At 70.8% G+C, this 55,542-nt stretch carries 51 protein-coding genes, 1 tRNA gene and 1 pseudogene (2 of these 53 only partly in view); 28 read left to right on the top strand and 25 right to left on the bottom strand.

The annotated features are described in order from the left end of the window. The 6 genes from ruvB to ACX9TP_RS32770 form a co-directional block, all read left to right on the top strand. Nucleotides 1-156: the 3' end of a Holliday junction branch migration DNA helicase RuvB gene (ruvB, locus tag ACX9TP_RS32795; RefSeq protein ID WP_482974579.1), read on the top strand. The gene continues 876 nt to the left of window position 1, outside the view; only the last 156 of its 1,032 coding nucleotides appear in the window; its start codon lies beyond the left edge, outside the window; it ends in the stop codon at nt 154-156. 18 nt (nt 157-174) lie between these two features. Further along, entirely contained in the window at nt 175-1,650 is a 1,476-nt protein-coding gene (locus tag ACX9TP_RS32790; protein WP_482974578.1) for a hypothetical protein, read from the top strand. 471 nt (nt 1,651-2,121) lie between these two features. Next, nucleotides 2,122-3,066: a UDP-3-O-acyl-N-acetylglucosamine deacetylase gene (gene lpxC / locus ACX9TP_RS32785; protein WP_482974577.1), complete on the top strand. Its 945-nt coding sequence runs from the start codon at nt 2,122-2,124 to the stop codon at nt 3,064-3,066. A gap of 47 nt (nt 3,067-3,113) precedes the next feature. Beyond that, nucleotides 3,114-4,211: a thioredoxin domain-containing protein gene (locus ACX9TP_RS32780; RefSeq protein ID WP_482974576.1), complete on the top strand. Its 1,098-nt coding sequence runs from the start codon at nt 3,114-3,116 to the stop codon at nt 4,209-4,211. A gap of 29 nt (nt 4,212-4,240) precedes the next feature. Continuing rightward, the gene (locus tag ACX9TP_RS32775; protein WP_482974575.1) at nt 4,241-5,476 is read left to right on the top strand and encodes a DUF4388 domain-containing protein; all 1,236 of its coding nucleotides are present in this window, start codon (nt 4,241-4,243) and stop codon (nt 5,474-5,476) included. 56 nt (nt 5,477-5,532) lie between these two features. Then, nucleotides 5,533-6,171, top strand: a complete 639-nt coding sequence (locus ACX9TP_RS32770; RefSeq protein ID WP_482974574.1) for a hypothetical protein — start codon at nt 5,533-5,535, stop codon at nt 6,169-6,171. A gap of 168 nt (nt 6,172-6,339) precedes the next feature. Here the strand turns inward: ACX9TP_RS32770 and ACX9TP_RS32765 are convergent, their stop codons facing one another. Further along, nucleotides 6,340-7,953, bottom strand: a complete 1,614-nt coding sequence (locus ACX9TP_RS32765) for a leucyl aminopeptidase (protein WP_482974573.1) — start codon at nt 7,951-7,953, stop codon at nt 6,340-6,342. Between the two features lie 134 nt (nt 7,954-8,087). Here ACX9TP_RS32765 and ACX9TP_RS32760 point away from each other — a divergent pair, with 134 nt between their 5' ends. The 3 genes from ACX9TP_RS32760 to ACX9TP_RS32750 all read left to right on the top strand — a co-directional run bounded on the left by ACX9TP_RS32760 (nt 8,088) and on the right by ACX9TP_RS32750 (nt 10,374). Further along, the gene (locus tag ACX9TP_RS32760; protein ID WP_482974572.1) at nt 8,088-8,981 is read left to right on the top strand and encodes a hypothetical protein; all 894 of its coding nucleotides are present in this window, start codon (nt 8,088-8,090) and stop codon (nt 8,979-8,981) included. 125 nt (nt 8,982-9,106) lie between these two features. Further along, nucleotides 9,107-9,889, top strand: coding sequence for a sulfite exporter TauE/SafE family protein (locus ACX9TP_RS32755; protein ID WP_482974571.1), 783 nt, complete (start codon nt 9,107-9,109; stop codon nt 9,887-9,889). Beyond that, nucleotides 9,886-10,374, top strand: a complete 489-nt coding sequence (locus ACX9TP_RS32750) for a hypothetical protein (protein WP_482974570.1) — start codon at nt 9,886-9,888, stop codon at nt 10,372-10,374. Before ACX9TP_RS32755 ends, ACX9TP_RS32750 begins: the two co-directional genes overlap by 4 nt. 54 nt (nt 10,375-10,428) lie before the next feature. On the opposite strand, the gene ACX9TP_RS32745 is transcribed toward ACX9TP_RS32750, so the two are convergent. The 3 genes from ACX9TP_RS32745 to fabF form a co-directional block, all read right to left on the bottom strand. After that, nucleotides 10,429-11,301: a tetratricopeptide repeat protein gene (locus ACX9TP_RS32745; protein ID WP_482974569.1), complete on the bottom strand. Its 873-nt coding sequence runs from the start codon at nt 11,299-11,301 to the stop codon at nt 10,429-10,431. Between the two features lie 7 nt (nt 11,302-11,308). Beyond that, entirely contained in the window at nt 11,309-12,979 is a 1,671-nt protein-coding gene (locus ACX9TP_RS32740; RefSeq protein WP_482974568.1) for a helix-turn-helix domain-containing protein, read from the bottom strand. Nucleotides 12,980-13,321: 342 nt separating this feature from the next. Continuing rightward, a complete protein-coding gene (gene fabF, locus ACX9TP_RS32735; RefSeq protein WP_482974567.1) occupies nt 13,322-14,566 on the bottom strand; it encodes a beta-ketoacyl-ACP synthase II in 1,245 nt (414 codons plus the stop codon). A 191-nt stretch (nt 14,567-14,757) separates the two neighbouring features. Here fabF and ACX9TP_RS32730 point away from each other — a divergent pair, with 191 nt between their 5' ends. Together ACX9TP_RS32730 and ACX9TP_RS32725 are read left to right on the top strand one after the other, a co-directional pair. Further along, complete coding sequence (locus ACX9TP_RS32730; protein WP_482974566.1) at nt 14,758-15,273, top strand: PaaI family thioesterase; 516 nt, start codon at nt 14,758-14,760, stop codon at nt 15,271-15,273. Nucleotides 15,274-15,285: 12 nt separating this feature from the next. Then, nucleotides 15,286-15,900 (top strand): TetR/AcrR family transcriptional regulator, encoded by a 615-nt coding sequence (locus ACX9TP_RS32725; protein WP_482974565.1) that lies wholly within the window; start codon nt 15,286-15,288, stop codon nt 15,898-15,900. Nucleotides 15,901-15,914: 14 nt separating this feature from the next. Here the strand turns inward: ACX9TP_RS32725 and ACX9TP_RS32720 are convergent, their stop codons facing one another. Then, nucleotides 15,915-16,244 (bottom strand): hypothetical protein, encoded by a 330-nt coding sequence (locus ACX9TP_RS32720; protein ID WP_482974564.1) that lies wholly within the window; start codon nt 16,242-16,244, stop codon nt 15,915-15,917. Between the two features lie 134 nt (nt 16,245-16,378). On the opposite strand from ACX9TP_RS32720, the gene ACX9TP_RS32715 reads away from it, so the two are divergent. The 5 genes from ACX9TP_RS32715 to ACX9TP_RS32695 all read left to right on the top strand — a co-directional run bounded on the left by ACX9TP_RS32715 (nt 16,379) and on the right by ACX9TP_RS32695 (nt 20,558). Further along, nucleotides 16,379-17,845 (top strand): M61 metallopeptidase family protein, encoded by a 1,467-nt coding sequence (locus ACX9TP_RS32715; RefSeq protein ID WP_482974563.1) that lies wholly within the window; start codon nt 16,379-16,381, stop codon nt 17,843-17,845. Between the two features lie 93 nt (nt 17,846-17,938). Beyond that, a complete protein-coding gene (locus ACX9TP_RS32710; protein WP_482974562.1) occupies nt 17,939-18,562 on the top strand; it encodes a YceI family protein in 624 nt (207 codons plus the stop codon). A gap of 43 nt (nt 18,563-18,605) precedes the next feature. Further along, entirely contained in the window at nt 18,606-18,875 is a 270-nt protein-coding gene (locus tag ACX9TP_RS32705) for a hypothetical protein (RefSeq protein WP_482974561.1), read from the top strand. Between the two features lie 58 nt (nt 18,876-18,933). Further along, on the top strand, nt 18,934-19,830 hold the full coding sequence (gene bufB / locus ACX9TP_RS32700; protein ID WP_482974560.1) for an MNIO family bufferin maturase: 897 nt from the start codon (nt 18,934-18,936) through the stop codon (nt 19,828-19,830). After that, nucleotides 19,827-20,558, top strand: a complete 732-nt coding sequence (locus tag ACX9TP_RS32695; protein ID WP_482974559.1) for an HvfC/BufC N-terminal domain-containing protein — start codon at nt 19,827-19,829, stop codon at nt 20,556-20,558. Before bufB ends, ACX9TP_RS32695 begins: the two co-directional genes overlap by 4 nt. Nucleotides 20,559-20,582: 24 nt before the next feature. Here the strand turns inward: ACX9TP_RS32695 and ACX9TP_RS32690 are convergent, their stop codons facing one another. The 5 genes from ACX9TP_RS32690 to ACX9TP_RS32670 are packed head-to-tail and all read right to left on the bottom strand — an operon-like array spanning nt 20,583 to nt 27,502. Next, nucleotides 20,583-23,369 carry a PKD domain-containing protein gene (locus ACX9TP_RS32690; protein WP_482974558.1) on the bottom strand — a complete coding sequence of 929 codons (2,787 nt, stop codon included), beginning with the start codon at nt 23,367-23,369 and terminating at the stop codon, nt 20,583-20,585. A gap of 3 nt (nt 23,370-23,372) precedes the next feature. Further along, nucleotides 23,373-24,461, bottom strand: a complete 1,089-nt coding sequence (locus ACX9TP_RS32685) for a carboxypeptidase-like regulatory domain-containing protein (RefSeq protein WP_482974557.1) — start codon at nt 24,459-24,461, stop codon at nt 23,373-23,375. Beyond that, complete coding sequence (locus ACX9TP_RS32680) at nt 24,461-26,101, bottom strand: caspase family protein (RefSeq protein ID WP_482982258.1); 1,641 nt, start codon at nt 26,099-26,101, stop codon at nt 24,461-24,463. Before ACX9TP_RS32680 ends, ACX9TP_RS32685 begins: the two co-directional genes overlap by 1 nt. A 9-nt stretch (nt 26,102-26,110) precedes the next feature. Beyond that, nucleotides 26,111-26,920 (bottom strand): hypothetical protein, encoded by an 810-nt coding sequence (locus ACX9TP_RS32675; protein ID WP_482974556.1) that lies wholly within the window; start codon nt 26,918-26,920, stop codon nt 26,111-26,113. A 6-nt stretch (nt 26,921-26,926) separates the two neighbouring features. After that, nucleotides 26,927-27,502 (bottom strand): RNA polymerase sigma factor, encoded by a 576-nt coding sequence (locus tag ACX9TP_RS32670; protein ID WP_482974555.1) that lies wholly within the window; start codon nt 27,500-27,502, stop codon nt 26,927-26,929. 165 nt (nt 27,503-27,667) lie between these two features. Between ACX9TP_RS32670 and serC the strand changes: the two genes are divergently transcribed. The 3 genes from serC (at nt 27,668) to ACX9TP_RS32655 (ending at nt 29,779) form a co-directional block, all read left to right on the top strand. Beyond that, the gene (serC, locus tag ACX9TP_RS32665) at nt 27,668-28,759 is read left to right on the top strand and encodes a 3-phosphoserine/phosphohydroxythreonine transaminase (protein WP_482974554.1); all 1,092 of its coding nucleotides are present in this window, start codon (nt 27,668-27,670) and stop codon (nt 28,757-28,759) included. A gap of 39 nt (nt 28,760-28,798) precedes the next feature. Continuing rightward, the gene (locus tag ACX9TP_RS32660) at nt 28,799-29,356 is read left to right on the top strand and encodes a chalcone isomerase family protein (protein WP_482974553.1); all 558 of its coding nucleotides are present in this window, start codon (nt 28,799-28,801) and stop codon (nt 29,354-29,356) included. A gap of 174 nt (nt 29,357-29,530) precedes the next feature. Further along, the gene (locus tag ACX9TP_RS32655) at nt 29,531-29,779 is read left to right on the top strand and encodes a GlsB/YeaQ/YmgE family stress response membrane protein (RefSeq protein WP_482974552.1); all 249 of its coding nucleotides are present in this window, start codon (nt 29,531-29,533) and stop codon (nt 29,777-29,779) included. Nucleotides 29,780-29,791: 12 nt separating this feature from the next. Here ACX9TP_RS32655 and ACX9TP_RS32650 read toward each other — a convergent pair whose 3' ends face one another. Continuing rightward, the gene (locus tag ACX9TP_RS32650; RefSeq protein ID WP_482974551.1) at nt 29,792-30,832 is read right to left on the bottom strand and encodes a PA0069 family radical SAM protein; all 1,041 of its coding nucleotides are present in this window, start codon (nt 30,830-30,832) and stop codon (nt 29,792-29,794) included. A 233-nt stretch (nt 30,833-31,065) separates the two neighbouring features. On the opposite strand from ACX9TP_RS32650, the gene ACX9TP_RS32645 reads away from it, so the two are divergent. Both ACX9TP_RS32645 and ACX9TP_RS32640 read left to right on the top strand, forming a co-directional pair. Continuing rightward, nucleotides 31,066-31,365: a hypothetical protein gene (locus ACX9TP_RS32645; RefSeq protein ID WP_482974550.1), complete on the top strand. Its 300-nt coding sequence runs from the start codon at nt 31,066-31,068 to the stop codon at nt 31,363-31,365. 6 nt (nt 31,366-31,371) lie between these two features. Beyond that, the gene (locus ACX9TP_RS32640) at nt 31,372-32,247 is read left to right on the top strand and encodes a hypothetical protein (RefSeq protein WP_482974549.1); all 876 of its coding nucleotides are present in this window, start codon (nt 31,372-31,374) and stop codon (nt 32,245-32,247) included. Here the strand turns inward: ACX9TP_RS32640 and ACX9TP_RS32635 are convergent. Next, nucleotides 32,235-32,786: a hypothetical protein gene (locus ACX9TP_RS32635; RefSeq protein ID WP_482974548.1), complete on the bottom strand. Its 552-nt coding sequence runs from the start codon at nt 32,784-32,786 to the stop codon at nt 32,235-32,237. The genes ACX9TP_RS32640 and ACX9TP_RS32635 overlap by 13 nt on opposite strands. Before the next feature lie 252 nt (nt 32,787-33,038). Next, nucleotides 33,039-33,725 carry an SDR family oxidoreductase gene (locus ACX9TP_RS32630; protein ID WP_482974547.1) on the bottom strand — a complete coding sequence of 229 codons (687 nt, stop codon included), beginning with the start codon at nt 33,723-33,725 and terminating at the stop codon, nt 33,039-33,041. A gap of 275 nt (nt 33,726-34,000) precedes the next feature. Here ACX9TP_RS32630 and ACX9TP_RS32625 point away from each other — a divergent pair, with 275 nt between their 5' ends. Both ACX9TP_RS32625 and ACX9TP_RS32620 read left to right on the top strand, forming a co-directional pair. After that, entirely contained in the window at nt 34,001-35,380 is a 1,380-nt protein-coding gene (locus tag ACX9TP_RS32625) for a serine/threonine-protein kinase (protein ID WP_482982257.1), read from the top strand. 340 nt (nt 35,381-35,720) lie between these two features. Continuing rightward, nucleotides 35,721-36,155 carry a YciI family protein gene (locus ACX9TP_RS32620; RefSeq protein WP_482982256.1) on the top strand — a complete coding sequence of 145 codons (435 nt, stop codon included), beginning with the start codon at nt 35,721-35,723 and terminating at the stop codon, nt 36,153-36,155. Nucleotides 36,156-36,308: 153 nt separating this feature from the next. Here ACX9TP_RS32620 and ACX9TP_RS32615 read toward each other — a convergent pair whose 3' ends face one another. The 6 genes and pseudogenes from ACX9TP_RS32615 to ACX9TP_RS32590 form a co-directional block, all read right to left on the bottom strand. Continuing rightward, on the bottom strand, nt 36,309-36,980 hold the full coding sequence (locus tag ACX9TP_RS32615) for a hypothetical protein (protein ID WP_482974546.1): 672 nt from the start codon (nt 36,978-36,980) through the stop codon (nt 36,309-36,311). Between the two features lie 76 nt (nt 36,981-37,056). Continuing rightward, nucleotides 37,057-38,181 (bottom strand): alpha/beta hydrolase, encoded by a 1,125-nt coding sequence (locus tag ACX9TP_RS32610; protein ID WP_482974545.1) that lies wholly within the window; start codon nt 38,179-38,181, stop codon nt 37,057-37,059. A gap of 798 nt (nt 38,182-38,979) precedes the next feature. Continuing rightward, nucleotides 38,980-39,063 (bottom strand): annotated as a pseudogene (locus ACX9TP_RS32605) (30S ribosomal protein S4); the annotation flags it as partial. A gap of 7 nt (nt 39,064-39,070) precedes the next feature. Further along, nucleotides 39,071-40,570, bottom strand: a complete 1,500-nt coding sequence (locus tag ACX9TP_RS32600) for an HTTM domain-containing protein (RefSeq protein ID WP_482974544.1) — start codon at nt 40,568-40,570, stop codon at nt 39,071-39,073. A 153-nt stretch (nt 40,571-40,723) separates the two neighbouring features. Further along, nucleotides 40,724-40,796 (bottom strand) — tRNA-Gly (locus tag ACX9TP_RS32595). A gap of 59 nt (nt 40,797-40,855) precedes the next feature. Beyond that, on the bottom strand, nt 40,856-42,853 hold the full coding sequence (locus ACX9TP_RS32590) for an ABC transporter substrate-binding protein (protein ID WP_482974543.1): 1,998 nt from the start codon (nt 42,851-42,853) through the stop codon (nt 40,856-40,858). 129 nt (nt 42,854-42,982) lie between these two features. On the opposite strand from ACX9TP_RS32590, the gene ACX9TP_RS32585 reads away from it, so the two are divergent. Beyond that, nucleotides 42,983-43,822, top strand: a complete 840-nt coding sequence (locus tag ACX9TP_RS32585) for an NADase-type glycan-binding domain-containing protein (protein WP_482974542.1) — start codon at nt 42,983-42,985, stop codon at nt 43,820-43,822. Between the two features lie 55 nt (nt 43,823-43,877). Here ACX9TP_RS32585 and ACX9TP_RS32580 read toward each other — a convergent pair whose 3' ends face one another. The 4 genes from ACX9TP_RS32580 to prfA all read right to left on the bottom strand — a co-directional run bounded on the left by ACX9TP_RS32580 (nt 43,878) and on the right by prfA (nt 47,670). Further along, complete coding sequence (locus tag ACX9TP_RS32580; RefSeq protein WP_267861136.1) at nt 43,878-44,267, bottom strand: zf-TFIIB domain-containing protein; 390 nt, start codon at nt 44,265-44,267, stop codon at nt 43,878-43,880. Nucleotides 44,268-44,408: 141 nt separating this feature from the next. Continuing rightward, nucleotides 44,409-45,680, bottom strand: coding sequence for a UDP-N-acetylglucosamine 1-carboxyvinyltransferase (gene murA, locus ACX9TP_RS32575; RefSeq protein WP_482974541.1), 1,272 nt, complete (start codon nt 45,678-45,680; stop codon nt 44,409-44,411). Between the two features lie 14 nt (nt 45,681-45,694). After that, on the bottom strand, nt 45,695-46,576 hold the full coding sequence (gene prmC, locus ACX9TP_RS32570) for a peptide chain release factor N(5)-glutamine methyltransferase (RefSeq protein ID WP_482974540.1): 882 nt from the start codon (nt 46,574-46,576) through the stop codon (nt 45,695-45,697). After that, a complete protein-coding gene (prfA, locus tag ACX9TP_RS32565; protein ID WP_482974539.1) occupies nt 46,573-47,670 on the bottom strand; it encodes a peptide chain release factor 1 in 1,098 nt (365 codons plus the stop codon). The genes prmC and prfA overlap by 4 nt, the downstream gene beginning before the upstream one ends. Before the next feature lie 156 nt (nt 47,671-47,826). On the opposite strand from prfA, the gene ACX9TP_RS32560 reads away from it, so the two are divergent. Continuing rightward, nucleotides 47,827-47,949 (top strand): hypothetical protein, encoded by a 123-nt coding sequence (locus ACX9TP_RS32560; RefSeq protein ID WP_013941470.1) that lies wholly within the window; start codon nt 47,827-47,829, stop codon nt 47,947-47,949. An 8-nt stretch (nt 47,950-47,957) separates the two neighbouring features. Here ACX9TP_RS32560 and ACX9TP_RS32555 read toward each other — a convergent pair whose 3' ends face one another. After that, a complete protein-coding gene (locus ACX9TP_RS32555) occupies nt 47,958-49,187 on the bottom strand; it encodes a CapA family protein (RefSeq protein WP_482974538.1) in 1,230 nt (409 codons plus the stop codon). Nucleotides 49,188-49,249: 62 nt separating this feature from the next. Here ACX9TP_RS32555 and ACX9TP_RS32550 point away from each other — a divergent pair, with 62 nt between their 5' ends. Further along, nucleotides 49,250-50,065: a tetratricopeptide repeat protein gene (locus ACX9TP_RS32550; protein ID WP_163998505.1), complete on the top strand. Its 816-nt coding sequence runs from the start codon at nt 49,250-49,252 to the stop codon at nt 50,063-50,065. A 9-nt stretch (nt 50,066-50,074) separates the two neighbouring features. Next, complete coding sequence (locus tag ACX9TP_RS32545) at nt 50,075-51,493, top strand: hemolysin family protein (protein WP_482974537.1); 1,419 nt, start codon at nt 50,075-50,077, stop codon at nt 51,491-51,493. 28 nt (nt 51,494-51,521) lie between these two features. Here ACX9TP_RS32545 and ACX9TP_RS32540 read toward each other — a convergent pair whose 3' ends face one another. Next, nucleotides 51,522-52,274 (bottom strand): TapB family protein, encoded by a 753-nt coding sequence (locus tag ACX9TP_RS32540; protein ID WP_482974536.1) that lies wholly within the window; start codon nt 52,272-52,274, stop codon nt 51,522-51,524. A gap of 284 nt (nt 52,275-52,558) precedes the next feature. Between ACX9TP_RS32540 and smc the strand changes: the two genes are divergently transcribed. After that, nucleotides 52,559-55,542, top strand: the 5' portion of a protein-coding gene (gene smc, locus ACX9TP_RS32535) for a chromosome segregation protein SMC (RefSeq protein ID WP_482974535.1). It continues 619 nt past the right edge of the window; the window shows 2,984 of its 3,603 coding nt (coding positions 1-2,984); it begins with the start codon at nt 52,559-52,561; its stop codon lies beyond the right edge, outside the window.

The raw sequence follows: 55,542 nt of genomic DNA, 5'->3' as shown, positions 1-55,542 counted from the left end.
GGCGAGCAGCGGGACACGATTGAGGACGTGTACGAGCCCTTCCTCATGCAGGAGGGCTTCCTCCAGCGCACCCCCCGGGGGCGCATGGCCACGCACCGGACCTACCAGTACTTCAAGAAGCAGCCACCCGCGACGCCCCAGGGCACCCTGTTCTGAGACTAAGCTCCCCGCGCCATGAGCCAGGACAGGCCTCCCGCCTCACCCGCCACCGGACGTGACTTCTACGCGGACCTGATGCGCGCCTCCCAGACGTCGCGCGCCGGGTTCCTCGCCGAGCGCGAGCGCTGGCTGCGCGGCGTGCCCGTGGAGGGCCGCGAGGAGCTGCTCTTCGAGTTCGAGATGCTCCTGCGCGCGGTGGAGCGCTACCTCAACCTCAACACCGTGGTGGACGCGCGCGACAGGCCGCTCGTCACGCGCGACTTCCACGAGGAGCTGGCGGACGTGCGCGACGCCATGGACCGCGCCATCCGCGTCGCGCGCCACCTGCAGGACCCGGACAGCGACCAGAAGATGGTCTTCCGCAAGTACGTGGAGACGCAGCTCGCGGACGACCGCGTCCGGCGCGCCCTCATCGAGGAGCAGCTGGACCAGGAGACGCCCCCGGAGAGCCTCTTCGTGCTGCGCGAGGCCTTCGACGCGCTGAAGAACCTGCTGGACCACCTGCTCAAGCTGCCGGTGGCCAACCTCGGCCTCTTCCAGGACGTGGGCAAGCTGGCCCTGCGCGAAATCGTCCTCAACCGCTACTTCCGCCCCTTCCGCCCGCTGGAGTTCCGCGTCGAGTACGACAGACTCCGGTCCGTCCGCCTGCTGGACACGCTGGGCACGCTCCCGGAGGACCAGCGCACCCTCTTCTCCACCGCCTTCCTCGGCCTGTTCCGCCTCCTGCACTACCTGGCCTACGTGGACGCGGAGGGGCAGCCGCCGTACTCGCGCCGCGTGCGCGTGCTGCTGGCGCTGGTGCGCAGCGAGGCCACCTCGCTCGCCGCGTGGATGCACTCGGAGCTGTCCCCGAAGGCGGCCTCCAAGTCCCTCCAGGCCGCCACGCTGCGCGCCGCGCGCGACATCGCCCGTGAGACGGAGCGCGTGGCCCGCGAGGTGCTCGTCAACCTGGACCGCGACATGGAGGCGCCCGCCCGCGCCGCCGTCGCCTTCACCACGCTCCTGCGCACGCAGGTGGTGGTGCTGATGGAGACGCTCGCCCCCAACGGCGGGCTCGCGGACGGCGTCTTCGACGAGCTCATGAGCCCGCAGGACGCCGCGCTCCGGCTGCGCAAGGACCTGTGGGTCTACGCCCAGCTGTGCCGCACCGCCGAGACGCACCTGCGCGCCGAGGACGTGCCCGCCGCCGAGCGCGCGCTGGACGCCCTCAAGTCCTTCCTCGGCTACTTCCACGACGGCGGCTACCAGCTCTTGCGCTACGCGGACTACGACGCCTTCGACCGCTTCACCGCGCTGCTGGTGGAGCTGCCCTGGCCGCCCGAAGGCCCCGGCATCCGCGCCCGCCTCGCGGAGGACCTGCGCCGCTTCGTCCAGACGCTGGAGACCACCTTCCACGCCGTCAGCCGGCGCACCCTCCTGCAGGGACGCGGCTTCGACCGTCAGGAAGCGGAGGCCCTCAGGGACCGCTTCCTCGCCGCCCCCGCCCGCTGACGGCGGGACACCGGCGCCCCACCCCCCACACACCCTGTCCCAGCGTCCGCCACCGGGCGTGTTGCCCGGGGCACGTTTGCGTCCGGCCTGTTCCTTGCGCTATGGACGCGGCCGTGTTGCATGGAAGACACGCTGCGGCATGGCGGGGCAGGGTGGGGACGCGGATTCCGGGTTCTGACGAATCCCGGACATCGGTGTCACGGTATCGGGCGAATCCTGCAGGCTTCACACCGGGGGGAGGGTGGCAGACCGGAGATGACACCCACCACGACGCACCCAAAAGCCGAGCCATTCCAAGGGGTTGGCGATGTTTTGACCTCCTCCGGCCCGGCCCCGCATGTCACGCGTCCGTGGCGTGCGGATTGCAGAATCACCGCGTCGCGTCAGATCACTGATGAACGTTTCCGGGTCCAACCGGCGGGACCCGGACCGGAAGTCCCGCAGCACGAGCAGCCACGAGGCGACACCGACATGCGACCGTCCTCCTACAACCAGCGCACTGTTTCCAAGACTGCCACCCTGCAGGGTGTGGGGCTGCACTCGGGCGCCAAGGTGACGCTCACCCTGCGTCCCGCGCCCGCGGGCCACGGCATCGTCTTCGTGCGCACGGACCTGCCCCGGCCGGTGAGCATCCCCGCGCTGGCGGAGTTCGTGGTGGACACGTCGCTGGCGACCACGCTGGGCCGCGACGGCGTGCGCGTGGGCACGGTGGAGCACCTCATGTCGGCGCTGGCCGGCCTGGGCATCGACAACGTGCGCGTGGAGCTGGACGGGCCGGAAGTGCCCATCATGGACGGCAGCGCGGCGCCCTTCGCGGCCCTCGTCCACGACGCCGGGGTGCGCGAGCTGGACGCGCCCAAGGAGCTGCTCGTCATCCGCAAGCCGGTGTCCGTGGTGGACGGTGACAAGCAGGCCTCGCTCACCCCGTCGCGGCACTTCCGCATCAGCTGCACCATCGACTTCGAGCACCCCGTCATCCAGGGCCAGTCCTTCGACCTGGACTTCAGCGACAGGGAGTTCTCGCGCGAAATCTCCCGCGCCCGCACCTTCGGCTTCCTGCGCGACGTGGAGAAGCTGAAGCAGCTGGGCCTGGCGCGCGGCGGCTCGCTGGAGAACGCCGTCGTCGTGGACGAGGTCTCCATCCTCAACCCGGACGGGCTGCGCTTCCCCGACGAGTTCGTGCGCCACAAGATTCTCGACGCCATCGGCGACGTGTCGCTGTTCGGCCGCCAGGTCATCGGGCACATGACGGCGTACAAGACGGGCCATGCGCTCAACCACAAGCTGGTGCGCAAGGTGCTCTCGGACCCGAGCTGCTACGAAATCGTTCCGGCCCGCCGCCGCGAGCTGGAGGCGCTGGACCTGGGCTTCACCGGCCTGGCGGGCGCGCTGGAGCTGGAGCCCCTGGTCGCCTGAAGCCATTTCCTTGCAGGTCAGGCTTAGCTCGACTAGGACGCGAGCTTATGCTCAAGCCCACTCGAGTCATCCTCGCCGCTCTCCTGGCGGCCACCATCACCGCCGGCTGTAACAAGGAGAAGGCGCCGGTCACCGCTCAGGGGCCGGCCGCCACGGCGCAGCAGGCCAACGCGGGTGAGCCCGCGCCCGACGCGGTCGTCGCGACCTTCGGCGACGGGCAGAAGATCACCTACAAGGAGCTCAACGACAAGATCTCCGAGCCCCTGTCCAACCTCGAGAAGCAGAAGCACCAGCTGCGCAAGCGCGGCCTCGAGGGCATGGTGACGGAGAAGCTGGTCGACGCCGAGGCGAAGAAGAAGGGCCTGACGCAGGAGCAGTTCCTGAAGGCGGAGATTGACGACAAGGTTCCCGCCCCGCCCGAGGAGCGCATCAAGGAAGTGTTCGACGGCGCCAAGGGCCAGCTGCCGCCCGGGTCCACCTACGAGCAGATGAAGCCGCAGATCGTGGACTTCCTCACCCAGCAGCCGAAGCAGGAGCGCGCGCAGGCGCTGTTCGCGGAGCTGCGCAAGAACGCCAACGTGCAGATCACCCTGCCCGAGCCTCCGCGCCCGCCCGCGGAGCGCAAGCAGGTGGCCGCCACGGGCGCCGCCAAGGGTGCCAAGGAAGGCGCGCCCATCACCATCGTCGAGTTCAGCGACTTCCAGTGCCCGTTCTGCAGCCGCGCCAACGCGGCCGTGGACCAGGTCATGAAGGAGTACCCCGACAAGGTCCGCCTGGTGTTCCGCCACTTCCCGCTGGACTTCCACAAGGAGGCGCCGAAGGCCTCCGAGGCCTCGCTGTGCGCCGGGGACCAGGGCAAGTTCTGGGAGATGCACGACACGCTCTTCGCCAACCAGCAGAAGCTGGGCGTGGACGACCTGAAGAAGCACGCCGCGGACCTGAAGCTGGACACCGCGAAGTTCAACAAGTGCCTCGACTCGGGTGAGAAGGCCTCCGTCGTCCAGGCGGACCTGGCGGATGGCAAGAAGGTCGGCGTGTCCGGCACCCCGGCGTTCTTCATCAACGGCATCCTGCTGTCCGGGGCGCAGCCGTTCGAGGAGTTCAAGAGCATCATCGACGAGGAGCTGAAGACGGCGCAGAAGTAGTCGCGCGCGTCGTTCGGGGGGCACGGGCGGTGGCTTCCAAACCCAAGGCCACGCCTCGTGTCAGCAGTGAGCAGGCCTCGCTCGAGCTGGAGCGGCCGCTCGCCGCGGGCCTGTCCCCCTCCCGTCCCCTCGCGGCCTGGTTCCACGGGCCCGAGGGGATGGTCCTCCTCCAGGAGCCGACCGGCTTCGCTGGCTTCCTCGCCGGCAGCCTGGGCACGCTCTCCGTCGAGGAGGTGTTCGCCCACGTCCTCTCCGGCATCCGCAGCGGCCTGTTGGCCGTGCAGGGCGGCTCGGTGCGCCGCACGGTGTCCTTCCGGGACGGGCAGGTGGTGTTCGCCACGTCCACGGAGCGCTGGGAGCGCCTGGGGGCGGTGCTGGTGCGGCTGGGCATGTTGAAGCAGACGCAGCTCACCCAGGCGCTGTCGCGGGTGACGCCGTCGCGACGCATCGGTCAGGTGCTCACGTCCGAGGGCATGGTGTCCGAGGCCAACCTCTACAGCGCCATGACGTACGTGGTGCGTGAGGTGGTGCTCAGCCTCTTCGAGATGGTGGAGGGCAGCTTCCTCTTCATCGAGGGGCCGGCGCCCATGGCGGACGTGGTGAAGCTGCCCGAGCGCACGCGGGAGCTGGTGCTCACCGGCATCAAGCGCGCGGAGGAGGTGTCGCGCCTGCGCCGCCGCTTCCCGGAGGACATGCGCGTGGAGCCGGGGCCCGCGGGCCCGCTGCCCGGCGAGGAGCGCCTCTTCACGGGCCTGGGCAAGGGCGGCCCCCTGGGCGAGCTGCGGACGCTCTACGAGGGGGGGCCCTACGCCTTCTACACGTGGCTGGACGAGGCCGTGCGCTCAGGCCACCTGGCGGTGCGCCCCGCGACGCCGCCACCGGTGCCGGGCCCTTCCGTGGAGGGCATGGCCTGGGAGCTGCTGTCCGCCGAGGAGCGCTACAACCTGCTGCTGTCGCTGATTCACCGCGCGCTGCGCGACGCGGGCAAGGACGAGGACTTGCTGAAGGGCTTCCTGGACGCGCCGCCCGCGGGCCTGGAGGACGCCTTCGCCGGGGTGACGCCGGGCGCGGACGGGCGGGTGGACGTGGCGCGGCTGCGCGCCAACCTCGCCGGGGGCGGGGAGGCCGTGGGCCGCGCCCTCACCCTGGAGGCGCTGGACGCCATCGTCTCCTATGCGCTCTTTTCAGCGCGCAACGCGCTCCCGCCCGAGGTGGCGGAGCGGTTGTCCAACACCTACCGCACACTCCAGGGGGGGCTGGCCTAGGGGGGGCGCCGTGCCCACGTTGCCGTCCACGGCCTTTGCGGCGGGGGACGAGCGACATGGGCGCGATGCGGAAGCTGGCGTGGGGACTCCTGGTGCTGGGCACGGCCTGCGGCGGCTCCCGCGCGTCGGTGAAGGACTCCCGGGGTGAGGCCGCGAAGCACGAGCAGGTGCAGGGCGTGGGCGGCTCCGGCGGTGCCGGCCACTCCACCACCCGCCGCTACGTGGACGAGGACCTGGGCTTCGAAATCATCCGGCCCACGGCGGACTGGCAGCTCGACGAGACGAACGAGCGCACGCCGGAGGGACTCTCCATCCCCGTCATCCTCCGCCACAACACGTCCGGGGCGCAGGTGGTGCTGCAGGTGGCCCCGGCGGTGGCGTCTCCCACGCAGTTCGCCGAGCGACTGACGGAGGGGCTGCGCCAGCAGCCGGGCTTCACCACCACGGACCCGATGCCGATTCCCCTGTCCGAGAATGCGGTGGGCTTCGACTTCACGGTGGGGGACGCGGTGCTGGGCCGCGTCGCCGTGCGTGAGGGCCGGCCGGGCCGCGTGCTGATGATGCTGGCCACGTGGCCGGCGCAGTCCGCGGCGGACGTCACGCAGAGCGTGGACGCCCTCATCGAAGGCGTCCGTCCGCTCCCGGTGTCCGGCGCGAAGCAGGCGGCGCCGGTGTCCCAGGCGTCGCGCCGCTAGAACGTCGGCTCGCGCGGCGGGTGGCCAGCAACCGGGCTTCCGAGTGCGCTCGGGCGGCCCGGGCCCGCTAGGGGCCCCGGAACCGGGCTTCCGAGTGTGCTCGGGCGGCCCGGGCGCGCGGGGCGCCCCGGGCGCCCGTGCTGGCGCGCCCGGACCTTCCGTGCCGCGTTACGACCGCGCGGACTTCTTCGCGCCCTTGCCGCCCTTCGCCGCGGCCTTGGGGGCCGGCGCGGCGGGAAGCTCGTACGCCTCGGGGTTCTCCGCCTGCGTCTGTGCGCGCAGCCGCACCCACTCCACCAGCGTGCGCACGCCGACGCCGGTGCCGCCCTTGCCCAGGTAGCCGCGCTCCTTGGGGCTGTTGGAGGGGCCGGCGATGTCCAGGTGCACCCACGGCGTGTCGCCGACGAACTCCTTGAGGAAGAGCGCGGCGTTGATGGAGCCGCCCCAGCGCTCGCCGGAGTTCTTCATGTCGGCCACCTCGGAGCGCAGCGCGTCCTTCTGCAGCTCGCTCACCGGCAGGCGCCACATCTCCTCGCCCGCGGTGCGCGCGGCCTGGAGCACCTCGTTCATCGTGCCGTCGTTGTCGCCGAAGGCGCCGACGATGTAGTTGCCCAGCGCGATGACACAGGCGCCCGTGAGGGTGGCCAGGTCGATGACGGCGGACGGCTTGTGCTCGCAGGCCCAGGTGAGGATGTCGCCCAGCACCAGGCGGCCTTCCGCGTCGGTGTTGGTGATTTCCACCGTCTTGCCCAGCCGCGAGGTGAGGATGTCACCGGGCTTGTACGCGTTGCCGGACGGCATGTTCTCGCACGCGCCGATGAAGGCATGCACGGGGAAGGGCGGCTTGAGCGCGGCGATGACCTTCATCGCGCCCAGCACCGCGGCCGAGCCGGCCATGTCCGTCTTCATCTCCACCATGCCCTCGGTGGGCTTGAGGGACAGGCCGCCCGAGTCGAACGTGATTGCCTTGCCCACCAGCGCCAGCGGCGGGCGCTTCGCGTCACGCGCGTTCTTCGGCGTGTAGACGACGTGGATGAGGCGCGGCTCCTCGGTGCTCCCGGCGGTGACGCCCAGGAACATGCCCATGTTGAGCTTCTCGATTTCGCGCTGGCCGCCGATGGTGACCTGCAGGCCGCCTTCCTTCGCCGCCTGCCGCGCGGCCTCGGCCAGCACCGTGGGCGTCACCGCGTTGGGCGGCTCGTTGACCAGGTCTCGCGCCCAGTTGGTGGCGTCCGCCACGCGCTTCGCCAGCGCCAGCGCGTCCTCCAGGCCCTTGGACTTCTCGGTGCCGTCGGGCAGCACCAGGGCCACCTTCGTCACCTTCGCCGGGTTCTTCTCCTCGCGGGCGGAGGACTTGTACTTGTCGAAGCGGTAGGCACCCAGCCCCAGGCCCTCCACCACCGCGCGCACGGCGGCGTCCGCCGCGTCGGTGGCCGGCAGCACGAAGGCCACCGAGCCCACCTTCAGCCGCTGCGCCGCCTTCACCGCGCGCCCGGCGGCCAGGCGCAGCACCTCGGGCTGGAAGCGGGCGCGGTTGCCCAGGCCCAGGAGCAGCACGCGCTCCGCGGTGGCGCGGCCGTGGGTGTGCATCAGGAAGGACTGCTCTGCCTTGGCCTTGAAGCCCTCCTGGGTGGCGGCACCGCGCAGGCGGCCCTCCAGGGCGGAGTCGGCCGCGGCCAGTGAGGACGGAGCGGTGTCTCCCAGCTCGCCCTCGAAGAGGGGAATGACGAGCAGCTCGCCGCTCGCCTTCGTGACATCGCCGGAGACGAAGCTGAAATTCATGGGCCGATGAACTCCTGAACGGATGGATGGGATGCTGGAGGCCGCGGACTGTAACGCCCACCCTGTCGAGCGCAAAGCGCTCGATTTCATTCGAGCATTGCAATGCCGATGGGCACTGGATAGCAGTGTGGGAAATGCCCACGCTGCTGATGCATCTGACCGCCATCGAACGGATGGCCGCCAATCCGGGCGAGCTGCCGGCGGACTGGGTGCGCGCGCTCGCCGAGGACCTCCCGTACGCGCGCTTCGGCGCGGCGCTGCCAGATCTGCCGCTGTGCGAGGGCGTGCGCGGAGGGCTGTCGGCCTTCCTTCCGGAGCGCGAGCCGCCCCCCTTCGCCCGCCTGTACCACGAGCGCGCGCCGGTGGGCTTCGGCCTGAAGATGGCGGAGCTGGTGGCCACCGGCGCGCTGGTGGGCAACGAGGCGGGGCTCGCGCTCCTGGCGGGCTACTTCACGCACCTGTGCCTGGACCGCCGGCTGTATCCGGTGGTGGACAGGCTGGTGAGCCGCCACCGCCGCCGCGGCGCGCAGGCGCGCGACGTGCACCGCGAAATCGAGTGGGCGCAGACGCTCTTCTACCTGCGCGAGCTGCACGGCGTGGAGCTCATGGGCACCCCGCGCATCCGCGAGAAGTGTCAGGTGGTGAAGAGCCCGGGCTTCCCGTGGCGCGGCATCGGCCGCGGCATCTACGAGCTGGTGCGCCTGTCATCGCAGGAGCGCGTGGGCCAGGCGCCGTCCAAGGCGGACGTGGATGGCTGGGTGCGCGGGCTCTACGTCTCCGGGCTCTTCCTCTCCAGCCCCATGGGACGCATGCGCTCGCTGCCGGCCTACGCGCACCTGTCCTTCCAGGAGCTGTACCGCAACGACACGCTCGACTTCTCCGCCGAGGTGGAGGGCGCGCTGGAGTCCGCGCGGGGAGTGTTGCGCAGGCTGCACGGCTACATGGCCCGGGGGACCTTCACCCCCCGCACGCGCGCGCGTTTCCTCGAGGTGTTCCCCGAGGGCACACTCGGCGCGTGTGCCGCATAGCGTCCATGCGCACTGGCTGACAGCACACAGTTCCTCGCGCGCAGGGCAGGCATCCTGGCGAGCATCCTTCCCTGGGAGGAATGCCGCTGTCCGAACCTGGGGACCGCTCCTATCCTCGTCGAGGAATGACGGTCCTACTCCTCATGGTGGCGGGCGGCCTCGCGGGCTCTCTCGGGGCGATGCTTGGCATTGGCGGAGGCATCGTCCTCGTCCCCGGGTTGGTGTTGTTCTTCGGCATCCCGCTGGAGGAGGCGGTGCCGGCCAGCCTCATGTGCGTGGTGGCCAACTCGTGCGCCGCGGCCGCGGGCTACGTGCACAACCACCTGAGTGACATCCGGCTGGGCCTGACGCTGGAGCTGGCCACGGTGATGGGCGCCATCGCCGGCGGCGTGGTGGCGGCGATGGTGGCCCCGGCGATGGTGGCGGTGGTGTTCGGCCTGTTCACCCTCTACGTCTCGCTGCAGATGCTGCTGCTGCGCTCGCCGCGGCGGGAGCCGGCGACGCTGGAGGACTACACGCCGATGAACTACCCGCTGGGCATCTCCGGCTCCTTCATCGCGGGCGGGCTGTCCTCGCTGCTGGGCGTGGGCGGCGGCCCGCTGAAGGTGCCGCTGATGAGCTACGGCATGCGGGTGCCGTTCAAGGTCGCCAGCGCCACCAGCAACATGATGGTGGGCGTGACGGGGGCCGCGAGCGTGGCCGCCTACGCGCTGCACGGGCACCTGAAGCTGGCGCTGGTGTCCCCGCTGGTGGTGGGGGTGCTCTTCGGCGCGTATGTCGGCGGCCGGCTGATGCCGAAGATGCCCACCGCGGTGCTCAAGCGGCTCTTCGCGGTGGTGCTGCTGGTGGTGGCGAGCCAGATGTTGTGGAAGGGAGGGGCGGGATTGTGGCCGAGCATGGTGAAGTGAGCGAGCCGGATTCAGCCGGCGCAGAGGCGCATGTGGTGTCCGCGGCGGTGATGGCGGATGCGCACGGTGCCCACAACGCGGTGGTGAACACGGCGCGGGCGGAGTCGCTGGCGCCGGAGATGGAAGCAGAGCCCATCACCCAGCCGGACCTGGCCCCGGCGCCCGCGGCGCGGGCGCGGCGCCGCGACCTGGCGGTGGCCGGAGACCGGTGGATTGCCCGCGTGCTGCGCGGCGGCGCGGTGCTCAGCGGCGGCATGTTCGTGGTGTCGCTCGGCCTGGAGGCCCTGCCGCGCTCGGAGGAAGTGCACGTCGCCATCGACCTGCTGCGCAAGGGCGCGGCGTCGCTGCTGCTGGTGACGCCGGTGGCGCGTCTCGCGGTGGCGGGCACGCTGCTCGGGCTCAAGGGCGAGTGGCGCTACACCGTCATCGCCGCGGGCGTGCTGGGCCTGCTGGCCATCGCCGTGGGCGCCGGCATCCAGGCCTGAGGTGATGCGGGTGAGGCGCCCTTCCCCTCTGGCAGGGGAGGGGCGCTTCGTGTTTCAGACGCCGCGCGCGGCGAAGTGGGCCAGCACGTTGCGGACCTTGGCGACCTCGTCCGCGCGGCCCTGCTCCTCGTACAGCGGCAGCACCGTCTCGAACTGGGTGCGGGCCGCGGCGTAGTCCTGCAGGTAGTAGCAGGACAGGCCCAGGTCCCACCGGGCGCGGGCCTCGTACACGTGGTCGTGCAGCTCCTCGTAGAGCTCCACCGCGCGCAGCAGGTGGGGGCGGGCGCCGTCGTGGTTGCCCAGGAGGCCCTCGGACTCGCCCAGCAGCAGGTGGCCCTGCGCGAGCGCCTCCGGATCCTCGCCCTGCTCCAGGAGCGGCACGGCCTCCAGGAAGCGCTTGCGGGCGGGCTCGTACTCGCCCTTCTCCATGCGGATGTCGCCGATGTCGAGCAGCAGCCGGGCGATGCGCTCGGAGTTGCGCGTCTGGCGCAGGAGGATGAGCGCCTCCTGGTACTTCTCCTCGGCGGCCTCCGGCTGGCCCAGCGCGCGCAGGGACTCGCCGATGCAGGCGCGGGCCAGGGCCTCGCCCTCGCGGTCCTTCGCCTCGTTGAAGAGCAGGGCTGCCTGGGCGATGCGCTCAATGGCGCCGCGGTGATCCTCGAAGTTCGCCTTCACGATGCCCAGGCCGAGCAGCGCCTGCGCCTGACCGGGCTTGTACTTCGCCTCCTGGAAGAGGCCGAGCGCCTCCTCGTAGCACTCGCGGCTCGCGGCATGGTCCTCCAGCAGGCCATGCAGCTCCGCGAGGCTCACCAGCCCCTGGCCCACCTCGGTGGGCGAGCCGGTGATGCGCAGCGGGGCCAGCGCGTTCTTCTGCTTCTGGATGGCGTCGAGGATGTGGGCGCGTTGGGAGTCGTCGGACGGGTGCATGCGGACCTCAGGCGTCGCCACCCTTGCGGCGCCGGGGCGCCTTGTCCAACGAATCGTCCTTCTCGCTGATGTGAGTCCCGTTGACGGGGCCCTCGTGCGAGCCATTCACCGGGAGCACCTGCACGCCGCCCCCATGGGCATGGGCCGGGCCGCCGTCCGCCGCATGATGCACGCGCTCCGCCTTGTCCGCCTTCTCGTGGACGAGCAGCGGGGAGAAGAAGCAGTCCTTCTTCGTGTACTCGTCGAAGGCGAAGGCGAAGCGGTAGCTGGCGGCCGCGCGCTGGTTGCAGTCCGTGCGCTCGCAGAAGCGGCAGGAGATGCCGGACGGAATCGCGTCCTTGCGCAGATCCGTGGTGGGCAGGCCGTAGGCCAGGTACTTCGCGTTCTCCGCGTGGGTGCCCAGGCCGATGGAGTACGCCGTGCCCTTCACGATGGAGCCTTCAATCGGCTGCAGCTGCACCTTGGCGAAGCAGAAGTACGTCGTGCCGTCCGGCATGATGGAGTACTGGCGGGTGATCTGGGACGGGTTGAGGAAGGCCAGGTGCACGGCCCACTTCGCGCAGGAACCGCCGCCGGTGGCGAAGCGGATGCCGGTGCCGCTGTAGCGCTTGGAGATGTTGCCGGCGATGTCCGCGCGCAGGAAGTGGAAGGGGATGCCCGGGCGCTTCGGGTCCGACAGGTTGCACAGCCGGTGCGCCACCGTCTCGTAGGTGGAGCCGAAGATGCTGGAGAGCAGCTCCACGTCGTAGCGCGTGCGCTGCACTTCCTTGAAGAAGTCGCCGTAGGGCAGCATCAGCGCGCCGGCAAAGTAGTTGGCCAGGTTGACCTTGATGAGCCGCTCCGTCTCGCCGTGGCGCATGCGGCCCGCCACGAGGATGCGCTCCACCAGTTTCTCGCGGTCCATGACCAGCAGGCCGATGGACGCGGCAATCTGGAACTTCAGCGGCTGCTCGGTGAGGAAGGGCGACAGGGTGAGCGTCTTCTCCTCGGGGTCCAGCCGCCGCACCACGGACGAGCCGCTGGGCGCCGGGTCGTCGAAGAGGACGCGGTAGCCGAAGCGCTCCTCCAGCAACCGGATGAGCTGGCCGCTGGTGAGCTGCCGCTCCAGGCTCATGTCGCGCCGCATCGCCTCCGCCTGCTCCTCCAGCTCCGGGAAGTAGTTGCGGTGCTTCTCCAGGAAGTCGCTAACCTCGTCGAAGGGCGAGTAGTCGAAGCGGACGCCCGGCACCGTGCCGTTCTGCGCGCCCCCCTGCGCCCGGGTGCGCTCCTCCACGTTGAGCTGCGCGAGCACGTTCTCCAGCTGCGTGCGCGTGTTCTTGTAGAGGTTGAAGAGCGCGGCCACCGTGCCGGCCAGCTTCGGCTCGGCGGACAGCGACTGGAGCGACTCCGGGTCGATGTCGAGGCTCTTGAGCAGCGGCTCATCCAGCAGCTTCGCCAGCGCCTCGTCCACGCGGCCCTCGCCCAGCGTGGACATGAACTGCTCGGGGTCCTGGTCGAAGTAGCGCAGGGCCTTCCAGAGCAGCGGGAAGGGCATCACCCGCTTCCCCTTCTCGATGAGGTTCAGGTACGCGGGGGACACCCCCAGGTCCTTGGCCGCGTCTGCCTGCTTGATGTTGCGTGCAAGCCGCAGCCCACGGAGCTTCAGGCCCACGTTGGCGTTCAGTGCGTTGTCGTTCATGGCCGAATCGGTGGCCCCACGGGGAGTGCGCCGGACCTCGCGCTCCTTGGGGCCTGGACCCACTTTGCAAATCGATTTACCGATTTGCAATGAACGTTTTGGGGTGGGGGGACCCCTGTCCGGCGGGCGACGGAACAGCTGCCCACCGGACCGACAGGCCTGTAGAAACCGCCGTAAGGCCATGTAATGGCAGCACTTTCAGGCTACCGACGTGTGGGCTCCAGCGGGCCGTCGCCGCACCTTGTCAAAGGTTTACTGGCGCACTGCGACATGGAGCCCGTAGCAGTTCAGTAAATAGGATTTCACAGTTTACAAAGAGAGAGCTGGCGAGGGTGGGGTGGATCACCCGTTCGCGCGCCGGAAGACGAGCGACACGTTGGTGCCGCCGAAGCCGAACGAGTTGCTCATGACGGCGTCGACGCGGGCCTCGCGGGCGGTGTGGGGCACGCAGTCCAGGAGGATTCGCGGGTCCCTGTTCCGGAGGTTGATGGTGGGCGGGAGCACGCCGCGGGTGAGGGCGAGCACGCTGATGACGGCCTCGGCGGCGCCGGCCGCGCCGTTCATGTGGCCCGTCATGGACTTGGTGGAGGAGACGGCGAGCGTGCGCGCGGCGTCGCCGAAGACGCGGGCGATGCCCTCCATCTCCAGCACGTCGCCGATGTCCGTCGACGTCCCGTGCGCGTTGACGTAGCCGATGTCCGACGGCGCGAGGCCCGCGTCCTTCATGGCGGCGCGCATGCTGCGCTGGGCGCCCTCGTGCTCGGGGGCGGGCGAGGTGACGTGGTGCGCGTCGGAGCTGGCGCCATAGCCGGACAGCTCCGCGTAGATGCGCGCGCCGCGGGCCCGGGCCTGCTCCCACTCCTCGAGCACCACCATGCCGGCGCCCTCGGCGAGCACGAAGCCGTCGCGGTCCACGTCGAACGGGCGGCTGGCCTCCTGGGGCGCGTCGTTGCGCGTGGACAGGGCCTTCATCGCCGCGAAGCCGCCCACGCCCAGCAGGGAGATGGGGGCCTCGGAGCCGCCGGCCACCGCCGCGTCGAACTCGCCGCGCTGGATTCCGCGCATCGCCTCGCCAATGGAGTGGGCGCTGGTGGAGCAGGCGGAGTTGGTGGACCAGGAGGGCCCCTTGATGCCGTGGCGCATGGTGACGTAGCCGGGCGCCATGTTGATGATCATCTGGAGGATGAAGAACGGGCTGATGCGGTCCGGCCCCTTCTCCAGCGCCTTGCGGTAGGTCTCCTCCATGCTGGCGATGCCGCCGATGCCGGAGCCGATGATGGCGGCCACGCGCTCGGCGTTCTCCGGGGTGATTTTCAGCCCCGAGTCCGCCAGCGCCATGTCCGCCGCCACCACCGCGAACTGCGCGAAGCGGTCCATCCGCCGCACCTCGCGCCGCTCGATGTAGTCCTCGGGCTTGAAGTCCTTCACCTCGCCAGCGATGCGGCAGTCGAGCCGGCTCGCGTCGAAGAGGGTGATGGGCCCCACGCCGCTCCGCCCGTTCACCAGGGCATCCCAGCTCTTCTCCACGCCCGTGCCACAGGGGCTGATGAGCCCCAGCCCCGTCACCGCGACTCGCCGCTTCTGCATGGCCTTGCTCTCCCCGCACGGGCAGGAGGGCGATGAACGGACCGGACGCCCGGGCCCCCGCTTCCAGCGTACGCTCAGTGAGGCTTTGTATTATGAGCATCATGCCATCAGGGCAAGTGGATGTGGTGATGGGCTGTATGCCTGTAGGAGACATTGGATGACGGACATCATTCCAACGGGAGGACGCAGCGATGGGTGAGGGGAGCCGGACTCGCACCGTGACGTGGAGGGACCCGCGCGAGGGCGTGGCGGCGGCGAAGACGCTGTCCGGGCTGGAGTACCTGCGCGCCATCATCAGGGGCGAGGTGCCCGGAGCGCCCATCGCGGAGCTGATGGGCTTCGCGCCGGTGGAGGTGTCGGAGGGGCGGGCGGTGTTCGCGGTGGAGCCGGCGGAGTACCACTACAACCCCATTGGCACGGTGCACGGCGGGCTGGCGGCCACGGTGCTGGACTCGGCGCTGGCGTGCGCGGTGCATTCCACGCTGCCGGCGGGCTCCGGGTACACGACGCTGGAGCTGCACGTGAACCTGGTGCGCGCCATCGCCCATGACTCGGGGCGGCTGACGTGTACGGGCGAGGTGATTCACGTGGGCGGGCGGGTGGCCACGGCGCAGGCGAAGCTGACGGATGCCTCGGGGAGGCTGTATGCCCACGGCACCACCACGTGCATGCTGTTCCGGCCCCCCGGCGCGGGAGGCCGCGAGTAGGAGACGCAACAGATGCGGTATGGACCGGAGCACAAGCAGGCCACGCGCGAGCGAATCCTGGCGGCGGCGGAGAACCTCTTCCGCAAGCAGGGCTTCGAGGGCGCCAGCGTGGAGCGCGTCATGCGCGCAGCGGGGCTGACGGTGGGCGGCTTCTATTCCCACTTCACGTCGAAGGACTCCCTCCTCGCGGAGTCCGTCCGCGCGTTCTTCCAGCGCAATGGTGAGCGGTGGCTGGGCGGGCTGGAGGAGCTGCGGGACGCGGAGTGGCTGAGCCACTTCGTGCGCCGGTACCTCAACCGCCACATCCGCGACAACATGGAGACGGGCTGTGTGATGCCGTCCATCCTGTCGGACCTGGCGCGGGGCACGCCCGAGGCGCGCGAGGCCTTCGCGGAGGGCATCGACGGCCTGGCGAAGGAGATGGCCGCGCACGTGCCGGGTGGGGACGGCGTCACCGCGCGGAAGCGGGCGCTGGCGACGGTGACGTTCGTCATCGGCGCGATGACGCTGGCCCGGGCGACGAAGGGCCTGCCCTTGTCGGATGAAATCCTGGAGGCGGCGCGGGAGTTCCTGCTCGCGGGCGGGAAGGGGACGGAGGCTTCGTCCGCGGGCAAGAAGTCACACTGAGCCTGGGGCGGTGCTCACCACCACCGGAGGCCGCCGCGCGGGCCCCGGCGCATCGTGTTCCGCCACAGCGCGTGCGCGCCCACGGCGAGCAGCAGCCAGAGCAGGCCAAAGCCCGCCAGGTGCATGCCCACCAGCACGGCGGCGAGGATGTACCAGTGGAAATGCTCCTTCCAGTGCCACCGGGGGCGGGCGCCGGCGACCTCGCTCACGGGCCGCCAGGGCTCCGACTCGGAGAGGCGAATCTGGTCCGTGGGGTCCACGAGGCCTGTCGTCAGGGCCTGACGGACCTCGTCCAGTCCCCGGTAGGACATCTCGCCATCAGGCGTTCGGATGGTGACGGGCATGGCGCGCGACTCTAGGGCAGCGGCGCTCGGGTGGGCCATCCGCCCCGGGTGAAGGGTGTCCCATCGGGAGTGACGGGTGTCCGGGCACGTTGGCGTATCCTCGCGACCACTGGTGCGGCGCTTCGAGGTGACGCGTGGGACGCAGACGGGATGGGAGCACTGCCAAGGCGCGCGTCTGGAGGGGGCGCCCGCGGTCGGCCGCGCTCCTCCTCGTCGCGCTCGCCGCGCTGTCCTGCCAGACGTCCGCGCGCTCGCGTCCCGCGGGAGACCCGGCGGCGCTCCGCTACAACATCACCTATGTGCGCGAGCCCGGGCACTCGCTCGACGTGGAGGTGGTGCTCGTGCGCGGCTCGCCCCGCGAGTTCCTCTTCAGCGAGCCGGGCGGCGTGGACTCCGTGCAGGTCTGGAGCGACGACGGCGACGTGCGCTCGCTGCCTGTCCGCGACGGCGCGGTGAGCCTACCCTCCGGTACGCGCTTCCTGCGCTACCGCTACGCGCTGGACGCGCGCATCCGCGCGGAGGGGCCGGGCTTCTTCTCCGGCATCGGCGACGGTGACGCGCGCCACGTGGCCGGGCGCGAGTACCTCATCCGCCCGCGCGTGGTGTCCCCGGAGCTGCGCGTGGAATTGTACGTGGAGGGCGCGGACGCGCTGCTCCCGTGGACGCCAGGGGAGGGCGGCCTCTACCGGCTGCGCGGAGAGGACCTGGTGGACTCGGGCTTCCATGGCTTCGGCGGACGCCGGTGCCAGGTCCAGCTTCCCGACGCGGTGCTGGACGTCGGCATCCTCGGACACTTCACGCACCTGAGCGACGCGGAGCTCTGCGCGTGGCTGCGCCAGGCTGGGGAAGAGGTGCGCACCGTGCGCCGCGCCTTCCCGTACCCGCGCGTCTCCGTGCGGGTCGTCCCCGCGTCCGCGCGCCGCGGCTCCAGCCTCTTCGGCATGGTGCTGTGGAGCTCTCCGCCCAGCATCTCCATCCTCGTCGGCCGCGACACCGAGGCCGCCACCCTCCAGCGCGACTGGGTCGCCGTGCACGAGATGCTGCACCTGGCCCACCCCGTCCTCCTCCCGCGCGTGCCCTGGCTCTCCGAGGGCCTGGCCACCTACTTCACGGAGGTGGCGCGCGCGCGCTCCGGCCGGCAGAGCGCGGAGCGCGCATGGGAGGAGCTCGTGGACGGCTTCTCACGCGGACGCGCCAGGTCCGGCGACAGGACGATGGAGGAGGTCGTCGCGGGCAGCCCGTTCTCGCTCGGCGTCTATTGGACGGGCGCCCTGTTCGCCCTGCATCTCGACGTGGAATTACGCCGTATCACTGGAAACAAGCGCCGGCTGGAGGACGTGCTGGAGCTGCTGGCGGAGCGCGGCCCCACGTCTACCTTTGGCGCATTCGGCGCGGCGGTGGATGCCGTCGCGGGACAGCCCCTCTTCGACGCGCTGCTGGCGCGGCACCTCCGGCGACGTTCTTTTGCGGAAGTGGAAGGTCTGCTAGAAGCCCTGGGGGTCAGGGCTGACGCAGGCGGAAGAGTCAAGCTGGTGCCGGCCCCGGACAGTCTGTTGCGTGAGGCATTGGACGGTCGGCGCACCCGTGGCGCCGGCTTGTGAACGAAAATGGCGGGACGGGTCGTGTAACCGGCAGACGGGAGCTGCGTACCGGATGCATCCGCGAACTTCCGACACCCGTAAATGAGGTCCAACATGTCACCCCGCCTCCTCGCGCTCGCAGCGCTCCTGTCCCTGCCCGCGCTCGCCGCCGAGCCCGGCGCCACGACGCAGGCCTTCGTCTTCAATGACCCGAACAGCCGCGACACCGTGGCCTTCATGCTGGACGCGCCGCTGGAGGTCATCAACGGCCTGTCCAACCAGGTGAAGGGCCGCGTCGAGGTGAAGGGCACCAAGGCCAGCGGGAAGTTCCAGGTGCCCGTGAAGTCCATCAAGACGGGCAACGAGACGCGCGATGGGCACCTCCAGAATGACCGCTGGCTGGACGCCGCGAAGTCCCCGGACATCACCTTCGAGTTCGCCGACCTGGCGCTCCCCGCCGCGCTGGAGCCGGGCAAGCCGCTGAAGGTGCAGGGCAAGGGCCGCTTCACCGTGCACGGTGTCACGCGCGAGGAGCCGGTGGAGGTGACGGCCACGTACTTCAAGGAGTCCGCCGAGACGAAGAACCGCGCCGCGGGTGACTTGCTGCGCGTGCGCGCGAAGTTCCAGATTCCGCTCGAGGCCTACGGCATCAAGCGGACGGAAGCGTTGGTGCTCAAGGTGGGCGAGACCGCCGAGGTCTCCGTCGACGCCTGGGGCTCCACGCAGTTCAAGCTGTAGCCGTACGCCACCCCCCAAAGCAGTCCCGAAAGGAAGCAACACCATGAACGTCAAGACCCTCGCGGCGATCGTCGGCACCCTCTCCCTGTCCGCGCTGGCCACCGGCTGTGCGTCCACCAAGTCCGCGGAGGCCCAGCCGGCCACCGAGGAGAAGGGCGCCGAGGGCAGCTGCGGCGCGAAGGCCACCGAGGCGAAGGGCGCCGAGGGCGGCTGCAGCGGCCAGAAGCAGGAGGGCGCTGCCCCCGCCGCGACCCCGGAGAAGGGCGCCGAGGGCAGCTGCGGCTCCGGTTCCTGCGGCGGCGCGAAGAAGTAATCGCGCTTCATGCCGGGGGCCGGTGAAGGCCGGCCTCTTCTCGCGGGCGGTGGGAGGAATGCTCCCGCCGCCCGTGTCGTTCCTGCCTGTCGGAGGAGGAATCCCAGTGGTTGCAACCTACGCGAGCCGACACGGGCTGAAGCCTCTGGGCGCGGGCATCGGGTTGAGGCGGAGCTTCTACGAGGAGCTGCCCCGCACCGAGCGCCCGCTCGACTGGGTGGAAATCATCCCGGAGAACTTCCTCTCGCTGGGAGGCCGGCCGCAGCGCACCCTGGACGCCTGCGCGGAGCGGTGGCCGGTGCTGCCGCACGGCGTGGGGCTCGACATCGGCGGGCCGGACGCGCTGGACGCGGACTACGTCACCCGGCTGGCGGCGCTGGTGGCGCGCGTGGAGGCGCCGTTCTTCTCGGACCACCTCTGCTACTCGCGGCTGGACGGGGTGTACCTGCACGACCTGTTGCCGCTGCCCTTCACCGAGGCCGCCGTGGAGCACGTGGTGCCGCGCGTGCGTGAAGTCATGGCGCGCGTGGGCCGGCCCTTCCTGCTGGAGAACCCGAGCTACTACGCGAACATGCCGGGCGGCACGCTGCCCGAGGCGGACTTCCTGCGGCACGTGGTGGAGGAGGCGGACTGCGGCCTGTTGCTGGACGTGAACAACGTCTACGTCAACGCGCTCAACCACGGGTACGACGCGCGGGCCTTCGTGGACGCGCTGCCGCTGGAGCGGGTGGTGCAGGTCCACCTGGCCGGCCACACGCGCTACCCGGACGTCATCATCGACACGCACGGCGACCGCGTCTGCGACGACGTGTGGTCGCTGTACCGGTACGTGCTGGGACGCACCGGCCCGGTGGCGACGCTCATCGAGTGGGACCAGGACATCCCCTCGCTGGCCGCCGTGCTGGACGAGGCGGACGTGGCGCGCGCCGCGCTGCGGCAGGTGGCGGGGCGATGAAGCCCGGGCTGAAGCACTTCTTCGACAGCATGGGCGCGTACCTCGCCCGCCCCGGCGCCCAGGCGCTGGACGCGCTGTACGCGGAGCACCCCGGCTGGGACGCGCCGCGCGGCCGTGTCGCCGTCTATGGCGACTTCGTGCGCGGGCACGTGCGCGGCGTGCTGGACAAGGTCTTCCCGCTGCTGCGCAGGGCGGTGGGGGCCGAGGCCTGGGACGCCCTGGTGGAGGGCTACACGCTGACGCGGCCGGCGCGGCACCATGAGCTGAACCACCTGGCCGAGGGCTTCCCGGACTTCGTGGCGGGCGCGGCGGCGTCGCGGGGACTGGCGGCCTTCGTGCCGGCGCTGGCCCGCTTCGAGTGGACGGACTTCGCGGTGTTCGCTTCCGAGGCCCCGCCGGAGCGGGTGGAGCGGCTCACGGCCAACCCCACGCTCGCGGTGCTGCAGCACCCCTACCGGCTCTGCGCGTACGTGCGCGCGCAGGGGGCGCTGGCGGCGCCGGAGGCGGGGGAGGAATTGGCCCTGCTGTGGCGCCACCCGGAGCACCTGGTGACGTACTACGTGGAGGCCACGCCGCCCACGCTGCTGGTCTTGAAGATGGCGGTGGAGGGGCTGGCCGTCGCCGACGTGGCCGCGGCCACCGGCATGCCCGAGGCGGAGCTGCGCGGCGCGGTGGAGCGCTGCTCCCGCGACGGACTGGTGCTGGCGCCGGGGAGCGCCAGGGACTGACGCACCCGGGCCTTCCGGGCCCGCCTACTGCGCCGAGTACCGCGCCACGCCCTTCGGGGTGGCGATGTAGCGCACACCCTCCGGCGTCGCGAGCAGTGCGCGCACGTCCGGGTCGGGCAGCCCCTCCGGGGTGCCAAACGCGGTGACGATGTCGGCGGCCACGTCGTAGCGCACCAGCCCGCCCCTCGTTCCGGCCCACAACACGTCGCGCGTGCCGGCCTCCGTGGTCCGCCGCTCGAAGTGGAGCGCCGTCACCCACTCGTCCGCCAGCCCCCACGGCGCGGCGCGCAGCGCGGGGCCCGGGCTGCCCAGCGCGCTGAAGCCCCGGCGTGTCCCCGCGAAGACCTGGCCCTCCGGGCCCACGGCCAGGGACAACACGTCGACGTCCGGCACCTCGGGCGGCACGTGGAGCGCCACCGAGACTTCGGCGAGCGCCGGCTCGAAGCCGTCCCCCGCGACCAGGGTCAGCTCGGCGAGGCCGGCGGACGTCGCGGCCCAGGCCTTCACGCGCGTGGACGTGGACTGGGGCGAGAAGACCACCTGACGCACCCCGCGCCCCTCCAGCAGCCGCTGGCCGACGATGGTGCCGTCGCGGCCGCCCGCGGAGGGGTTGCTCGCCCGGGTGAGGACGAGCCCCCGGGCCGTGCCCAGCAGCAACAGGTCCGGGGACTCCAGCGCGGCCACCGCCGTCACCCGGTTCTCCGCGGCGCCCAGCGGCCCGCCCGTGAAGCGCGTGCACGTGCTCTCCACGCAGCGGTGCACGCCGCCACCGTTCGTGCCCACGAAGAGCACCTCGCCGGTGGAGGCGCGCAGGGTGGACAGCGCCACGGCCGGGGCGCTCACGGCCAGCGTCCCCACGGGCGGCTGCGTGCTGAACACCGAGGCCGTCTCACCGTCCACGAAGCGCAGCCCGCCGCCGAAGTGCGCCAGCGCCACGGCGGGCTCGTCCTCGCCCGTCACGACGTCCATCAACCGCGGCCGCCCGGAGGGAAGCACCGTGAAGAAGGCCGCGGCCCGGCCCACCGCGCCCTCGCGGCCCTCGGCGAGCAGCACCACCGTGTGGCGGCCCATGCCGGGCGCGGTGAGGGTGGCGACGGGGCTGTGGCTCGCACTCAGCTCCACCCGGCCGCCCAGGCTGTCCAGCCACGCCAGCCTCGCGAGCGAGCCCGGCGTCTCCTGTCCCGTCACGAAGCCGGTGGCGAAGAGGGACAGCCCCTCGCGGCACGGCTCCTCCAGGCAGTTCGTATCGCCCTGCCACAGGCCGTCCACGCGGAGCTCCGGCGCCCCGTTCACCGTCAGGGGCACGCTGGCGGTGCAGGCCAGGCCCCAGGGGTCCGTCACGGTGAGCGTCAGCACGTGAGCGCCCGCGGTGGTCAGCCGGTTGGTGGTGGCGCTCGCCCCCCTCGCCAGCGCCCCGTCGCGCGAGGACGTCCAGACGAAGCGCAGGTCGCCCTGCGGGTCCTCCGCGTCCGTGGCCGAGCCCGCCAGCGTCAGCGTCCGCCCGGCATTCACCACGGTGCCCGGACGGGGCGCCTGGATGGCGCAGTCCGAAGGCGTCGAGTTGACGATGACGCGCACCTGCTGCTGCGCGCAGCCGCGCAGCGTCGCGTCCTCCGGGTCCACCGCGCAGGCGGTGAGCGTCTGCGCGCCGGCCACGGTGAGGACGGTGTCCACGACCTCGCCCGTGCCCAGCGGCGCGGAGGACACGCTGGTGGCCCAGGTGGGCGCCAGCGTCGCGCCCGTCTCCGGGTCCACGCACCGGCCGCGCAGCGTGCTGGTGGCGCCCCGCGGCAGCCGCGCGCTGGCGAGCGGCGCCTCGATTTCGCACCACGGGGGCAGGTTGGTGACGAGCCGGATGCGGACGCTGTCCGTGGCCGCGTTGCCCAGGCCGTCCACCGCGCGCGCCGTCACCGTGTACTCGCCCGGCTCGGTGAAGGTGTGCTCCACGGAGGGCCCGGTGCCGAGCTCGACGCTCCCCGGCTCCAGCACCCACCGGATGGCACCGTCCAGGTTGCCCGCGCCGCTGTCGGCGTTGAAGTCCTGTGCCGTGGCGCGGAAGAGGAGGGTGGACGCGAAGGGCACCGGCTCACCCGTCTTCACGTACACCTCCGCCTGCTCGGGGCGGGTGATGAGCACCGAGGGCGCCCGGGTGGCGCGCACGGTGACGCGCACGGTGGCGAGGGTGCTGACGCCGGTGGCCGGGTCCGTCGCGGTGCAGGTGAGGGTGTCCTCGCCCGCCACCCGCAGCGTGGTGCGCGCCGTCTCGCCCTGGGGCAGCGGCCCCGTCAGGGCGGACGTCCAGCGCACCGCGCCGCCCGTCAGCCGCACGCCGCCGACGGTGCGGGCGTCGCACTCCAAGTCCAGCGGCTCACCCAGGTTGAAGGCGCTGCCCGTCGACGGGCGCAGCACGGTGGCCGCGGGCGCCCCCGTGCCCAGGACGCTCAGCCGGAGCGACGCGCTGGAGACCTGGCCGCCCGAGTCCACCACCGTGGCCGTCAGCGTCATGTCGCCTTCCTCGCGGAAGGTGGAGGTGACGTGGGCGCCCCGGGCGAGCTGCCCTTCCCGCGAGGACACCCAGAGCACGCTGTCGCCCAGCGCTTCGCCGTCCTCCGCGTCCTCGACGTGCGCCTCGAACTCCACGGGCTGGCCCACGCGCAGCCCCGCCGCGCCTGCCGGGCGGAGGATGCGCAGCACGGGCGCGGCGTTGGGGACGGGCTGCGACGGGCCCGGAGGCGTGTCACAGGCCCAGAGGGTGGCGGAGACCAGGGCCACCAGCGCCAGCCGGGCACGAAGGTGGGGCACGGGCTTCACGGTTCAGCGCTTCGGCCGGCAGACGCGGCCGGCGGCGGAGTCCTGGCAGCGCAACGAGCCCGGGCACTCCCGGTCCGAGCTGCACGGAACGGTGCACGCACCCTCCACGCAGCGCCCGTCGGACAGCCCCTGTTCCAAGCACCGGGTGTCGCCGTCGCAGGGCATGTCGAGCCCCAGCAGCGCATGGCAGCCCGCGAAGCGCGCCGCGTCTGGCAGGCACCGTCCGGACTGGCAGGTGAAGCCCGGCTCGCACCCGTCCTCCGAGCCGACGCCTTCGCCGCACATCGCCACGCACGCCGCGCCGCCCTCGGGGATGTCCTGGCAGCTCGTGCCCGCCTGGCACTTCCAGTCCCCGTCGCACGGGGCGCACTGGCGACCCTCGCCCTCGCAGCGGAAGCCCTTGCAGGAGAGGCCCGCGCCGCATTGCGCGTCCTCGTAGCACTCCACGCACTTCTGGTTGGGCGCACACGTCAGGCCGTCCGCGCAGCCCGTCACCGCGCAGCCGCGGTTGACGTACTCCGGGTCCGCTTCCAGCGTGACCTTGAGCTCCTTCTTCTCCCCGGGGCCCACGCACGCCTCGGCCTGCGTCAGCGGGAAGCCGGTGGCGGACACCGTCACGGCGTAGCACCCGTCCGGCAGCGGCCCCACGCGCAGGCTCCCCGAGTCATCCAGGAGCAGCCGCTGGAAGGGCGTGCCCTCCACGGACACCTGCGCGCCCGTCACGCGCTCGCCCTGCGAGGCCTTCACCCGCATGTCGAAGAAGCCCGCGGCGTGGGGTGCCACGCGCTTCACTTCAATGGACTGGCCGCCCTGCACCGTGACGCCGATGCGCAGGGCCTTCTCCGCGGTGGCCACGATGAACAGCTCCGCGGGGCCCGCCGGCACGCCCTCGAGCACGAAGCGCCCCTCGGCGTCCACGGTGCTGCGCACCCCGGGCTGGCCCACCAGCGACACCAGCGCCACGGCGGCGTCGAACTCGGTGAGCTGGCCGCGCACGGTGCCCACGCGGAACGGCTCGTTCCGGATGTTGCCGCACGCGCCCATCATCAGGGCGAGCAGCGCGGCCGTCGCGATGTGGAAAGTCGTGCGCATCAGAACCGATACCCCGCGCCGGCCCATCCGCCGGTGAAGCCCACGGCCTGTCCCCGCCCGTCCACCACCACGTACGTCAGCATGAGCTGGGCCTGCGACATCAGCTCCAGCCGCTCACCCACCCGCCACACCACGCCACCCACCACGCCGGGGCTCACCGTGAAGAAACTCTGGCTCCCCGCGAAGGCCTCCACGTCGAAAGACCGCCCCAGGTACAGAGCGGCCACACGCGGGCCGGCGAACAGCGTCACCCGCTCCCAGCGCCAGAGGTAGGGCAGGGCGGCGCCGGTGGTCAGGGTGGTGTAGCCGAAGGGCACCTCGCTGCCCGGCGCGACCTGGAGCTTCTGCCTCCCGGTGCTGAAGGCCACGTCGAAGAGCAGCGCCCAGTCCTCGAGCGGCTTGTCCTCCAGCCGCAGCGACACGGCGACCTCGGGGGCCCGCGGCAGCAGCTCCCGGCGGCTGTTCGCATCCGCGAAGGTGAACATGCCACCCATGAGCGACAGCGAGCGGCGGGGGAAGGCCTCCGACAGCAGGCGCTCCAGCGGCAGGCGCTCTCCGGCGGAGACTTCCACCTCGCGCCGCACCAGCACCGAGTCGCCCTTGGTCAGCTCCACGGTCCGCTTGCCGGGCACCACGGCGGCGCCGCCGGGCAAATCCGTGCGGGGCTCCCCGTCCACCTTGAGGGTGAAGCCGTCCAGCCGCGGGTTGTAGGAGAACAGCTCCGGCCGGCCCGTGCGGGAGATGCTGCCCGACAGCACCACGGGGTCCGCGCCCACCTCCAGGATTTCCGCCGAGGGCCGCTGGCGGCCCTCCGTGAAGGCGAAGGTGCGGCGGCGCGCGTAGTCATGCGCCTCCGTGGCGGTGACGGCCCCGTCCACGTTGCGGTCCGCGGAGCCGCCCAGGCCGTCGATGAGGAAGTGCGTGTAGATGTCGTTGCGCAGGCCCTCGTCCTCGCGCGCCGTCTCGCCCCAGTCACAGGCGGCGAACACCAGCGACGCGCGCGACGACTCCTCCAGCGGCCGCGCATAGAAGCCGGCCTTGATGCCGGCGAGCTCCTGCTCCAGCTCCTTGGGCAGCAGCGACTTGCCGCTGCCGCTGTGGCAGGTGGCCAGCACCAGGAGCCGCCGCCGGCTGGTCAGCCCGTCGAACTCCGCCTTCAGCGCGTCCATGGACAGCGCCGTCTGGGGGATGGCGCGGAAGGACGCGTCGCGCGTCACCAGGTAGCGCCGCAGCTCGCCCTGGTTGTCTCGCGCCAGCGTGCCGTGCGCGGAGAAGTAGACCACCACCACGTCGTCGGGCCGGTGCGCCTCCTTCCGCAGTTGCCGCAGCGCCGCGAGGATGGAGGCGCGCGTCGTCTCCTCCGGGCGCGAGAGCACGCGCACCTGGTCGAACCGGCCCCGCGCGGGGTCTCTCAGCGCGGCCGCCAGGTCCGTGGCGTCCTTCGTCGTGTAGCGCAGGCCCCGCCAATGCGGGTCGTCGAACTCGGAGATGCCCACCAGCAGCGCCATGCGCCGCGGGGTGTAGGCGGTGGACAGCGCCTCCTCATCGAGCCGGAGCGGCACGACGCCGCCCTTCTCCACGGAAGTGGAGCTCGCGCACGCGGTCAGGCCCGCCAGAAGGATGGGGAGGAGGTGCTTCACAGTCATGGGTCAGCGGGGATTCTGACCGCTTCCCACACTGACGTCGAACCGGGTGATGGCCAGACGGCTCTGCTCCCAGGCCGCACTTCCGCCTACCAACACTTCGCGCACCGCCTCGGGCGACGGCTCCTGCCCGCCGGTGGCGCCCACCAGCCAGAGCGTCACCGGACCGGACTCACCCTCCAGGCTCACCCCGGCCAGGCCCTGCGGCCCCTGCAGGTCATGCGTCCCCGCCTCGAGCGGGAAGCGGCCGAGCAGCTCCGGCCCCTGCCCGGCCCGCTGCTGGAAGAGCAGGGCGGTGCCGGCCTCCGTCGCGTGGTAGCGCAGCAGCAGCACGTCCGCGTCCTCGACGGGCGACTCCGAGTCCAGCCGCCGCAGGCCGCCGTCCGCGGCCCGCGCCACCACGGCCAGCTCCAGGGCGATGTTGCCGCTCGGACCCTTCACGCCGTTCCAGTCCGTGCCGGTGTCGGCGGCGGGGGTGGGCGCGCGCAGGCGGGGCACCAGCACCACCGCCAGGAGGCTGGCGGCGATGGCGCCCGCGACGAGCCCCCAGCGGCGCGCGTCCGGTCGGCCCTGGCGCAAGCCGCGCCGCACGCGCGCCAGGCCCACCTCGTCCAGCGGAGCGTCCTGCTTCGCGGCCGGGCCCAGGCCCAGCAGCAGCGCGTCCACCTGCCCGTCGAGCACGTCGGGGCCGGAGTGCGTGGCGAGGAACTCCTCGCAGGTGTCACAGGTGGTCGCCAGGTGCTCGCGGAAGTACGCGACGGCCTCGGGCTCCCGGCGGGCCAGGGCGCTCAGCGCGTCGGCATTCAGGTGTCTCATCACGTCTCACTCCCACCGACCGGCGAGCACCCGCCGGAGCAACTCGCGCTTGATGCGGGAGCGGAACCGCTCCAGCCGCATCGTCACCGCGCTCTTTCCCACGCCGAGCTTCTCGGCAATCTCTCGCGCGGACAGCTCACCCTCGATGTAGAAGAGGTGGACCGTCCGCTTCTCCTCGCCCTCCGGCAGCTCCGCGATGAGCTGCCGCACCACCTCGATGTCGCGCTCCAGCTGGAGCGCCTCCGGAATGTGCGGAACCGTCTCCGGCTCCGGGTCCGCGACATCGTCCTCCAGCCGCCGCGTGCTCGACTTGCGCTCCAGCCGCGTCCGCGCGCGGTTGCGGGCGATGGACAGGAGCCACGCCTCGAAGGCCCCCACCTCCTTCAGCCTCGGGAGCGCACGGAAGGCCCGGACGAAGGTCTCCTGGATGACGTCCTCCACCTCGTCGGGGTCCAGAGGGGCGAACCCCGCCACCAGCCTGGCCACCATGGGCCGGGAGCGTCGGTACAGCTCGCTGTAGGCGGACGCCTCCCCTCGGGACGCCCGCAGTACCCATTCCGTCAACCCCTCCGAGGAACCCACCTGACCTCCAGACCCGCCGAATCACCCGCCGGCCACGCACGTTTCCTGGAAAAAACCGTCGTCCCGCGCCACGAGCAGGCAGTCAACCACCTTCACGCTGGCCCCGGGGGGGCCTCCAGGGGGAAGAATGCCGCCACGGCCGTTCATTTTCCAAAGGACAAAGCCATGCGCGTCATCAACTTCAACCCCGGACCCGCTGGACTGCCCCTCCCCGCGCTGGAGCGCGCCCGGGACGAGTTGCTCGAGTTCCAGGGCTCCGGCATGTCCATCATGGAGCACAGCCACCGGGGCAGGGAGTACGAGGCCGTCCACGACGAGGCCATCTCCCTGCTGACGGGGTTGCTCGCCATCCCCGCCACCCACCAGGTCCTCTTCCTCACCGGGGGCGCGTCGCAGCAGTTCGCCCAGGTGCCGATGAACTTCCTCACCCCGGAAGCCCCCAGCGCGGACTACCTGATGACGGGGGTGTGGAGCGAGAAGGCCTTCGACGAGGCGAAGTACTACGGCAAGCCCCGCGTCGCGGCGACCACCGTCCAGCCCGACAAGCACTACACGCGCGTGCCCCGCCAGGACGAGCTGGACCTGGACCCGAAGGCCGCCTACGTCCACCTCACCAGCAACAACACCATCTACGGCACCCAGTGGCACACCTTCCCGGACGTGGGGCGCGTGCCGCTCGTCGCGGACATGAGCTCGGACTTCCTGTGGAAGGCCATGGACGTGAGCCGCTTCGGGCTCATCTACGCCGGCGCGCAGAAGAACCTGGGCCCGTCCGGGGTGACGCTGGTGGTGGCCGACAAGGGCTTCATCGCCCGGGGCCGCAAGGACATCCCCAAGTACTTCCGCTACACCACCCACGCGGAGAACAACTCGCTCTACAACACGCCCCCCACGCTCGCCATCTACCTGGTGCGCAACGTGCTGGCGTGGGTGAAGGACATGGGCGGCCTGGCGCAGCTGGAGAAGTGGAACCGCGAGAAGGCGGCGCTGCTCTACGGCGCCATCGACCGCAGCGCGGGCTTCTACCGGGCGCCCGTGGAGCGCGAGTCCCGTTCAGTGATGAACGTCGTCTTCCACCTGCCCACCGAGGAGCTGAACACCACCTTCGTCGCCGAGGCGAAGAAGGCGGGCATGGTGGGACTGAAGGGTCACCGCATCGCGGGCGGCATCCGCGTCTCCACGTACAACGCCGTCACGGTGGACAATGTGCGCACGCTGGCCACATTCATGGACCATTTCGTGAAGATGCGCGGCTAGGCTGCGTCCAACCGCACGGATTTCCCAACCGGAGGTTTCATGAAAGCCACGCTGTCCGCCGTCGCGCTGACCCTGATGCTCGCCGCTCCCGCGTTCGCCAAGGAGGTTGCCGGGGTGAAGTACCCGGAAACGGCCACGGTGGAGGGCAAGGAGCTGAAGCTCAACGGGGTGGGCCTGCGCACCAAGGTCGTCTTCAAGGTCTACACCGCGGGGTTGTACGTGGAGAACCCGTCGCAGGACGGGGCGAAGCTCATCAGCTCCGACGAAATCAAGCGCGTGCGCATGTTCATGCTGCGGGATTTGGACAAGAAGACCATCGGCGACGCCATGGCCGACGGCTTCAAGAAGAACGCCGGCGCGAAGATGGCGGAGCTGCAGCCCAAGCTGGACACCTTCACCGCGGCCCTGCCCGACGTGAAGAAGGGCGACGAAATCACCCTGACGTACGTGCCCGGCCAGGGCACCCGCGTGCAGAGCAAGAGCGGCCAGCAGATCACCGTCGAGGGCAAGGACTTCGCGGACGCGCTCTTCTCCGTCTTCGTGGGGAAGAACCCCGTGGACGGCGGCCTCAAGGACGGGATGCTCGGCAAGGACTGAGCGCGCTGACGCTTCGTGGGTTCCGGCGCCCCGTGTCTCCCTGCGAGGCACGGGGCGTCGCCCTTTCAGGGCCCGTGCGGATGCAATTCCCGGACGCTTCGTGCGTAGGGAGGGGCGTGTCCGGCTGCACGGCGGTGCCAGGTCTGATAGCAACCGGTGGGCAAGGAGGACGTCATGGGAATCTGTTCGTGGCTGGTGCTGGGCGGTCTGGCGGGCTGGCTGGCCAGCATCATCAAGGGCACCAACGCCCGGATGGGGATGTTCGCGAACATCGCCACCGGAATCGTGGGCTCGATGATTGGCGGCTGGCTGTTCAGCCTGATTGGCGGCCGGGGAGTGACGGGCTTCAACCTCTACTCGCTGGCGGTGGCCACGGTGGGGGCGGTCATCCTCATCACCATCGTCCAGGCCATACGCAAATAGGGCCCGCGCGCCTCAGAAGAGGCTGAGCTGGGGCGTGGGCGGCGGCTTGCGCTCCGGGCGCCGGAAGGTGTCCGGGGCGTCGGGCTCGGTGACGGACGACGTGCGGATGCCGGCCTTCCTCGCCGCGGTGTGGAAGAGGCGGTGGATGGTCTCCGCGTAGAGCCCCTCGCCGCGCATGCGGCTCTTGAAGCGCGAGTCGGTGAGCTCCCCGCCGCGCGTCTCGCGGATGCGGTGCAGCACGCGCTCGGCGCGCAGGGGCAGCTTGGTGCGCAGGCGCTCCTCGAAGACCTGCTGCACCGGGCCGGGCAGGCGCACCAGCGTGTGGTGCGCGCGGGTGGCGCCGGCCTCGCGCGCGGAGGCCAGCACCCGGTGGATGTCCTCGTCATTGAGTCCGGGGATGATGGGCGACACGGACACCGCCACGTCGATGCCCGCTTCGGTGAGCCGCTGAATCGCGAGCAGCCGCCGGTTGGGTGATGCCGCGTAGGGCTCCATGGCGCGCGCCAGTTCCGCGTTGTGGAAGGGCAGGCTGATGCTCACCCACAGCCGCGCGTCCCGGGCCAGGCGCTGGAGCACGTCGATGTCCCGCTCGATGAGCACGCCCTTGGTGATGATGCCCACCGGGTTGCGGTACTCGGCGCAGACCTCCAGGCACCCGCGCGTCAGGCGCAGCGAGGCCTCCAGCGGCTGGTAGCAGTCGGTGACGCCGCTGAAGACCACCGTCTCGCCCTTCCAGGACGGCTTGTCGAAGGCCTCGCGCAGCAACTCCGGCGCGCGCGGCTTCACCACCAGCTTCGTCTCGAAGTCCGTGCCCGCGCCCATGTCCAGGTACTGGTGCGTGGGCCGCGCGTAGCAGTACGCGCAGGCGTGCAGGCAGCCCCGGTACGGGTTGACGCTCCAGGTGAAGCACACGTCCGGACTGTCATTGCGCGACACCACCTGCCGGCTGTGGTCCTCGAACACCTCCAGCTTCGAGGGCGGAATCTCGTCCAGGTACTCCACCGCGGTGCTCGCCCAGGGGTTGGGCGGATTGTCGACGGGCCGGGCCTTCACGCGCTCAAAGTGGACCTGAAAACACGTTCAGTCAAGGACCGGATGACTGCCTCGCTGGGCCCCCGGCCCAGCAACCCCTGTTACGATAGGAAGCCCACTCCGAACCGCGGTCCGCCCTCCTGCACCGCCTGCCATCCCGCGGAGCTCACCCGCTCCGGGCTCATGAACAAGGGGCCTGCGCGAGAGGGCAGCTCCTGGGTTCGAAGCCCTGCGCGACATCTGAAGGCCCTGCAATGCCCTATTCGCTCGAGCACCTCGTGTGGGACCTCAAGGAACTGATGGCGCGTCCCGTGGTGGACCGCCATGACCTGTCGCGGTGGTATGCGGACGCGCAGCGCGTGCAGGACCAGGTCAAGTCGGAGCCTGCCCTCGTCAACGCGCTCCCCAACTTCATCTGGGACTACCTCTCCGATGCGGACGTCCGGTTGAAGGACGAGCGGTACGCCGCCTATCAGCAGGGTCGGCTCCAGGGACTCATCACCCTCATGGAGACGGGCGTCATGCCCGATGATGACGAGCCCGTTGGCACCTAGGGCGTCGTGCGCGACAACCATGAGACGATGAGCGAGGCGCTCGACAGATTCCTGGAGAGACATCCTCCGGTGGGCGCCCTGGCGCGCTGGGATGAGGCCGTGCATGACGCGTTTCGGCTGAGGTCTCGTCCCGCCGCCCTGGCCCGCTTCGCGCACCTGGGGTGGCACTTCATCAACCTGCGCAAGCAGGCCACCGCGGAGCTGGTGTCGTTTCACCGCGAGCTGACGGTGACGCCGTACCGGGGCCCGGAGGTGCCCTGTCCGGACGGGTACTCGCTGTGGCAGGTCGACATTCCCCTGACGCTGTTCCCGATGCGGGACCAGGGCTTCTCGCGCGTCGAGTGCCGTTTGGAGTTCAGCACGGAAGAAGAAAGCCCAGGCGCCTTTCGCGTGCTCGGGCTGATGCCTGAGCAGGGCGCGGAGGTGAAGGCGCGCACGGAATTGAGCGGCTCGCTCCAGCTCGACACGCTGAAGAAGGTGGGGCTCTGGGTGCCGCTGCCCACCGCGCGACTGACGTCGGAGGTCGCGGTGGAGCGCTACGGGAAGGAGGGCGTGGGCCCTCTCATCTCCGAAGCGGTCCGGACGTGCGCGGAGTCAGAGGTCCTCGGAGGCACGGGGGCACGCTGGCTCCTGAATGCCCCCGCGCAGCGCCAGGTGTCAGGTGCGGAGAGTCACCAATTCGCTGTCGTTCTCGCCGTCAAGCATGGAGCTCCGGCGCTCCATGCCGCCGGGCGCCTGCTGGCCTCCAGCGATGAAGACTGGCTGAGCCAGTCCGTGGGAAGCATCTTGCTGGAGTTCGACTCCGACGTGCGCAAGTTCATGAAGAGCGGCGCGCCCGCGGAGGGCTATGGCGAGTGGAAGGACGTCCTTCAGATCAAATAGCTGCGCCGCATGACGAAGGTCCAGAAGTCGGTGCCGAAACCCGGATTGTTGAACAGGCCGATGACGACCAGCTGGCCGGAGGGACCGCCGTAGCAAACCACGTTCTGCATCAGAGCCCACGCACCGTTCCAGGTCACCGAGCGGAGGTAGACGCCGCCGCTGCGCTCGATCCAGAACTGCCAGCGGTCCTCGGCGCCGTTTCCACGGCCGGGAAACACCTCATGGAAGTAGCCGGTGTACGCGCTGCCGCTCCTCGGGGCAGTGAAGACCGCCTTGGGTCCCGCCGCGGCGGTATGCAAGGGATGGGTCTCGACCTGGTAACCGTCGACCATCGTGAAGGCGGAGAAGCCAAAGGTGCCACGGGCGGTCACCCGGGTGCCGATGACCTCCAACCAGTCGCTGCCCGCGTAGGGGGCATCCAGGTAGCCGGCAACGACGGTGCCGCAGGAGACAGGCGACTGCGCGGCGGCCGGTGAGACATACAGGATGATGCCGAGGATGGCGGGGAGATAGAGGGCGAGGTTGCGAAGGAAGGTCATTTTCGTTCCCTTTCCAGCGAGTGATTGAACCTGGCAATCCGTCTCTTCGGGCCCAGGTCGTGCACCCAGACTCGACCAACGCAGACACTGCGACAATTCCCTAAGACAAGGGAGGAGGTGGGGCCTCCGCCACGGGGGAGGGCGACGCTGGAGCACCGGGGGTTGCCCGCGCGGCCTGCGAAGCGGGCCCCCGGCGCAGGGGCCCCTCCGGCAGGCGGGGTGTTGAGTTTGCTGGCGCAGCCATGGCCCGCTTCACCAGGCGATGCGCTCGTCCCGGAAGTCGAAGAAGCTGCCGCTGTCCTGCAGGGTCAACCGGTCGAGCACCGCGAGCAGCCCCGCGGCCGACTCGGACACCTGCGTCGGCGCGCTCGAGCCGCCCATGTCCGTCTGCACCCAGCCGGGACTGAGGGCCACTGCGATGAGCCCATCGCCGCGCAGGTCCTGCGCGAGCGAGCGCGTGGCCATGTTCAGCGCCGCCTTCGACATCCGGTAGCCGTAGCCCCCGCCCGAGGTGTTGTCCGTGATGGAGCCGAGTCCCGAGCTGAGGCTCGCGATCTTCGCCCCCCGCGCCTCGCGCAGCCGCGGCAGCAACGCGCGCGTCACCCGCAGTGCGCCAAGCGCGTTCACCTGCAGCATTTGCAGCGCATCCTCGAGCGAGAGGTCCTCGAGGTCGTCGCGCCGGGTGCGCACGCCCGCGTTGTTGATGAGCAGGTCCACCGGGCCCGTCAGCGCGGCGGCGAATGCGCACACGCTCTCGTCGCTTGCCACATCGAGGGCGCGCACGTGCAGCCGGCCGCCGGAGGCGCCCGCGAAGGCGGTGAGCTCCCGGGCCTGCTCCGGGTCACGGGCGCCCGCGTGCACGGTGTGGCCACGCGCGAGGTACTGCCGGGTGAGTTCGAGTCCGATGCCGCGGTTGGCGCCTGTGATGACGAGGTTCATGGGGCCAGACGATAGACGAGGGGCAGGGAGATGACCGAGGACGGGAGCAGGCTGTCTGCTCCCGTCTTCCCACGGTGATTTCCGCATGGCGCGAAGCGTCCCGTCGTGGGCACATGGGGGCGATGCACCACCCCGGGGATTGCGCTGACACAGGCCAACGCGGGAAGTAGGCTTGCGGCGAGCGCAGCGAATCCTCTCGTGGGGCACCCATGCAGTCTGGCCACCTGAATCCGGCACGCCTCCCCTCGGGGACGAGGGTGGGGCCCTGGCGCGTGATGGAGCGGCGAGGCGCGGGAGCCTACGGCGCCGTCTACCGGGCCTTCGGCGTTGAGGGGGGACGCGGCCCCGTCGCCCTCAAGCTGGCCCTGCGCCCGGCGGATGAGCGCTTCGCACGCGAGGTGGAGCTGCTCTCCCGCCTCCGCCACCCGAGCGTCCCGCGCCTCGTGGACCAGGGGCGCTGGCGGCCACCCGGGGGCCTTCCCCATCCCTGGTTCGCGATGGAGTGGGTGGAGGGCCTGTCGCTGTACGACTGGGCCCTCGTGATGCGCCCCACCTCCCGTCAGGTGCTCCGCGCCTTCGCCTGCCTCGCGCGGGCCCTGGCGGCCACACATGCCGTGGGAGGCGTGCACAGGGACGTGAAGGGCGACAACGTCCTCGTGAGTGCCACGGATGGCCGGGTCTTCCTCACCGACTTCGGCTCCGGGCACTACGTGGAGGCCGTCCCACTGACGCCACCGCCGTTTCCTCCCGGGACTCCGCCCTACCGCTCGCCGGAGGCCTGGCGCTCCGTGCGGCTCCCCATCCTCGAGTCGACCCCTGCCTACGCGCCCGGGCCGGCGGATGACGTCTTCGCGCTGGGAGTGACGGCCTGGCGACTGGTGACGGGCGAATACCCTCCCACGGCGTCGCCGGTGGATAAGGACTCCCACGTCTGGAGCCTGGAGGGCGCGGGCCCACGGCCCGCCCGCGCCGTCAACGTCCGCTGTTGCGCGGAGCTGAGCGAGCTGGTGTCGCGGATGCTCTCGGTGCGGCCCGAGGCGCGTGGCAGTGCCCGCGAGCTGGCCGAGGCGCTGGAGCGGGCCGCGAGGAAGGCGGGGCCGGAGGCGGAGGTGCCTCTCTTCGCCGGGGAGGAGGACTGGCCTTCGGAGTCGGGGGGCACCTCCCGGCACGTCGTGCCACGGGCGCCTGAACGTCTCAATCGCTCCTGGCTCGCGGCGGCCAGCCTGGGAGGAGCCATGGCGTTGGCAGCCGGGGGGATGATGCTGAGCGTGCAGCCCGGAGAAGAGAGCGAGCCGCGACACGCGTCAGCGTCGGAGGATTCAAGGGATGGTGGCGCCGTGGCGGTCGGAGACACCGCGCTGACGGCCCCGGTGCCGCTGACTCGGGTGCCTTCGGCGTGGTCGACCATTTCGGTGGATCTGCCCCCCAGGCCGCTTCCAGGACAGGCGCGGCCAGACGCCACGGGGCGCTGTCCCAGCAGGGGGCAGGTTCCCCTCAATGGAGGATGCTGGCTGAAGCTGGAAGTCGACGTGAAGTATTGCGACGAGGACTACAACAACTACGTGCACAAGGGCGCATGTTACGGCCCCGCATTTCGGAAACCGCGTCCACCCACCTCGGGTCCCGCGGAGCACGTCGGAAGCGACGGCCCATGATGAGCGATGGGGCCCGGTCGCATGACCTGGACGCCTTCCTCGCCCAGGTGCGTCGTGATGCGTGGCCGGTGAATCAGGGTGGCTCGGTCTGGGGACCGTGCGAGCGGAGGTACGCCCGAGCGTGCCTTTCCCGTTCGTGGCGTTGGAGGGTCCTGGGTCACAGGGAGGACGCTCCAAGCGCCTGAACTCACGAGGGGTCTTCATGCGCCGGCCGAGCGCGTTGGCGGATTTCCGGGGGGCCTTGTCGATCCTTGCCGGACTCGTTCGTCGCCATTTTGAAAGGGGCGCGGATGGTCATTTCGGCCGGAGCGTCCTCCTCAACCCTGAAAGGAGCACGACGATGCGAGTCATGGTGCTGATCAAGGCGACGAAGAACTCCGAGGCCGGTGTGATGCCCAGCGAGAAGCTGCTCGCCGACATGGGCAACTTCAACGAGGAGCTGGTCAAGGCCGGCATCATGCTGGCAGGCGACGGCCTCCACCCGAGCAGCAAGGGCAAGCGGGTGCGGTTCTCGGGCGGGAAGAAGAGCGTCCTCGACGGTCCATTCACCGAGACCAAGGAGCTGCTCGCCGGCTATTGGGTCTGGCAGGTGAAGTCGATGGAGGAGGCGGTGGAATGGGTCCGCCGCTGCCCCGACCCGATGCCCGGCGAGGATTCGGAGATCGAGATCCGTCCCATCTTCGAGGCCGAGGACTTCGGCGCCGAGTTCACGCCGGAGCTGCGTGCCCAGGAGGATCGGCTGCGCGCCGAGGTCGAGCGGAAGCGCGTTTCCTGACGCGCGGACGGTGAGCCGCGGGGGAGGCACCGGAAGCGAGCCGCCGTGGGGCGCTCGCCTCCGGGGAGGTGGCGTGACTCCTTCGTGCCGACGACGCTCGGCCCGAACAGGCTCACGCTGCGACGGCGAAGGACGGGCCCCGGGAACCGGGGCTCATGAATTGGCGCCGTCCTGCCCGGTGCCCTCCGCCTGCGAGCGGGTATGGCCGAGCGCGCCCCGGATGGCGTCGGCCAGCTCACGCACGGGCGTCAGCAACCTGTACATCTCGATGGTGGTGCGCGGGACGGCGATCACCTCCACCGACAGGACGCCGTTCTCGATGGTGAAGGTCTCGAAGACGTCGGCCAGGTTCAGCAGGGGCTGCCGCATGCCCGCGCTGAGGAGGAGGGCGCGGGCCCGGGGGGTGACGTTCGTCAGGTTCAGCGCGTCATCGAGGCTGGCATCACCAATCTCCTCGTCCTTCACGCCGAACAGCTTGCCGAACGTGTCGCCCAGCTTCTCGGGCCGGATGGCCATCTGTCGCGGAAAGCCCTCACCCAGCTCGTGCTGGATGATGGTGACGATGTGGAACGTCTTGCCGTGGCCCCGGTGCTCGGTCCTCACGGTGATGGGCCGCCCGGCGTGGCGGCCCGTCATCTCCAGCGTCCCCGCGGAGTACATCCACCCGGGCGTCTCCGTGAAGCGCCAGCCGCGAGTGGTCGCGAAGTCCTGCCAGGTCTGGAGCTGCTGCTTCCAGTGCCGCCAGCGGACGTAGCCGATGAGGCTCGCGGTCCCGAGGCCGACTCCGAAGACGCTGGCGAAGATGCCGATTTGTATCCCGGTCATTCCCGTGAGCATCCCCGCTCGGCCCGTATCGGCCAACCCCCTCCGTTCGTCAGCGGGGCTGGAGGCGGGATGTGCGCTACGCGCCCGGAGCCCAGCGCATCGCCAGCGAGCGCAGCATGCGCAGGTGCCGCTCCTGGAAGTCGTCCACGTGCCCGCCTTCGAACACCTGGTGCCGGAAGGGAATCCCGAAGGTCTCGAGCGCCCGGTCGAACGCGTCCGCCCCGAGGAGGGTCTCCTGGCTGCCCCGGTCCATGTACAGCGTGTCGAGCGTGCTCAGCGCGGCATGGCGCCTGGACAGCAGCGTGAGCGGGTCCTCCGCCATCCAGCGCCGCCACACCGGATCGTCGTCGCGTCCGCTCTGGAACGGCAGCTCGAGGAAGAGCGGGGCCCGCGCCGGGTCGGAAGAGAACGCGGCGGCCTTGGCGTAGATGGACGCCACCGTCCAGGCGTCCTCGAACGGGTACAGCTCCGCGAGCTCTCCGGCGTTGCGCGCCACGGGCTTGCGCGCCAGGGCGTTGCGGTACAGCGACTTGCGCTGGTCGATGGCCAGCGGGCTCGCGCTCAAGGTGCCGACGCTGGAGAACACGCCCGGGTATTTCATGGCCAGCTTGATGGCACCGTGCCCGCCCATCGAAAAGCCGGCAATCGCGCGCCATGTCGCCTCGGCGCGCGTCCGGTACCGCGCATCCACCGCACCCACGATTTCACGCACCACGTAGGTCTCGAAGTCACCAATCGCCGGTGAGCGCGCGTAGTAGCTCCCGCCCAGGGACGTCGTCCCATCCACCGCGACGAGGATGAGCTCGGGCAGCGCGCCCTCCGCCATCTGGCGGAACGCGGCGCGCTGGATGCCCAGGGCGCCCAGGTGCCCGTCCTTCCGCGGCCCCAGGCCATGGAGCAGGTACACCACGGGGTATTTGCGCTCGGGGGCGCTGAAGTACGACGGCGGAAGCAGCACGCCCAGCTCCCGCGTGGGAGAATCCCCCAACAGATTTCCGTGGAGGGCGTGGCTGTCGAGCCGCACATATTCGAGATGCTGCGGCAGCTCGGCATCTCCCCGGACGAAGTCCAGCGGCAGTGCGCCCAGGCCCGGGAGCTGCTTCGACAGTGCCCTCACACCGAGGCCCCGGACCAGGGCGAAGGGCACCACCACGAGCGTCAATCCGGTGACGAAGAGCGCAAGTGCGATGTGTCGTGACATGCGGACCTCCCGTGCTCGGGAGGTGTCGAATGCGAAGCGCGTGCCGCCATCGTGACCACTCTACCGACCCGCGCATGATGCGCCACGGACACGGCGAAACGCCATGGGGGCGGGGCATGTTGCGATGGCGGAGGAGGGGCCGCCGCCGCGTCAGCATTCCGAGTGCCTGCCTGCCCGCCTGCTTGTGGGTTCGATGAACCGTCCAAACGTGTCGACGGCTCGTGTCACGGAAAGTTCGCCACACCGGCGCGGGCAGCATCGGGAACCGGCGGCCCCGGGCTGCTCCTCACGCCGTGGGTCGCTCGTGGCGGCTCAGTCCTCGGGCAGGTCGTTGCCCGGGGACTCGTCCTGCTTCTCCCCGGCCTCGAGGATGGCCAGGGCCAGCGGCTTCGCCTCACGGCTCAGGTTGATCGGGCTCACCCCGCGAATGCGCTGGATGGACTGGCGGTCTCCAAGCAGCGCGAGTCCCAGCGAGGCCACCCCACGCTCGTTGCACGAGTTCGTCATCGCGAAACCCCACTCGTCGAAGACGCGACGCAGCGTGGTGACCGTGCTGACGTCTCCAGCCAGTGCACCTCGGACCGCGTCGTCGAGCTCGTCGTAGCTGCTGCGCGGCCCGCCCTCCCTGCGTGCCCGCGAGTCGTGAAGGCGCAGTTGCTCCAGGAGGATGGCGCGAGCCCGGTCGATGAGTCTCTGCTTCTCCGCGGGGGTCATGGCATTCACGAGGGTACACCGTGGGTGCCACGTGTGATTGCCGCCCCGCCCCCAACAGGCCTCCGCGTCGCCCAGCCGCTCGCCGCGCTGCGCGTAGTGCTCGATGATGAACGGCTCGTTCACGTCGACGGGGATTTGCTCGCGCTCCGGCAGGCGCACGTACTTCACCCGGTCTTCAAGGCGCTTCGCGCGCCGTCGCGGGCCTGCCGGCGGCGGGAGCCTCGTCGGTGCAGCTTCCTGCCCAGAGGGAGTTGGGCACGGGGCCGCGGTTCTCCTCGTACATCACGTAGACCACCTCGGCGCGCCGGACCGGCTCCGGCCGGCTGGCGTTCCAGCGCGCGCACAGGGCGCGCGCCAGGCCCTCCGCGTAGCGCGGCTCCCGGGTGAGCATCATGTTCATCCCGAAGCGCCGGAACTCCTCGGCGCGCCAGTTCCACCGGGTGCCGCCGTAGAGGGTCTCCAGGTCGCGCTGCTCGGTGAGGACGACCTGCTCACCCTGTCCGGCCACGAGGCTGCGGAAGAGGTCGACCTCGAGACCGTCCGGCAGCGCCGCGCGCACCACGTAGTGCCCGCTGAAGGGCCGCGCCTGGGACGCGAACTTGTTCCACCGCTGATAGAGCCCCACCCGGGTGAGCGCCGCGCGGTAGCCGTCCCCGACGCCGGAGACGTACCCCTGCACGTTGACGTGGGTCACGAAGACCAGGACGACGGCCGCCACGAGCGCGGAGAGGCGCCCCGGCAGCAGCGCCGCGTCTGGCCGAGGTGTCGCGGCGGGCTCTCGCGCACCGTCCGGGCCCCACGCTCGCGCGGGCAGCAGCGCCGCCAGCCAGGCCACGCAGAGCAGGGGGAACAGCCCGACACTCATGGTGACCAGGATGCCCAGGTGCAGCCCCAGCAGCGCGAGCACCGTGGCCAGACGGAGCCAGGGGAGGGGCAGTAGCAGCAGGAAGACCGCGGCGTACTCCATCCCGAGCACCCCCCAGCTCAACCCGTGCAGGACGGGCTCGGGGAGGGACATGAGCAGGCTGGCGCCCGGCTCGCGCGCGACCATCCCCGTGGAGAAGACCTGGGCGAGCGCGGTCCCGTCGTGCCACGAGACACCGGACTTGTAGAACGCGTTGAAGACGTACGAGTAGCCGACCTGCAGGGTGAAGCCGAGCGCCGCGCAGCCCGACCAGAGCGCCGGGCCGGCCGGAGCCGCGGGCGTGCCCCCGAGGGAGCGTGCCCGGCGGCGCGCATCCAGGCTGAAGCGCGCCCCCACCGGGAGCAGGGCCGCCCAGATGAGCGCGAGCTGCAACACGGTGTCCGAGCCGCTGAGCACCAGCGGATTGCGGGTGTGGAGGGAGAGGACCAGCAGGGCCAGCAGCGCGGCCATCAGGCGCGAGCGGTAGCCCAGCAGCAGCAGCAGCGCCGCCACCGCCGCCAGGGAGAAGGTGACGCTCGCCCCCCACGTGCCGGGCGTCAGCGCGGGAAGGCCCAGCACGGAAAAGCCCTGGAAGTGCTCGGCGAGCGCACGCGAGACGATGCCGTCGTCCGCGTACCACCAGTCGAGCCGGGCGGCGCGCGAGGCGAGGTCCAGCAGCGTGCAGAGGGCGAGCAGGATGCGGAACAGCGCCAGCGAACGCAGGTCCAGCTGCCATGGGAAATGGGCTGCGCGTGCTGGGGGCCGTGGCATCGCGGCGCGAGTCTACCCCTGCCGCGGAGCTGCCCGCAGCGGGTGGCCGGGGGCCCCCGCCAGGGCTCCAGTCAGTCAGGCGCGGTGCCAGGCCCGAGGCCCGGAAACACGAAGGCCGGTAGCCCTTCGTCAGGACTACCGGCCTTCATTGTGAGCGGCGGAAGGGATTCGAACCCTCGACCCCGAGCTTGGGAAGCTCGTGCTCTACCAACTGAGCTACCACCGCGGGCGAAGCGAGAGCCAAAGTAGGGGCCCTCCCGTGCCTTGTCAACGGGAAGTGTCGGGCTACTCCCCCTCCTCGACAGTGAGCTGATAGGCGTCCTGGAAGTTGGCCTCGCGGTTCTTCGCGTCGCGCACCTCCAGGACGTAGACGCCCGGCTCGGCGCTGTAGCGGATGCTCTCCGGCTGGTCGCCCTTGGCGCGGTCGGCCGTCTGGACGAGCGTCAGCTTTCCGTCTGGCTGCACCCGGTGCAGGTACAGCCCCACGTCCACCTTGAGGATGCCCAGCAGCATGGCCTTGATGGGCGTGCGCACCGGCCGGTCCGACAGGTCCAACCGGAAGAAGTCCGTGTCCTTCACCGGGAACACCGTGCCGCGCACCGCCTTGCCCGGCGTCAGCTCCTGCCCCCGGTCCGCGGTGTTGTTGGGCTCGCGCTCCTCACCGCCGTTGTCCGCCACCGTGGTGATGCTGATGCGGTAGGGCTGCTCGGCGTTCTCGAAGTCCTTCACCCACTTGCCGTCCACCTTGCGCGACGCGCCCTCCACCCGGAAGTAGCAGCTGCCGCTACACGCCACGTTGTTGAGGCGCTCGGGCTCCTTCAGCTCGCCGTCGTTGACGCGCAGGAGCACCGTCTCCTTCTCGCCGTCGCCCTGCGGCGGCTCCACCATGGAGAGCACCAGGTCCAGCCGCTCCACGCCGGACAGCTCCACCTTGGCCAGCACCGGCTCGGCCGTCTTCAGCACGAAGTGGTCCACGTCCGCCTTCGGCGACAGGAAGCCCTCGCGGTAGCCCCCGGCCGTCAGCGGCGTGGCCTTGTAGATCTCGTCGTTGGGCTCCAGCTCCGCGTTGGCGCCGGCCTCCTCCTGCGTCACCGTGAGCGTGTACGGCGCGGTGGCGCTGAAGGTGCGGCGGGCCTCCTTCCCCGTGCCCGTCCAGCCTCCCTTCACCACCACGTAGACGACGCGGTCCGTGGCGCGCACCCCGATGTTGCGCAGCGACAGCGCCTCGCCCTCCTTGCCCCGCAGGGTGAACAGCGGCGCCTCCGCCGCCGACAGCACCGACAGCTCCGGCCGCACGCCCTCCACCCCGGACAAGTCAATCTTCAGCGCCACCGACGGAGGCTCGGGGGGCACCGCCGGCGCCGCCGTCCCGGCATCCAGCGCCTGCGTCGCGGCCTGCGCCGCCGCCATGCCGCCCACCTCGCCCGGCGCGGGCTGGCCCTCGGCGGGAGGCGCGGGCGGGGGCGGCTCGCCCCCGGCGAAGGTGCCCTCGGGGGTGGTGGAGGGTGGGGCGCCTTCCTGCGCGGTGCCCTGCGGGGCGGTGCCCTCGCCCTCCGGAGGCGGCGTGGCGCTGCCGGAGCCCGGAGCGGGGGCGCCTTCCGTGCCCGGGGCAGGGGAGGGCGTCCCCTCGGGCGCGGGCGCCGTGCCCTCGGAGCCCGGAGCGGCGCCACCGGCGGGGGCGGCGGGCTCGGGCAATTCGATGCGGTACCAGTCCTCGTCCCCGGCATGGCCCAGGAAGGCCGTCACCGTCTGGCCCAGGGGCAGGGGGGCCGCGTCCACCGCCCTGTCATTGGGCTCGCGCTCCTCGCCGTCGTTGGCGGCGCGCATCCGCACGTCGAGGGTGTAGGCGCCGCCCACGCCCTTGCGCGCGGGCACCACGCGCACCCAGCGCTCGCCCTCCACGTAGAGGTTGGGGAAGCGCTCCGGCTTGCCCTCCCCCTCGCTGTTGATGGCGGCCAGCCGGTTGCGGTCCCTGTCGTACACCTCCAGGGTGATGTCGCCGCCGGGCAGCCCGGACACGGTGACGTCCGCCACGCGGGCGGCGGGGGGCGCCAGGCGGTACCAGTCCTCATCCGCCTTGTTCGGCTGCGCGGCCAGGTCCGCCGTCACCGTGCTGTCCCGGGTGAGCGCGAGCGCCTGGTCCGGCCGCTCATTCGGTTCCTTCTCCGTGAGGGCGGAGGGCCCCGTCTCCACCGGGCCCGCGTCCTGGATTGCCGGCGTCTTGTCCTCCTTGCAGGCAACCAGCATCGCCGCCAGCACACAGCCCCACCCCCAACGTCGCATCACGGTCTCCTCCGGAAACGGGCCGTCATCCTTCCTCGCGGGGACCCGGTGTCAAGCACCCCAACATCCGCGCCGGTGCTTTCATCCGCGATTGGAGCCTCCTCGCCTGGCGATCAAAGATGCACCCCCATGCGAAGCCTGCTCCTCGCCTCCCTCCTGCTCGCCACCACCGCCTCCACCGCCTCCACCGTCCCCCCCGGCTACGTGGAGACCTCCGACTGGCTGGAGCGCAAGGGCCAGCCCCAGCACTACAGCCCGCTGAACCTGCTCGACGGCCGGGACACCACCGCGTGGTGCTCCACCGGCGAGTCCCCGGCCCCCATCACCATCGGCTTCAAGGACGCCGTCACCGTGGACGAGGTGCGCGTCTACACGGGGGACGGCACGGACCGGGCCGCATTCAAGGCCCGCGCCCGCGCGAAGAAGTTCACCCTCACCAGCGTGGACGCCTCCCGCAGCCTCAAGGTGGAGGACAAGCGCGGCCTGCAGGCGGTGACGCTCAGCCAGCCCCTGAGCGGCGCGCGCTTCATCCTGGAAGTCGTGGACCGCTTCCCCGGCGCCGACGACGCGGCGCCCGTCTGCATCACCGACCTGGTCTTCTACTCGGGCGGCAAGGCCCTCAACGGCACGTGGCTCGCCCCGCGCCTGAAGTACGACGCGCGCCTGGCGCCCCTGCTGGGCACCTGGTTCGGCGGCCTGGAGGGCGCCCCCGAGAGCTTCCTGTCCTTCTACATGGACGGCACGTTCCGCTACACCCGCGAGCCCCTGGAGGGCGGCGGCCCCACGTCCGTCACCGGGACGTACACGCTGTCCGGAAGCCGACTGTCCCTGGAGGTACCCAGGCGCGGAAAGGTGACGGCCCGCCTCCAGAAGGGTGGGGAGGAGGGCGTACGGGTGCCGGAGGCCTCGCTCGACGTGGAGGGGGCCCTGGCGGAGGAGTGGGGCCGCGAGTTCCGCGGCAGACCCTGAGCCGAAGCGGGGCGGCGAGCGCCACCCGGCCTGGGCCCCGGGAGGAGCCGGACGCCTAGAGGGCCGCCAGCTTCTTCTTCGAGCTGAAGTGGCGGAAGAAGGCGATGATTTCCTCCACTGCGATCTTCACGTCGGTGGCGTCCTGGAACTCCGACTCCAGGAAGATGCCGCCACAGGACTCACACGTGTCGTAGTGGAGCGGGTGCTGGCGGTCGCCGCCGTCCACTCGGACGAGGTCCACCTGGCATTCGGGGCACTGACCTGTCAGTGCCTGCGCATCCACCTTGCCGCCCTGGCTCTCCAGCCCGGGGAGGTTGTTGTGGAGGAGGACCCGGTTCAGGTCCGCGACGTCGATCCAGAGACCGCCGCAGTCTCCACACTTTCGCAACGTCAGATCATCCCCCTCGAGATCTGCCATCTCGACGTTGCAGCTGGGGCAATCCATGGGGCCGTTCATTCTCCTGCAGTGGGGGAGGGATGCTCCCCAGTGGTTCGGAGAATGATAGGTCGCGCGAAAATTCGGATGCAACCCACGTCGCCGCTTCTGTTGGCAACGCGCCGTCTCTGCGCCCCTCCCCCTAGTCCCTCACGCCTTCGCCTTCACCCGCCGGATGTCCGCGCCCAGGCTCCGCAGCTTGCGCTCCAGGCGCTCGTAGCCCCGGTCCAGGTGGTACACGCGGCTGACGTCCGTGCGCCCCTCGGCCCGCAGGCCCGCGAGGATGAGGGACGCGCTCGCCCTCAGGTCCGTGGCCATGACGGGCGCCCCGCTCAGGCCCTTGACGCCCTTCACCACCGCGGTGTGCCCCTGGATGGTGATGTCCGCCCCCAGCCGGTGCAGCTCCGGGACGTGCATGAAGCGGTTCTCGAAGATGTTTTCGCTGATGACGGACGTTCCCTGGCTGACGGACATGAGGGCCATGAGCTGGGCCTGCATGTCGGTGGGGAAGCCCGGGTGCTCGGTGGTGTTGATGTTCACCGCGGTGAGGGTGCGGGGGGCCTTGCACCGCAGCCCGCCCCCCTCGGCGGTAATCGTGCAGCCCGCCTCGCGCAGCTTGTCCACCACGGCCTCCAGGTGCTCGGGCACCGCGTGCTTCACCAGCACGTTGCCGCCGGAGATGGCCGCCGCGACGAGCAGGGTGCCCGCCTCGATGCGGTCCGGGAGGATGGCGTGCTCCACGGGCTTGAGGCCGTCCACGCCCTCGACGGTGATGACGGAGGTGCCGGCGCCCTCGATGCGGGCGCCCATCTTGTTGAGGACGCGGGCCAGCTCCTCAATCTCCGGCTCGCGGGCGCAGTTCTCCATGATGGTGCGGCCCTTGGCGAGCACCGCCGCCATCAGCACGTTCTCCGTGCCGGTGACGGTGATGACGTCGAAGTTGACGGTGCCGCCCTTGAGCTGCTTCGCCCGGGCCTCCACGTAGCCTTCCGTCAGGTGGATGTCCGCGCCCAGGGCCTTGAGCCCCTTGAGGTGCTGGTCGATGGGCCGCGCGCCAATGGCGCACCCGCCCGGCATGGACACACGCGCCCGGCCGAAGCGGGCGACGAGGGGGCCCAGCACCAGCACGCTGGCGCGCATCGTCTTCACCAAATCGTACGGGGCCTCCGGGTGGATGTGGCCGTTGACGCCCACCTGGCACACGTCCTTCTTGCGGGCGGTCAGCCGCTCCGCGTCGCAGCCCATGGTGCGCAGCACCTTGAGCATGGTGCCGACGTCCGCCAGGTCCGGTACGTTGCGGTAGGTGGAGGTGCCATCCGCCAGCAGCGCGGAGGCCAGGATGGGCAGCGCCGCGTTCTTCGCGCCCGAGGCCTGCACCTCACCGTGCAGCTCCGCGCCACCCTTCATCACGATTTTGTCCATGGTTCCCTGCTTCTTCAGCCCTGTGGCCCGTCAGCCACGGGCTGTGTCCCAAAAGCCATGCGCTCCCGCCGCTCCAGGTCCTTCTCCACGCGCGCGTCCGCGTACCCCGCGGCCCGCAGGAGCTCCAGGACGGCGGGGCCCTGTGTCTCGCCAATCTCCATTGCAAGGAGCCCGCCAGGCTCCAGGAAGCGCCGCGCGCCCGTCACCACCCGGCGGATGGCGACGAGCCCGTCCGGCCCGCCGTCCAGCGCCAGCTTCGGCTCGCGGCGCACCTCGGCGGACAGCGTCGCGATTTCCGCGGTGTCGATGTAGGGCGGGTTGGAGACCACCACCCGGAAGCGCGCGTCCGGCGGCACCGGGGAGAAGAGGTCCCCCTGCAGCACCGTCACCCTGTCCGACACCTTGAGGGCTTCGGCGTTCTCCTTCGCCAGCGCGCACGCGTCCGGGGACAGGTCCGTGGCCACCACCGTGGCCTGCGGGCGCTCGGCCGCGAGGCTGATGGCGATGCAGCCCGAGCCCGTGCACACGTCCAGGGCCCGCGACGGCGCGTCCTTGGGCAGCAAACGCAGCGCCGCCTCCACGAGCAGCTCCGTCTCCGGCCTCGGAATCAGCACCCGCGCGTCCACCTTGAAGGTGCGGTTGTAGAACTCGCGCATGCCGGTGAGGTACTGCGTGGGCTCACCATTCAGGCGCCGCTCAATCAGCGCACGGAAGGTGCCCAGCTCCTCCTTGGAGAGGGGCCGGTCCAGGTCCACGTACAGCCGCACGCGGCCCACCTTGAGCACGTGCGACAGGAGGACTTCGGCGGTGAGCCGGGGGCTGTCCACCTGGCGCTTCTCGAAGTGCTGCGTCGTCCAGGTGAGGACCCGGCGGATGGTCCAGGTCTCGCTGCTCATGCGTCGGAAGAAGCGGGCCGCGGGCCTCCGCCCGTCTGCGCCTTGAGCGCCTCGGCCTGGTAGAAGGTCCGGCAGGCGGTGATGACGTCCTCGATGCCGCCCGCCATGATGCCCGGCAGGTTGTGCACGGTGAGCCCGATGCGGTGGTCCGTCAGCCGGTCCTGCGGGAAGTTGTAGGTGCGAATCTTCTCGCTGCGGTCGCCGGTGCCCACCTGCGAGCGGCGCGTGGAGTCGCGCTCGGCGCGCAGGCGCTCCTGCTCCATCTCATAGATTTTCGCGCGGAGCATGCGCAGCGCCATGTTGTAGTTCTTGAGCTGGCTCTTCTCCTGCTGGCACTTCACGACGATGCCCGTGGGCCGGTGGGTGAGGCGCACCGCGGAGTCCGTCGTGTTGACGCTCTGGCCACCGGCGCCCGTGGAGCGCATCGCCTGCCGGTCGATATCCGACTCGTTGAGCTTCACGTCCACCTCCTCGGCCTCGGGCATGACGGCCACGGTAATCGTGGAGGTGTGGATGCGCCCCTGCGTCTCGGTGGCGGGCACGCGCTGCACGCGGTGCACGCCGGACTCGTACTTCAGGCTGCTGAACACGGCGTCCCCGGACAGCGTCACGGTGGCGTCCTTGATGCCGCCGGCGTTGCCCGCACTCATGTCGATGATGTCCGACTTCCAGCCCCGCCGGTCCGCGTAGCGGAGGTACATCTGCATGACCTCCTCCGCGAAGAGGGACGCCTCGTCGCCGCCCGCGCCAGCGCGGATTTCGAGGATGACGTTCTTCTCGTCGTTGGGGTCCTTGGGCAGCAGCAGGAGCTTGAGCTGGGCCTCCAGCTCCTCGCGCTGCTCCTTGAGGCCGGGCAGGGCCTCGCGGGCATAGGCCTTCTCGTCCGCGTCCGAGCTGCCGAGCCAGGCCTCGACCTCGTTCAGGTCGGCCAGCACCTTGCGGTAGGTGCGGAAGGTGTCCACCAGCTTCTCCAGGCCCGCCCGCTCCTTGGAGACCTTCTGGAGCCTCGCCGAGTCGGCGAGCACGTCGGGGTTCGACAGGTCGGCGGTGAGGCGCTCGAACCGGCGCTCGACGTCTTCGAGTTTGTCAATCATCGTTCTTCCGGGGGGTATTGCCCCTTTGTCCGCCCTCTGGCAAGGGTGGGCGGAGTCAAGAAAATCCTTGGCTGCCTGGGCGGTCGCATGAAAGAAGGGCCGCCCTCACCGCCCTTTGGCGGTCGGTTTCACATCACCTACCCGGAGTCCTTCCACATGCCCGCCCAGAAGGGAAATCGTTCCAAGAAGAAGGTCGCCAACCGCGCCAAGGGTCGGAAGGCCCAGCTGAAGCGCCGCCGCAGCCGCGCCAAGAAGGGCCAGTCCAACAACAAGGTCTAGCTGGCCGGCTACTCCCTCCCTCGGGGTTCGGGGGAGGGAGGCGGGCGGGCCCATGGCTCCAGCTCGGGCAGCATCCGCTCCACGGTTCCCGAGGAGCTCGCCAAGAGTCGCAGGACGTCCTCCGCCTCGCTGCCCGTGACGGGCACCGGCTGGAAGGGCAGCTCCGGGAAGCGGTCGGAGCGCAGGGGCAGGACCTCGCTGGAGAGGTAGCCGCCGGGCCCGAAGCGGGCCTTCCACAGCGCGCTGCGCTTGTCGCGCGGGTTCCAGTTCCCACCAAAGACGAAGTTGCCCAGCGAGTAGACGACGGGCGCGCCCTGGAACAGCTCCATGGACTGGAGCACGTGCGGGTGGCTGCCGAGCACGCCGCTGGCGCCGGCTTCAATCGCCGCGTGGGCCAGCCGCACCTGGTACGGCTCCGGCGAGTAGGTGCCCTCGCGGCCCCAGTGGAAGAAGGGCAGGACGATGTCCGCCTGCTGCTTCGCGGCGAGGATGTCCTCGACGAGCATCCGCTCCATGACCTCCACGTCGGAGAAGTGCCCGGCCACGCCCGGCGTCGTCTCGGTGGCGTAGACCTCGGGCGGCTCGATGTTGCGCTCGCCGAGGAAGAAGTAGCCGAGGAAGGCCACGCGCAGGCCACCCACGGTGAGGATGGCGGGCCGGCGCGCCTCGGCGAGGTTCCTGCCCGCGCCGAAGTAGGGGATGCGCGCGGTCTCCAGCGTCACCAGCGTGTCCACCAGCCCCTGGGCGCCGTAGTCCATCATGTGGTTGTTGGCGAGGCTCACCACGTCCACGCCGCCGGCCACGAGCGCGCCCACCAGCTCCGGCCGCGCGCGGAAGTTGAAGTTCTTGGGCAGCTTCTCGCCGCCCTCGGTGAAGGGGCACTCCAGGTTGACGGCGAAGAGGTCCGCCGCGTCGCCCAGCGGCTTCACCTCCTTGAAGCCGTACGCGAGCATCTCCTCGCGCGAGCGCCCCTTGGCCACCTGGGCGTCGAAGTACGTCTGGAGGTTGTGGCCCAGCGTCACGTCGCCGCCCACCACGAGCGTCACCGGCTGGACAGGCGGGCCGGCGTCCGCTGCCCCGGCCGGTGGGGCCGGCGGGGCGGGGAGCGAGGCGACGCCCGCGTCCGGCTCGGCGGGGAGCGTCGGGCCGGGTCCCGGCACCGGAGGGGGCTCCGCTGGGGGAACGGGTCTCGGATGACAGGCGGCGAACATGAGCAGCAGGAGGGCGGCGTGGCGCATGGGCAGGGGGAAACTCTACCTTGCACCCTTCATTGCGCGACGCGTAGATTGCCCGCGCGCTCATGGCCCGGGAAAAGGACAACATCGCGCTCTCCGACGAGCACAACACTCGCGGAATCGAGCTGGCGGACCGGGGGTGGCTCGACGAGGCCATCAAGGAGTTCAAGAAGGCCATCGACCTGGACCCCAGCTCGGCCCACGCGCACGACAACCTGGCGACCGTCTATGCGGAGAAGAAGCTCTTCCGCGAGGCGCTCACCGAGTACCTCACCGCCCTGAAGCTGGAGCCGGAGAGCGCCACGGCGCACTACAACCTGGCCTGCTTCCTCTCCACCCACGCCGGGGAGATGGCGGTGGAGGAGTACAAGGAAGCGATTGAACTGGACCCGGAGTATCCGGACGCGCACCTCAACCTCGGCCTCACCTACGCGGACCAGGGGCGGGTGGAGGAGGCCATGCGCGAGCTGCAGACGGCCATTGAGCTGGACCCGCAGGACGCCTTCCCGCGCCACGAGCTGGCGGCGCTGATGATGGACGAGGGCGACTACCGCTCCGCCATTACACAGCTGAAGGAAGTGGTGCGGCTGGAGCCGGACAACTTCGAGGCGCAGCTGGACTTGGGCATCTGCTACGCGCAGAAGGGCTTCTACGCGGAAGCCGAGCGCGCCTATGAGCGGGCCCGGGCGCTGAACCCCGAGGACCTGCTGCTCAACTACAACCTGGCCGCGCTGTTCGCGCTCTGGGGCCGGCCGAAGGACGCCGTGCAGTACCTCCAGAAGTCGCTGGCGGCGGACCGTCCGAAGGTCATGGGGTGGCTGTCCACGGACCCCATGTTCGACGCCCTCAAGGGCGACCCCGACTTCGAAGCCTTGTTCTGAGCCACCGCCATGGGAATGGAATGGGTGTTCCTCGGCCTGGCGATCCTCCTGGTCTTCGCCAACGGCTTCTTCGTGGCGACCGAGTTCGCCATCGTGAAGGTCCGCGCCACGCGAATCCAGGCGCTGGTGGATGAGGGGACGCCCGGAGCGGCCACCGCGATGAAGATGGTGAGCCACCTGGACGCGTACCTGTCCGCCACCCAGTTCGGCATCACCCTGGCGTCGCTGGGGCTGGGCTGGCTGGGCGAGCCGGCCTTCGCCGCGCTCCTGGAGCCGGTGCTGGTGGGGCTGGTGCCGGAGGGCGCCGCCACGACGGTGGCCCACACGGCCGCGGTGGTTATCGCCTTCAGCATCATCACCTTCCTGCACATCGTCCTCGGGGAGCTGGCGCCCAAGAGCCTGGCGATCCAGCGCGCCGAGTCCACCACGCTCGCCGTCGCGGTGCCGATGCGGGTGTTCTACATCCTCTTCTACCCGGCCATCGTCCTGCTCAACGGGCTGGCCGCGTGGGTGCTGCGCCTGTTCGGCCTGCACTCGGTGGGTGAGTCGCACGACGCGCACAGCGAGGACGAGCTGCGCGTCATCCTCCACAGCTCGGCGCAGGCGGGGGCGATTACGACGGCGCGCGCGGAGTTGCTCGAGCGGGCGCTGGAGATGGCGCAGAAGACGGCGCGGCAGGTGATGGTGCCGCGCAACCAGGTGAAGTTCCTCGACGTGGAGGAGCCGCTGGACAAGTGCATCGCGGACGCGCGCGCGGCGGGCCACACGTGGCTGCCGGTGTGCCGCGGCAACCTCGACGAGGTGGAGGGCCTGGTCAACGCGAAGGACCTCTTCTTCCTGCTGTCGCGCGGGGAGCTGCGCAGCCTGGCGCAGGTGCAGCGGCCGGTGCTCTTCATCCCGGAGAACGCCACGCTGGAGCAGCTGTTGGCCGAGTTCCGCCGCCGCCGCCGCCAGACGGCGCTGGTGGTGGACGAGCACGGCGGCACGTCCGGGCTGGTGACGATTTCCGACGTGGTGGCCGAGGTGGTGGGCGACGTGGCGGAGCTGGGCCGCCGCGTGGAGGAGGTGCGCTCGCTGCCGGGCGGCCGCTTCGAGCTGCCGGGCACCACGCAGCTGGATGACCTGGAGGAGCGGCTGGACGTCAACTTCGACCTCGACGAGGACGAGGAGGGCGACGTCACGACGATTGCCGGCTACCTCATGGCGCGGCTGGGGCGTGTCCCGGAGAAGGGGGACACCCTGAAGCTCGACATGTGGCGCATCCAGGTGGAGGAGGTGGACGGGCCGCGCGTGGTGCGGGTGACGGTGGAGCCCCAGTCCCGCGCCGCCACGGCGCCTCGTCCCGCCGCGGAGTCCGCGGCCGCCCCGGAGTCCGCGGCGGCGCCTCCGGGGGAGACGCCGCCGACGTCCTCGAACGAGTCGGCGTAGGCTTCCGGGGCCTGGCCCTTGCGGGGCCTTAGCCCTTCGGGTCCTTCTTCGCGGCCACGGCCTTCTTCATCACCTTCGTCTTGCTGGCGGCCTTGGGCGGCTCCGGGCGCTCCACCTTGAGCAGCTCCAGGTCGGTGCTGCCGGCCGTCTCCAGCTTGATGATGCCCACGCCGGGGGCGAACCAGATGAAGCTCTCCATGGAGCGTCCCTGGGCGCCGGGCCGGCTGGAGCGCGCCGTGGTGATGTTCTTCACCTTGAGCGCCTTGAACGTCCCGGCGGCGACGGTGACTTCCTCCTCGCCCACCACCGTGGCCTCCTTGTCGAACGTGGTGGCGATGGTGGGACGGATGCCCCCCGTCTTGCCCGCGGGCGGCTGGAGCTTCACGGAGAGGCTGTTCTTCCACGTCCCTCCGGGCACCATGGTGGAAGGAGCGGGCACGGCGACGCCCTCGGCGCTCACCACCTGCACGTCCATGCCGGACGCGGAGAGCAGGGTGCCCTCCAGGCCGCCCAGGCCCGTGCGGATGCCCTCGGAGGTACACGTGGCCTCCGTCTGGCCCTCGCGGCTCTTCAGCTTCACCGCGACGGTGCCCTTGAGGCCCTCCGGCACCGGCGTCACGTCCTTCGTGGAGAGCACCATCTCCGAGGACTTGCCTGCCCGGTAGGTCAGCTTGAGGCCGTCCTCCAGCGGGAAATACGGGTTGGGGCAGGCGGCTGCCGGAGAGGCAACCGCCGGCGTGTCAGACCGGGGTGCTACGTCCGGCGTAGGGGACGCTCCCATGAGGAGCGACACGGCAAGAAAGGGCTGGAACGTAGGCAACCTCCAGAAAAAGCAATTGGAAGGTAGGGTGGGACTCCCACTTTGCAACCCCACGGAACGGCCAGACGTGCCCCGAGCCTGCCCTGTTGAAGGGCAAGCAGCCGAACGTATGGCCACCTGAGGCATGGTCACGCTTGATCGGCCGGGGGGCGACTGGTACTCCTGCCGATCGTTCCGGAGCCGATTTTTCGGCCTCGCGCTCACTTTATTCCCCGTACTCCGCGCCTCACCAGGAGCCCGCTGGCATGCGAATCAAGCGGTTGGACATCACCGGCTTCAAGTCCTTCATGGAGCGGAGCGTCTTCACGTTCGATGAAGGCGTCACGGGCATCGTCGGCCCCAACGGCTGTGGAAAGTCCAACGTCGTGGACGCCATCCGCTGGGTGATGGGCGAGCAGAGCGCGAAGAACCTCCGTGGCCGCGGCATGGAGGACGTCATCTTCAACGGCTCGGAGAACAAGCCGCCGCTGTCCATGGCGGAGGTGTCGCTCACCTTCCTCGTGGACGAGACGGATCAGCTCGCCCCGCAGTACCAGGGCTTCTCCGAAGTCACGGTGACGCGGCGCCTGTTCCGCAACGGCGACTCCGAGTACCTCATCAACAAGGCGCAGTGCCGCCTGCTGGACATCACCGAGCTGTTCCTCGGCACCGGCGTGGGCACCAAGGCCTACTCCATCATCGAGCAGGGCCGCGTGGGCCTCATCGTGTCCAGCAAGCCGGAGGACCGGCGCCACCTGCTGGAGGAGGCCGCGGGCGTCACCAAGTACAAGGCCCGCCGCAAGGCCGCCGAGCGGAAGATGGAGGCGACCGACGCCAACCTCCTGCGCGTCACGGACATCACCAACGAGCTGGAGAAGCGGCTCGACGTGCTGTCGCGCCAGGCGAAGAAGGCGGAGAAGTACAAGAAGCTCAAGGCGCGCATGCGGGACATCGACCTGCACGCCGCCAGCCACCGCCACCTGGAGCTCCTGTCGGAGAAGCAGGTCCTCAAGTCCCGCCTGGAGAACCTGGGCACGGAGGAGCGCGAGAGCCTGGACCGGGTGAAGGGGCTGGAGGAGTCCATCACCCAGCGCCGCGCGGAGCTGGAGGCCGAGGCCGCCGCCCTGCAGGCGCTCGCCGCCGAGGTGCACGCGCTGGAGAGCAGCGTGCAGCGCGACACGCAGGAGCTGTCGTACGGGAAGAAGGACCTGGAGGAGACGCGCGCCCGCGTGGCGGCGGCGAAGGTGGAGCTGGACGGGCTGCTGGCGCGGCAGGCGGAGATGGCCGAGGCCATGGCCGCGCGCGAGGCGGAGCTGTCCGGCATCGCCGGCTCGTGGAAGGAGGACGAGGTCGCCATGCAGGTGGCGCAGGAGGAGCTGCGCCGCGTGTCCCAGCTCCAGACGGAGGTGGCGCTGCGCCTGGAGCAGGAGCGCGCGGGCCTGGTGGCCGTGGCCGGGCGCCTGGCCAACCACGAGAGCAACCTCGTCAACCTGGCCCGCCAGCGCACGGACTTGGAGTCCCGCCGGGCGAAGCTCCAGGGGGAGCTGGAGGCGCTGCGCGCGCAGGAATCCCAGCTGGAGGCGGTGCGCGGCGACGTGGCGAAGCGGGTGGAGGACACCCGCCACCTCGCCGCGGAGCTGGCCGAGCGCAAGGGCCAGGAGGAGGAGGCGCTCAGCCGCACCCGCGCCGACTTCACGGAGAACGAAATCCAGGTCATCTCCCTGCGCGAGGAGCTGAGCGACAAGCGCAGCCGCCTGTCGTCCCTGGAGGACATCCAGAAGAACTACGACGGCTTCGACCGCGGCGTGCGCGCCGTCATGATGCGCGCCGGCACGGTGGCCCGCGAGCAGGGCATCTTCGGCCTCGTGGCCGACGTCATCTCCGTCACCCAGCGCTACGAGCGCGCGGTGGAGGCGGCGCTGGGCGAGCGCCTGCAGCACGTCATCGTCGAGAGCCGCGACAAGGGCGTGGAGCTGGTGGAGTACCTCAAGGGCCACGCGGAGGGGCGGGGCAGCTTCCTGCCCGTGCCCGCGCTGGACTCGCTGCCGCCCCTGCAGGAGCCGGACTTCAGCCGCCCGGGCGTGCTGGCCCATGCCCCCCGCGAGGTGACGTGCGAGGAGACGCTGCGCCCCCTGGTGCAGCTCTTGCTCGGGGACGTGGTCATCGTCCAGGACATTGGCGCCGCGCGGGCATACGCGGAGGCCGGCGGCCCCACGTGCACGCTCGTCACGCAGGACGGCGAGGTGTTCCGTCCCGACGGCACCATCGTCGGTGGTGAGCGCGAGGGCGCGGCGGTGGGCGCGCTCCAGAAGAAGCGCGAAATCGCCGAGCTGGCCGCCGAGGTGGCCCGGGTGGAGGAGCGCTACAACGAAATCCTCACCCGCCACTACACGCTCCAGAAGCAGATGGGGCACACCGAGGGCGTCCTCAAGGGGCTGGCGAAGAACCAGCACGCCGAGGAGGTGAATCTCGCCAGCCAGGAGAAGGACCTGCACAAGGCGGGCGAGGACCTGGCCCGGGTGCGCGAGCGGCTGCGGGCGCTGGAGTCCGAGGACGCGCAGCTGGCGCAGAGCCACAGCGCGCTGGCGCACGAGGAGGAGACGAGCCGCGGCGAGGTGGCGCACGGCCAGGCGGACCGCGAGGGCCGCGAGGAGCGCGTGAAGCAGCTGGCGGGGGAGCAGGAGTCCTTGCGCCAGCGCGCGGAGGTCGCCAACGGCGAGCTGACGGGCCTGCGCATCAAGGTGGCCGCCGGCAGCGAGCGCGGCGAGTCCGCGCGCAAGGAGCTGGAGAGCCTCGTCACCCAGCGCAAGGACATGGAGACGCGCGTCACCCGCCTCCAGGCCACCGTGCTGGAGGGCGGCTCGCGCACCGAGGAGCTGGAGCGCCGGATTGAGGGCACCGAGGGCGGCCTGGCCCAGCGCGCCGAGGAGCACCGGCTGGCCGCGGAGGGGCTGGAGGCCCGCCGCGCCGCGCACACCCTGGCGTCCGCCGAGGTGCGCGAGCAGGACACCCAGTTCCGCGAGCTGCGCGGCCGGGTGGACGAGCTGATGCAGGGGCTGTCGCAGATTTCGCTGCGCGAGCGGGAGATTGCCCTGGAGCTGGAGCACCTGGCGGCGGGCATCCGCGAGCGGCACCAGGTGGACCTGGCGCTGGAGCTGCACAACTACCACCTGCTGCCGGCGCTCGCCCCGGAGACGGAGGCGGAGCTGAAGGACTTGCGCGCCCAGGTGGAGAAGATGGGGGAGATCAA

It is taken from the genome of Pyxidicoccus sp. M15, assembly GCF_056858435.1.
Note: the sequence above shows the minus strand (reverse complement) of the source record. Positions and strands in the feature narration are given on the sequence as shown.

Coding starts and splice junctions, on each gene's coding strand:
- ACX9TP_RS32615 (WP_482974546.1), bottom strand. CDS start 36,980: ATGACCGGGATACAAATCGGCATCTTCGCCAGCGTCTTCGGAGTCGGC.
- ACX9TP_RS32545 (WP_482974537.1), top strand. CDS start 50,075: ATGGGAATGGAATGGGTGTTCCTCGGCCTGGCGATCCTCCTGGTCTTC.
- ACX9TP_RS32645 (WP_482974550.1), top strand. CDS start 31,066: ATGCCCTATTCGCTCGAGCACCTCGTGTGGGACCTCAAGGAACTGATG.
- ACX9TP_RS32620 (WP_482982256.1), top strand. CDS start 35,721: ATGCGAGTCATGGTGCTGATCAAGGCGACGAAGAACTCCGAGGCCGGT.
- ACX9TP_RS32560 (WP_013941470.1), top strand. CDS start 47,827: ATGCCCGCCCAGAAGGGAAATCGTTCCAAGAAGAAGGTCGCCAACCGC.
- ACX9TP_RS32770 (WP_482974574.1), top strand. CDS start 5,533: ATGGGCGCGATGCGGAAGCTGGCGTGGGGACTCCTGGTGCTGGGCACG.
- serC (WP_482974554.1), top strand. CDS start 27,668: ATGCGCGTCATCAACTTCAACCCCGGACCCGCTGGACTGCCCCTCCCC.
- ACX9TP_RS32755 (WP_482974571.1), top strand. CDS start 9,107: ATGACGGTCCTACTCCTCATGGTGGCGGGCGGCCTCGCGGGCTCTCTC.
- ACX9TP_RS32695 (WP_482974559.1), top strand. CDS start 19,827: ATGAAGCCCGGGCTGAAGCACTTCTTCGACAGCATGGGCGCGTACCTC.
- ACX9TP_RS32710 (WP_482974562.1), top strand. CDS start 17,939: ATGTCACCCCGCCTCCTCGCGCTCGCAGCGCTCCTGTCCCTGCCCGCG.
- ACX9TP_RS32685 (WP_482974557.1), bottom strand. CDS start 24,461: ATGCGCACGACTTTCCACATCGCGACGGCCGCGCTGCTCGCCCTGATG.
- ACX9TP_RS32590 (WP_482974543.1), bottom strand. CDS start 42,853: ATGCGACGTTGGGGGTGGGGCTGTGTGCTGGCGGCGATGCTGGTTGCC.
- murA (WP_482974541.1), bottom strand. CDS start 45,680: ATGGACAAAATCGTGATGAAGGGTGGCGCGGAGCTGCACGGTGAGGTG.
- ACX9TP_RS32625 (WP_482982257.1), top strand. CDS start 34,001: ATGGAGCGGCGAGGCGCGGGAGCCTACGGCGCCGTCTACCGGGCCTTC.
- prfA (WP_482974539.1), bottom strand. CDS start 47,670: ATGATTGACAAACTCGAAGACGTCGAGCGCCGGTTCGAGCGCCTCACC.
- ACX9TP_RS32725 (WP_482974565.1), top strand. CDS start 15,286: ATGCGGTATGGACCGGAGCACAAGCAGGCCACGCGCGAGCGAATCCTG.
- ACX9TP_RS32675 (WP_482974556.1), bottom strand. CDS start 26,920: ATGAGACACCTGAATGCCGACGCGCTGAGCGCCCTGGCCCGCCGGGAG.
- ACX9TP_RS32730 (WP_482974566.1), top strand. CDS start 14,758: ATGGGTGAGGGGAGCCGGACTCGCACCGTGACGTGGAGGGACCCGCGC.
- ACX9TP_RS32555 (WP_482974538.1), bottom strand. CDS start 49,187: ATGCGCCACGCCGCCCTCCTGCTGCTCATGTTCGCCGCCTGTCATCCG.
- ACX9TP_RS32550 (WP_163998505.1), top strand. CDS start 49,250: ATGGCCCGGGAAAAGGACAACATCGCGCTCTCCGACGAGCACAACACT.
- ACX9TP_RS32705 (WP_482974561.1), top strand. CDS start 18,606: ATGAACGTCAAGACCCTCGCGGCGATCGTCGGCACCCTCTCCCTGTCC.
- ACX9TP_RS32740 (WP_482974568.1), bottom strand. CDS start 12,979: ATGAACGACAACGCACTGAACGCCAACGTGGGCCTGAAGCTCCGTGGG.
- lpxC (WP_482974577.1), top strand. CDS start 2,122: ATGCGACCGTCCTCCTACAACCAGCGCACTGTTTCCAAGACTGCCACC.
- ACX9TP_RS32720 (WP_482974564.1), bottom strand. CDS start 16,244: ATGCCCGTCACCATCCGAACGCCTGATGGCGAGATGTCCTACCGGGGA.
- ACX9TP_RS32760 (WP_482974572.1), top strand. CDS start 8,088: ATGCCCACGCTGCTGATGCATCTGACCGCCATCGAACGGATGGCCGCC.
- ACX9TP_RS32790 (WP_482974578.1), top strand. CDS start 175: ATGAGCCAGGACAGGCCTCCCGCCTCACCCGCCACCGGACGTGACTTC.
- ACX9TP_RS32655 (WP_482974552.1), top strand. CDS start 29,531: ATGGGAATCTGTTCGTGGCTGGTGCTGGGCGGTCTGGCGGGCTGGCTG.
- ACX9TP_RS32660 (WP_482974553.1), top strand. CDS start 28,799: ATGAAAGCCACGCTGTCCGCCGTCGCGCTGACCCTGATGCTCGCCGCT.
- ACX9TP_RS32630 (WP_482974547.1), bottom strand. CDS start 33,725: ATGAACCTCGTCATCACAGGCGCCAACCGCGGCATCGGACTCGAACTC.
- prmC (WP_482974540.1), bottom strand. CDS start 46,576: ATGAGCAGCGAGACCTGGACCATCCGCCGGGTCCTCACCTGGACGACG.
- fabF (WP_482974567.1), bottom strand. CDS start 14,566: ATGCAGAAGCGGCGAGTCGCGGTGACGGGGCTGGGGCTCATCAGCCCC.
- ACX9TP_RS32540 (WP_482974536.1), bottom strand. CDS start 52,274: ATGGGAGCGTCCCCTACGCCGGACGTAGCACCCCGGTCTGACACGCCG.
- ACX9TP_RS32780 (WP_482974576.1), top strand. CDS start 3,114: ATGCTCAAGCCCACTCGAGTCATCCTCGCCGCTCTCCTGGCGGCCACC.
- ACX9TP_RS32610 (WP_482974545.1), bottom strand. CDS start 38,181: ATGTCACGACACATCGCACTTGCGCTCTTCGTCACCGGATTGACGCTC.
- ACX9TP_RS32600 (WP_482974544.1), bottom strand. CDS start 40,570: ATGCCACGGCCCCCAGCACGCGCAGCCCATTTCCCATGGCAGCTGGAC.
- bufB (WP_482974560.1), top strand. CDS start 18,934: ATGCTCCCGCCGCCCGTGTCGTTCCTGCCTGTCGGAGGAGGAATCCCA.
- ACX9TP_RS32585 (WP_482974542.1), top strand. CDS start 42,983: ATGCGAAGCCTGCTCCTCGCCTCCCTCCTGCTCGCCACCACCGCCTCC.
- ACX9TP_RS32635 (WP_482974548.1), bottom strand. CDS start 32,786: ATGACCTTCCTTCGCAACCTCGCCCTCTATCTCCCCGCCATCCTCGGC.
- ACX9TP_RS32580 (WP_267861136.1), bottom strand. CDS start 44,267: ATGGATTGCCCCAGCTGCAACGTCGAGATGGCAGATCTCGAGGGGGAT.
- ACX9TP_RS32745 (WP_482974569.1), bottom strand. CDS start 11,301: ATGCACCCGTCCGACGACTCCCAACGCGCCCACATCCTCGACGCCATC.
- ACX9TP_RS32765 (WP_482974573.1), bottom strand. CDS start 7,953: ATGAATTTCAGCTTCGTCTCCGGCGATGTCACGAAGGCGAGCGGCGAG.